Source organism: Pseudomonas panipatensis, from assembly GCF_900099785.1.
Classification (GTDB): domain Bacteria; phylum Pseudomonadota; class Gammaproteobacteria; order Pseudomonadales; family Pseudomonadaceae; genus Pseudomonas; species Pseudomonas panipatensis.
On sequence record NZ_FNDS01000005.1, the window covers coordinates 115,344 to 170,263 of the forward strand.

Below are 54,920 nucleotides of genomic sequence, written 5' to 3' on the forward strand. Positions count from 1 at the left end.
TGGCCCGCTTGGGCCTGAGCGGGGTCTCGGCGACCGGCAAGTACCGTCTGACGATCCGCCCGGGCAGCGCCGGCGATGGCGGCTTCCTGCTCACCGCCACGCCGCAGCGCCCCGACCCGCGCTGCGGAGACCTGACGCTCAATGCACTGGGCGAGCGAGGGCCGGGCGGCGCGGTGGCGGAGTGCTGGCGCTAGCGTGCGCCCTTGCGCGCGCCGCTCAGGTCGGCGTGCGATCCACCCATTTCGGCGCGGCCAGCGGCTTCCAGGCGTCGAGGGCGTCGAGCAACTGCGCCGGGGTGGCGGCGCGTTGCAGCATCTCGCGGTGTTGCGGGCGCACGAAGCGCTCCTGTACCAGGTGATCGAGGAAATTCAGCAACGGATCGTAGAAACCGTTCACTTCCAGCAAGCCCAGCGGTTTGGCGTGGTAGCCGAGCTGGCCCCAGGTCCAGACCTCGAACAGTTCCTCCAGGGTGCCGAGGCCGCCGGGCAGGGCGATGAAGGCGTCGCTCAGTTCGGCCATGCGTGCCTTGCGTGCGTGCATGCCGTCGACCACCTCCAGGCGGCTCAGGCCCGTGTGGCCGATCTCGGCGTCTTTCAGGCTCTGCGGGATGATGCCGATGACTTCGCCGCCGGCGGCCAGCGCCGCGTCGGCGACCAGGCCCATCAGGCCGACCGCGCCGCCCCCGTAGACCAGGCGCAGGCCGCGCTCGGCGAGGTGGCGGCCGAGGGCTTCGGCCGCGTCACGGTAGATGGGGCTGGCACCGGGGCTGGCGCCGCAGAATACGCAGACGGAACGCAGGGTCATCGAGGGAACTCCGTATCGGACAGCGGGCCCACAGGGTAACGGCTGCGGCGGAACGCACCAAGCCTGGCGCGCGCTCAGCCCGCCGCGCCGGGGCAGGCGCCGCTGGCGCCTTGGGCATAGCTGGCGAGCAGGTCTTGCAGCAGCAGGGAAAGGTTCATGGCGCTGTTCTCCGGTAGCGGCGGGGGCGGTCTATGCTGGAGGGGGCGCGCTGTTTTGCCTCGTTGAATGTTCGGATCAGCCTGATAGAAATCCGACGTGCTATGACGATGGCGCCACCGGCGCCGATTGACGTGGATCAGGAGCCCCTGCCCGAGGTTCGGGCAGGCTCCGGATGTGGATTTCCTGCCCAACCTGCCTTGGAGGCTCGTATGTTTTCCAAACTCGCTGCTGTAACCCTGCTCGGCCTGATCAGTGCCCCCTTGTTGGCCGCTGAGTGCTCCGTGGATGTCCAGGGCAACGACCAGATGCAGTTCAGCACCAATGCGATCAGCGTCGACAAGAGCTGCAAGACCTTCACCGTCAACCTGTCGCACCCCGGCTCGCTGGCGAAGAACGTCATGGGCCACAACTGGGTGCTGACCACCGCTGCCGACATGCAGGGCGTCATCACCGATGGCATGGCCGCCGGCCTGGACAAGAACTACCTGAAAGAAGGCGATGCCCGAGTGATTGCCCACACCAAGATCATTGGCGCTGGCGAAAGTGACTCGGTGAGCTTCGACGTGTCCAAGCTCAAGGCGGGCGAGCAGTACATGTTCTTCTGCAGCTTCCCGGGACACGCGGCGATGATGAAGGGCACTCTCGAACTCAAGTAGGGTCGGCGTGTTCCAGAAGAGCCCGGCTTGCTGCCGGGCTTTTTCGTTCTACCTTTTCCCAAGGGTACGGCTGCCGGTATGGTGGCGTGACCGGGAAAGCAGAGGGGCGGTGCATGTATCACGGGGAACGTTTCAATGCCTGGACGCATCTGGTCGGCGCCGTGCTGGCGCTGGTCGGTAGCATCTGGCTGCTGGTGGCGACCAGCCTGGTCGGGGAAACGCTGAAGATCATCAGCGTCGCTGTCTACGGATCGACGCTGCTGCTGCTCTACAGCATATCCACCGCGTACCACAGCGTGCGAGGGCGGGCCAAGGCGATCATGCGCAAGCTCGATCACCTGTCGATCTACCTCTTGATCGCCGGCAGCTATACGCCGTTCTGCCTGGTGTCCCTGAAGGGCGCCTGGGGCTGGACGCTGTTCGGCATCGTCTGGAGCATGGCGGTGATCGGCATGGCCCAGGAGATCAAGCCGCGCTCCGAGGCGCGGGTGCTGTCCATCGTCATCTACGCGGTGATGGGCTGGATCGTACTGATTGCCGTGGGGCCGCTGTACCGCGCCCTGGGCGGGGCCGGTTTCAGTTGGCTGGTGGGCGGCGGCGCCTTCTATACCATCGGCATCATCTTCTTCGCCTACGACAGCCGCTTCCGCCATTGGCACGGCATCTGGCACCTGTTCGTCATCGCCGGCAGCCTGCTGCACTTCATCGCCGTGTGGTTCTACGTCATTCCGGCGCCTTTGGCGTAGCGCAGCCAACGCCGACGGCGGCATCCGCTTCATGCCGTGCGGCAGCTCACCTGGCGCGCGAATTCCAGTCACGCGCCAGGCATCCCCACCATCGCTGTCGCCGGCGGGGGCCGGACTCAGGGCACCTTCGGCAATTCGCGCTTGTGCCGGGTCTTCTCGAAGGTGCGCTGGATAATGGCGAAGGCTTCCTCGCTCACCGGCTTGCCATGCAGGAAGGCATCGATCTCCTGGTAGGTGACGCCATGGGCGTGCTCGTCCGGCTTGCCCGGAGCGAGGTCTTCGAGGTCGGCGGTGGGGACTTTCTCGACCAGGTTTTCCGGCGCGCCGAGGGTGCGCGCGATGGTCCGCACCTGGTTCTTCACCAGGCCGGTCAGCGGGGCGATGTCGCAGGCGCCGTCACCGAACTTGGTGAAGAAGCCCATCACCGCCTCGGCGCTGTGGTCGGTGCCGACCACCAGGCCCTGGCGGGCATTGGCGATGGTGTACTGGGCGACCATGCGCATGCGCGCCTTGGTGTTGCCCAGGGCGAAGTCGGCGGTGGCCGGCGGCAGGCCGTCGAGGGCGCGGGTCTGTTCGGCCAGGGCCTGGACCGCCGGGCCGATGTTCACTGTGTGACGTTCATCCGGGGCGATGCAGTCCACCGAGGCCTGGGCGTCGGCCTCGTCGCCCTGCACGTTGTACGGCAGGCGCACGGCGATGAAGCGGTAGTCGGGGTTGCCGGTCTCGGCACGCAGGCCTTCGACGGCGCGCTGGCAGAGCATGCCGGCGGTCAGCGAGTCGACGCCGCCGCTGATGCCCAGCACCAGGGTCTTCATGCCGGATTCGCGCAGGCAATCCTGGATGAAACGGATGCGCCGCTGGATTTCCGCCTGTACCTGCTCCGGCCCCTCGAAGGGCGGTTGCACGTTCAGCTCGCTGGCGATGGCGTCTTGGATGGCTTTCATGGGGTCCTCGAATCATCTGGGGGAAGGTCGGCGCCTGCCGGACGCGAAAAAAATACCAGTCTCGGGCGCGCCGGGTCGATGCAAATTTCTCTCCCGCGCCGCCGCTTCAGTCCTGCCCGAGGCGTTCGCCGATCCATTCGACGAAGGCGCGTACCTTGGGGACGGCCGCGGCGTGCTCGGGGTAGGCCAGGTAATAGCCGCTGCTGCTCGGCAAGGCATGCGGCCAGGCGATCACCAGCTTGCCTTCCTGCAGCTCTTCCTCGACCAGGAAGCGTGGCAACAGTGCCACGCCACAGCCGGCCTGGGCCGCGCGGATGCACATATAGAAGGTGTCGAAGCGCGGCCCGTGGAAGCTCTGTTCGCTGCGCCGGTCGAGGCTGGCGAACCATTCATGCCAGGCCTCCGGGCGGGTGGCGTTCTGCAGCAGCACCAGGTCAACCAGTTGCAGCGGGTCGCTCAGTGGCTGCGCGGGCAGAATGTCCGGCGCGCACACCGGTACCACCTCTTCGCCGAACAGGCGCAGGCACTCGGCGCCGGGCAGGGTGCCGGGGCCGAAGAAGAACGCGATGTCGCAGCGCGATTGCAGCAGATCGACCGGTTCCAGTTCCTGGCGCAGGTCCAGGTGAATGTTCGGATGGCGGTGGCGCCAGCCGTTGAGCTGCGGGATCAGCCAGCGCGCGCCGAAGGTCGGCGGGGTGGCCACGCGCAGCACCTCGGTCTCGCCGCCGTAGGACAGCAGGTACTGGGTGGACAGCTCGACCTGGGCGAGGATCTTGCGCACTTCCTGCAGGTACAGGTCGCCCGCCGGGGTCAGTTGGAGGCGCCGGCGAACGCGGCGGAACAGCAGGTGCTGGAGCATTTCCTCGAGCTGGGCGACCTGCTTGCTCACCGCGCTCTGGGTCAGGTTCAGCTCCTCCGAGGCGCGGGTGAAGCTCAGGTGGCGGGCCACGGCTTCGAAGCACTGTAGGGCGGTCATGGAGGGCAGGTGGCGTTTGTTCAGCATCGCGGTTTCGATCCGAAGAGCCCTGTACAGGGTTCGCATGAATTTACGGAATGATGTGCATAGGAAACGTCGTTTGTTGCTCGCCGGCAAGCCGGTTATTACTGCTTGCATTCCAAGGGCTTAACCGCATCAAACAGGAGTGCGCATGATTTCCTCTCTGCTCGGCAAGCTGGGCGTCGATTCCCAGCTCTACGGTAACGGCGAACACGTCATCCACAGCCCCATCGACGGCAGCCGCCTGGGCGCGGTGCGCCTGGAAAGCGCCGCCGAGGTGGAGCAGAAGATCGGCCGCGCGGCGAGCGCCTTCGAGGCCTGGCGCGCGGTGCCGGCGCCGCGCCGTGGCGAGCTGGTGCGGTTGTTCGGCGAAGAGCTGCGGGCGTTCAAGGCCGAGCTGGGCGAACTGGTGTCCTGGGAGGCCGGCAAGATCACCCAGGAAGGCCTCGGCGAAGTGCAGGAAATGATCGACATCTGCGACTTCGCCGTCGGCCTCTCGCGTCAACTCTACGGCCTGACCATCGCCTCCGAGCGCCCCGGCCACCATATGCGTGAGACCTGGCAGCCGCTGGGCGTGGTAGGGGTGATCAGCGCCTTCAACTTCCCGGTCGCCGTGTGGTCGTGGAACACCGCCCTGGCGCTGGTCTGCGGCAACCCGGTGGTGTGGAAGCCGTCGGAAAAGACGCCGCTCACCGCACTGGCCTGCCAGGCCCTGTTCGAGCGCGCCCTGGCACGTTTCGGCGACGCCCCGGCACACCTCAGCCAGGTGGTGATCGGTGATCGCGCCGCTGGCGAGGCCCTGGTCGACGATCCGCGCGTGGCCCTGGTCAGCGCCACCGGCAGCACCCGCATGGGCCGCGAAGTCGGTCCGCGCGTGGCGGCGCGCTTCGCCCGCAGCATCCTCGAACTGGGCGGCAACAACGCCATGATCCTGGCCCCCAGCGCCGACCTGGACATGGCCGTGCGCGCCATCCTGTTCAGCGCCGTCGGCACCGCCGGGCAGCGCTGCACCACCCTGCGCCGGCTGATCGCCCACGAGTCGGTGAAGGATGAAATCGTCGCGCGTCTCAAGGCCGCCTACTCGAAGGTGCGCATCGGCCATCCGCTGCAAGGCAATCTGGTCGGCCCGCTGATCGACGAGCGCAGCTTCCTGGCCATGCAGGGCGCCCTGGAGCAGGCCCGTGGCGAAGGCGGCGTGGTGTTCGGCGGCGAGCGTCAGTTGCAGCGCGAATTCCCCAACGCCTATTACGTCTCTCCGGCCATCGTCGAGATGCCCGAGCAGAGCGAGGTGGTGCGCCATGAAACCTTCGCGCCCATTCTCTACGTGATTCCCTACCGCGAGTTCGACGAGGCCGTGGCGCTGAACAATGCCGTGCCGCAAGGCCTGTCGTCCTGCGTGTTCACCACCGATGTGCGCGAGGCCGAGCGCTTCATGTCGGCGCTGGGCAGCGACTGCGGTATCGCCAACGTTAACATCGGCCCGAGCGGCGCAGAGATCGGCGGCGCCTTCGGCGGCGAGAAGGAAACCGGCGGTGGCCGCGAGTCCGGCTCGGATGCCTGGAAGGCCTATATGCGGCGGCAGACCAATACCGTGAACTACTCGCGCGAGTTGCCGCTGGCGCAAGGGATAGTGTTCGATTGATCGAGCGTGCCGAGCGGGTTCCCGCGCCAGCGGGAGCCCCTCGGGCCGCCGTCGCGGCACCCCGAAGAACAAGAACATTCACCCTTTCGTAGGATGGGTCGAGCGCAGCGACACCCATCGCCGGCCGCTCCGGCACTGCCATTCACAAGATTCACGCATAAGGATCGCTGGATGTCGCTTCGCCAAGAATGTCTGTGGGAATACCTGACCCCCGAGCGGCCCCAGGCGCCGTCGTTGCAAGGGGAACGCAAGGTCGACGTGTGCGTCATCGGCGCCGGCTTCACCGGGCTCTCCGCGGCCCTCCACCTGCTCCAGGAAAACCAGCGCGTCTGCGTGCTGGAGGCCCATGCCACCGGGCATGGCGGCTCCGGGCGCAACGTCGGCCTGGTCAACGCGGGCCTGTGGATTCCGCCGGACGAGATCGAGGCCGGACTCGGCGCGGAGGTCGGCGGACGCCTCAACCGCATGCTCGGTGCGGCGCCATCGCTGGTCTTCTCGCTGATCGACAGCCACGGCATCGCGTGCCAGGCGCGCCGCGAAGGCACCCTGCACATGGCGCACAACCAGCGCGGCCTGGATGACCTGCGCAGCCGCTGCGCGCAATGGCAGCGGCGTGGCGCACCAGTTGAACTGCTCACCGGCGCGGCTTGCGCCGAGGCCTGCGGCACCGAGAAGATCGCCGGGGCCTTGCTCGATCGGCGTGCCGGCACCCTCAACCCCATGGCCTACGTCAGTGGCCTGGCGCGGGCGGTCGTGGGCCTGGGCGGCGAGCTTTACCACCAGTCGGCGGTCACCGGCCTGCAGCGCGAAGGCGATGCCTGGCGGGTGCTCACCGCCGCCGGCAGCGTGCTGGCGCAGAAGGTGGTGATCGCTTCCAGCGCCTATACCGAGGGCGAGTGGACGCAACTGCGCCGCACCTTCTTCCCCGGTTACTACTATCAGGTCGCCTCGCGCCCGCTGGAGGGCGCCGAGGCCGCGCGCATCCTGCCCGGCGGGCAGGGCTCCTGGGACACCCGCCAGGTGCTCAGCAGCATCCGCCGCGACGCCGACGGGCGCCTGTTGCTCGGCAGCCTGGGCAAGGGCACCGGCAAGCCGGCCTGGTTCCTCAAGAGCTGGGCCGATCGCGTTCAGCAGCATTACTTCCCGCGCCTGGGCAAGCTGGAGTGGGAGTTCACCTGGACCGGCTGCATCGACTTCACCCCCGATCACCTGATGCGCCTCTTCGAGCCGGCGCCCGGCCTGCTCGCCATGAGCGGCTACAACGGCCGTGGCGTGACCACTGGCACCGTGGTCGGCAAGGCCTTCGCCGATTTCCTGTTGCGTGGCGAGGCGTCCGCGCTGCCCATGCCGCTGCGGCCGATGGAGGAGATCTCCGCCGTGGGGCTGCGCAGTTGCCTCTATGAAGCGGGTTTTTCCCTGTACCACGCCGGGCAATGCCTGCGGGTGGTGATCTGAGGGCGCGGGCCGTTCGCCCACACGTCGGGCGGCGGTGAGCTCGCGGACTTTGGTCTAGCCTGTTTTGGTGCGTTACCCCAAGTGTCTCGCACCGTGGGTGTGCAGAACGGTGACAGTGATGGTTACCTTGGGGTTGCGCCTGTTGCTGCCGGTAAGCGTCGGCCCTCAGGAGGATCGGTTGCGCCTTTTCTTTTGGAGGGTTGCACCTTTTGTTTTCGATGGGTTGCACGTCTCCGCAGCTGATTTCTCCCAGCCTTGGCTGGTTTTGCTGTAGGACTTTGCTAATAACAAAAACGAATGGCACGCGGCTTGCTGTTGGTAATTCGCCAACATCTGTTGTTCGAGCGTCATCACAAAAACCTCAGGAGCAAAACTCCATGTCGCAGAAGATTTTCAGAAAAGGCTTTCTGGCCCTCGCGGTAACCACGGCGCTGGGCGTTTCTTCCTTTGTCGAGGCTGACGTTGTAATCGGGGTCGCCGGTCCGCATACCGGGGCGAATGCGTCCTTCGGCGAGCAGTACTGGCGTGGGGCGAGTCAGGCCGCCGAAGACATCAATGCCGCTGGCGGCATCAACGGCGAGAAGATCAAGCTGGTGAAGGCGGACGACGCCTGCGAGCCGAAGCAGGCCGTGGCCGTGGCCAACCGCCTGGTCGACCAGGACAAGGCGGTTGGTGTGGTCGGGCACTTCTGCTCGTCCTCGACCATCCCCGCGTCCGAGGTCTATGACGAGGCCGGCATCATCGCCATCACCCCCGGCTCGACCAACCCGGCGGTGACCGAGCGCGGTCTTGCCGGCATGTTCCGCATGTGCGGTCGCGACGACCAGCAGGGCATCGTTGCCGGCGACTACATCGTCGACGTGCTCAAGGCCAAGAAGGTCGCCATCATCCATGACAAGGACACCTACGGTCAGGGCCTGGCCGACGCCACCAAGGCGCAGCTGAACAAGCGCGGCGTCAAGGAAGTCCTCTACGAAGGCCTGACCCGTGGCGAGAAGGACTTCAACGCCCTGGTCACCAAGATCCGCGCCTCCGGCGCCGAGGTCGTCTACTTCGGCGGCCTGCACCCGGAAGCCGGCCCGCTGGTGCGGCAGATGCGTGAACAGGGCCTGACCGCCAAGTTCATGTCCGACGACGGCATCGTCACCGACGAACTGGTCACCACCGCCGGTGGCGCGCAGTACGTCAACGGCGTGCTCATGACCTTCGGCGCCGACCCGCGCCTGATCCCCGACGGCAAGGCCGTGGTCGACAAGTTCCGCGCCAGCGGCTTCGAGCCGGAAGGCTACACCCTGTATGCCTACGCCTCGCTGCAGGCCCTGGCGGCGGCCTTCAACGGCGCCGGCAAGACCGACCCTGCCGCCGCTTCCAAGTGGCTGAAGTCGCACCCGGTGCAGACCGTGATGGGCAAGAAGGAATGGGACCAGAAGGGCGACCTGAAAGTCTCCGACTATGTCGTCTATCAGTGGGACGAAAAGGGCAAGTACCACCAGCTGGACGCGTTCAAGAAGTAACCGCCACCCGATGGTCCGGCGCGTGCCGGCCATGCGGCAGCGGGACTGGAATCGGACTGGGGCGGGCGTTCTCCCGTGCCGCCCCGCCGACGCCCGCCTGAACGGTCATGCCCCTGGGCTGTTCAGCGGTGCTTCCCGTTCCCTGCCGTGCGGCCTCGCGCTGCCGGTCCTGAAGCGCGGTCATGCGTCTGGCGCACTACCCGTCGGCGTCGCCACGAGCGGCGTCGGCATCTCCGCAGGTCGACGTCCGTCCGGCACTGGTCACGAGCCGGTCCGCCGCCGGTACGTCCGCCTTTCCTGCCCTGTTTGCGTGAGTACCCAATCGTGGACGGTATTTTTCTCCAGCAAATGATCAACGGGCTGACCCTCGGGTCGGTCTATGGCCTGATCGCCATTGGCTACACCATGGTTTACGGCATCATCGGCATGATCAACTTCGCCCATGGCGAGGTGTACATGATCTCCGCCTACCTTTCGGCCATCGGCCTGGCGCTGCTGGCCTTCTTCGGCCTGGAATCCTTCCCGCTGCTGATTCTCGGCACCCTGATCTTCACCATCGTGGTCACCGGCATCTATGGCTGGACCATCGAGCGCATCGCCTACAAGCCGCTGCGCAACTCCACGCGCCTGGCGCCGCTGATCTCCGCCATCGGCATGTCGCTGATCCTGCAGAACTACGTGCAACTGGCCCAGGGCCCGCGCCAGCAAGGCGTGCCGACCCTGCTCGACGGCGCCTTCAAGCTGCACATCGGTAGCGGCTTCGTGCAGCTCACCTACGCCAAACTGTTCATCCTGATCGCCTCCTTCGTCGGCATGGCCGTGCTCACCTATGTGATCCAGCACACCAAGCTCGGCCGCATGTGCCGCGCCACCCAGCAGGACCGCAAGATGGCTTCGATCCTCGGCATCAACACCGACCGGGTGATCTCCTACGTGTTCGTCATCGGCGCCGCCATGGCCGCACTGGCCGGCGTGCTGATCACCATGAACTACGGCACCTTCGACTTCTATGCCGGCTTCATCATCGGCATCAAGGCCTTCACCGCCGCGGTGCTCGGCGGCATCGGCTCGCTCCCCGGGGCGATGCTCGGCGGCCTCATCCTCGGCGTCGCCGAGGCGCAGTTCTCCGGCATGGTGAACACCGACTTCAAGGACGTGTTCTCCTTCTCGCTGCTGGTGATGATCCTGATTTTCCGACCGCAAGGACTCCTGGGCCGGCCCCAGGTGGCAAAGGTGTGAGCATGACTTCCGCAAGCGCTTCCGCCCCGCGCCTCAACCTGAAGAAGAGCCTGCTGGACACCGTTCTCGCCGGCCTGATCGCTCTCATCGTCTTCGGCCCCATCGTCGGTGTGGTGCTCGATGGCTACAGCTTCAACCTGCAACCCGTGCGCCTGGCCTGGATGATCGGCGCGGTGATGCTCGGCCGCCTGCTGCTGAGTCTGTTCCTGCAGACCACCAGCGGCCTGCGCGTGCTCGATCGCTTCGACAGCTCCGACTCCGGCATCAGCGTGCTGCCGCCGGGCTACAAGTCCCAGTTGCGCTGGATCATCCCGCTGGTGATCGCCATTGCCGTGGTCTTCCCGTTCTTCGCCAACAAGTACCTGCTGACCGTGGTCATCCTCGGCCTGATCTACGTGCTGCTGGGCCTGGGCCTGAACATCGTGGTCGGCCTGGCCGGCCTGCTCGACCTCGGCTACGTGGCCTTCTACGCCATCGGCGCCTACGGCCTGGCCCTGGGGTACCACTACCTCGGCCTGGGCTTCTGGACGGTGCTGCCGCTGGCGGCGCTCAGCGCGGCGATGGCCGGTGCCTTGCTCGGCTTCCCGGTGTTGCGGATGCATGGCGACTACCTGGCGATCGTCACCCTCGGCTTCGGTGAGATCATCCGCCTGATCCTCAACAACTGGCTGTCCTTCACCGGTGGCCCGAACGGCATGCCGGTGCCGTCGCCGACCTTCTTCGGCCTGGAGTTCGGCAAGCGCGCCAAGGAGGGCGGCACGCCCATCCATGAGTTCCTCGGTGTCGAGTACAACCAGAACTTCAAGTTCCTGTTCATCTACATCGTGCTGTTCCTGGTGGTGCTGCTGGTGCTCTACATCAAGCACCGCCTGACCCGCATGCCGGTCGGGCGCGCCTGGGAAGCGCTGCGCGAGGACGAGGTGGCGTGCCGCGCCATGGGCCTGAACCACGTGCTGGTGAAGCTCTCGGCGTTCATGCTCGGCGCCTCCACCGCCGGCCTGGCCGGGGTGTTCTTCGCTAGCTACCAGGGCTTCGTCAACCCGTCGTCGTTCACCTTCTTCGAGTCGGCGCTGATCCTCGCCATCGTGGTGCTCGGCGGCATGGGCTCGACGGTCGGCGTGGTGATCGCCGCGTTCGTTCTCACCGTGACCCCGGAGTTGCTGCGCAGCTTCGCCGACTACCGGGTGCTGATGTTCGGCATCCTCATGGTGCTGATGATGATCTGGCGGCCGCGCGGACTGATCCGCATCAGCCGCAGTGGTTTCGCCGTACGCAAGGGGGTGGCGCCATGAGCGACAAGATTCTCAGCGTCGAGCACCTGATGATGCACTTCGGCGGCATCAAGGCGCTCAACGACGTCAACCTGGATGTCGAGCGCCACTCGATCACCGCGCTGATCGGCCCCAACGGCGCCGGCAAGACCACGGTGTTCAACTGCCTGACCGGCTTCTACAAGGCCACCGGCGGGCAGATCCTGCTCAATACCCAGGGCTCGCCCACCGACGTCATCAAGGTGCTCGGCCAGCCGTTCGAGGCTGGCGACTTCGTCAACCCGGCGCAGTTCGGCAGCCGCCTGTACTACAAAATGTTCGGCGGCACCCACCTGGTGAACCGCGCCGGCCTGGCGCGGACCTTCCAGAACATCCGCCTGTTCCGCGACATGTCGGTGGTGGAGAACCTGCTGGTGGCCCAGCACATGTGGGTCAACCGCAACCTCGTCGCCGGCATCCTCAATACCCCCGGCTACCGCCGCGCCGAAAACGAGGCGCTGGACCACGCCTTCTACTGGCTGGAAGTGGTCGATCTGGTGGATTGCGCCAACCGCCTGGCCGGCGAGATGTCCTACGGCCAGCAGCGCCGCCTGGAAATCGCCCGGGCCATGTGCACGCGGCCGGAAATCATCTGCCTGGACGAACCGGCGGCGGGCCTCAACCCGGCCGAGACCCAGGCGCTGTCGCGGATCATCCGCTTCCTGCGCGACCACCATGGCATCACCGTGCTGCTCATCGAGCACGACATGGGCATGGTCATGAACATCTCCGACCACATCATCGTGCTCGACCACGGTGACGTGATCGCCCGTGGCCTGCCGGCGGAGATTCGCCATAACGAGAAAGTGATCGCCGCCTACCTCGGCGCAGACGAAGAGGAGCTCGCATGACGGCGCCAATGCTGGAATTCCGTGAAGTGGATGTTTTCTACGGGCCGATCCAGGCGCTGAAGAAGGTTTCTCTGGTGGTCAACGAAGGCGAGACGGTGGCGCTGATCGGCGCCAACGGCGCCGGCAAGTCGACCCTGTTGATGTCGATCTTCGGGCAGCCGCGCGCGGCGGCCGGGCATATCCTCTACCGCGGCGAGGACATCGCCCGGCGTTCGGCGCATTACGTCGCCTCCAACGGCATCGCGCAGTCGCCGGAAGGCCGGCGGGTGTTCCCCGACATGACGGTGGAAGAGAACCTGCTGATGGGCACCATCCCGGTCGGCATGGCGCACGCGCAGGAAGACATGCAGCACATGTTCGACCTCTTCCCGCGCCTGAAGGAGCGGCGCAATCAGCGCGCCATGACCATGTCCGGCGGCGAGCAGCAGATGCTCGCCATCGCCCGCGCGCTGATGAGCCGGCCGAAGCTGCTGCTGCTCGACGAACCCTCGCTGGGCCTGGCGCCCATCGTGGTCAAGCAGATCTTCCAGATCCTCCGCGAACTGGCGCAAAGCGGCATGACCCTGTTCCTCGTCGAGCAGAACGCCAACCACGCGCTGCGGCTCTCCGACCGTGGCTATGTGATGGTCAACGGCGAGATCCGCCTGAGCGGCAGCGGCGCCGAACTGCTCGGCAACCAGGAAGTGCGTGACGCCTATCTGGGCGGGCATTGACCCAGCCGCTCACGCCCTGGGTGTGAGCGGCCGCTTCCAGCCTTGCGCCTGATGCCATGGCGGGCCCTCTTCCTCGCGGAGCGGGCTCGCCGTGCGCTGAACCCCATTGCCAGAGGTCCCCATGCAGGACGTTCGTTTCCTCACCAATGCCGACGTCGCCGAACGCCTGGCTTATCCACAACTGATCGAGGCCCTGCGCCAGGGCCTGGCGAGTGCCTGCGAGGCGCCGGTGCGCGGCTGCCATGCGCTGCCGGAAAACGCCACGCTGCTGACCATGCCGGTGTGGCGGCCGGGGCAGGACATCGGCGTCAAGCTGGTCACCGTGTTCCCCGGCAACGGCGCCAAGGGCCTGCCGGCGGTGGCCGCGCTGTTCTGCCTGTTCGATGGCGAGAACGGCCGGCCGCTGGCGATGCTGGAGGCGTCCGAGCTGACCGCCCGGCGCACCGCCTGCACTTCGGCGCTGGCCGCCGACCATCTGGCCCGGACCGATGCCGAGCGCCTGCTGGTGGTCGGCAGCGGCACCCTGGCGGCGCACATGGTGCGTGCCCATGGCGTGGTGCGCGGCTACCGCGACATCGCCATCTGGGGGCGCCAGGCGGACAAGGTCGCCGCCCTGGTCGAGCGCCTGCGCGCCGAGGGCTACCCGGTACGCGCCTGTGCCGAGCTGCGCGAAGGCGTGCAGCAGGCAGACACCATCAGTTGCGTGACCACTTCGCGCGAGCCGCTGGTGCTCGGCGAGTGGCTGCGTCCCGGCACTCACCTCGACCTGGTCGGCGCCTTCCTGCCGAGCATGCGCGAAACCGACAGCGAGGCCGTGCGCCGCGCGCGTATCGTCGTCGATACCCGCGAGGGCGCGCTGGAAGAGGCCGGCGACCTGCTGATCCCGATGGCCGAAGGGGTGATCGGCGAGGCGGATATCCACACCCAGCTCAGCGATCTGCTGCAGGGCCGCGGGTGGCGTCAGGACGCAGCGGAAATCACCCTGTTCAAATCGGTCGGCTATGCCCTGGAAGACCTGATCGCGGCGCGCCTGCTGGTGGGGCAGTAAGCGCGCAAAGTTGTCCAGCGAAACAGTGGATCAAGTTGTGGATAAGCCTTGGGCAGAGTGCTGCAGCCGCCAGCGCAGCGCGCTTGCAGAGGCTCGCCGGTTTTTTCGCCAGCGCCGCTAATTCCCTGTATGGACAGACAGTTAGCGCACGCGCGGGGTTTTCCGTGGAAGCGCTGGCTTGTCCCCGGAAACTGTTGGAAGAACTGTGGATAAGCCTGGGAAAGACGCGCCTGAGGCAGACGCCGCGCGGCCTCGGCGCAAGCGGGTGATTTTTGCTCAAGGCGCCTGGCGCGGTTTTTCAGTCAGGCGACGCTGGTGCGCTGCTACGGGCCGTGTCCGGCTTATCCCCGGCGTCTGTTGAGCGGCCTGTGGAAAACATGGGGGAAAGCGCCGGCAGGCCGCTGCCCGCGCCATGCCCAGGCATTCGCTCGATTTTTGTTCAATGACCTCCGAGGCTGCGTAATCCTTGGGCGCTTTATTCGCAGCGGCGCACGGGCGGTTGGCCAGGAGCCGGCAAACAGGCCTTGCACAAGCTGTGGATAAGCCTGTGGGGAAGCTGCGCAGAAGTGCCCGGAAGCCAGCGCTGGAGCGGCCCATGCAACTGTGCGGGTGTTGTCCGGCGCCACTGTTATGCGATCGCCCTGGGGTGGGCTGTTATTCTCGGCTCTGACAGACACCTCGCCAGACAGACGGCCGCCGACCTTGCTCCGTGGCCGCTGGCTTCATTGCATAGGAAATGGCCATGACTTCCACCCTGTTCATCACCGGCGCCACATCCGGCTTCGGCGAAGCCTGCGCACGTCGTTTCGCCCGCGAGGGCTGGTCGCTGGTGATCACCGGCCGCCGCGAGGAGCGCCTGCAGGCGCTGGCCAAGGAGCTGTCGGCGCAGACCGAGGTTCTGCCGCTGGTTCTCGACGTGCGCGACCGCGCCGCCGTGAGCCGCGCCGTGGACGGCCTGCCGGCCAGCTTCCAGCGCCTGCGCGGGCTGATCAACAACGCCGGCCTGGCGCTGGGCGCCGAGCCCGCGCAGAACTGCGACCTCGACGACTGGGACACCATGGTCGATACCAACATCAAGGGCCTGATGTACTGCACCCGCCTGCTGCTGCCACGGCTGATCGCCCATGGGCGTGGCGCGAGCATCCTCAACCTCGGCTCCGTGGCCGGGCAGTGGCCGTACCCGGGCAGCCACGTGTACGGCGCGACCAAGGCCTTCGTCGAACAGTTCTCGCTGAACCTGCGCTGCGACTTGCAAGGCACCGGCGTGCGCGTCAGCAACCTGGAACCGGGACTGTGCGAAAGCGAATTCTCCCTGGTGCGCTTCGGCGGCGACCAGGCGCGCTACGACAAGACCTATGCCGGCGCCGAGGCGCTGCAGCCGGAAGACATCGCCGAGACCATCTACTGGATCATGACCCAGCCGCCGCACATCAACATCAACAGCCTGGAAATCATGCCGGCCAGCCAGGCCTGGGCCGGCTTCTCGGTGCACCGCAAGGGCTGAGCCGGGCATTCCGGCCTGGCCGCGCACAGCGCTTCATTCGCCATGGGCTGAGTTCGCCGAACCCATGCGCTGCGAGAAGCCGATGGGTATCGCTTCGCTCAACGCCATCCTACGTGGGGGGCGTAGGGCGAATGAAGCGGCACGCTTTATCCGCCGGTGACGATCCTCGATCTTTCTTGGACGGGGTGAGGAACCGCGCCAGGGCCCAGAGGGCTTTGCCCACGGACAGGCGAGGCTCCTTGGCGATCGCGCCTTGCGGGGCCCCGGCGCGTCAGGCGGCGCCGAGCAGGCCCTGGCGCTCGATGAAGGCGATGATCTGGTCGAGGCCCTGGCCGGTCTTCTGGTTGCTGAACACGAACGGCCGCTCGCCGCGCATTTTCCGCGCGTCCTGATCCATCACCTCCAGCGAGGCGCCGACCATGGGCGCCAGGTCGATCTTGTTGATCACCAGCAGGTCGGACTTGCAGATGCCCGGACCGCCCTTGCGCGGGATCTTGTCGCCGGCGGAAACGTCGATCACGTACAGGGTCAGGTCGGACAGTTCCGGGCTGAAGGTGGCCGACAGGTTGTCGCCGCCGGACTCCACCAGGATCAGTTCCAGGCCGGGGAAGCGCCGGTTCAACTGGTCGACCGCCTCCAGGTTGATCGAGGCGTCCTCGCGGATCGCCGTGTGCGGGCAGCCGCCGGTTTCCACGCCGATGATCCGATGCGGGTCGAGGGCCTCGTTGCGCACCAGGAACTGGGCGTCTTCCTGGGTGTAGATGTCGTTGGTGACCACGGCGAGGTTGTAGCGATCGCGCAGGGCGCGGCACAGCGCCAGGGTCAGGGCGGTCTTGCCAGAGCCCACCGGGCCGCCGATGCCGACGCGCAGGGGTTGGGAATTCATGCTGGGGTTCTCCTAGGAACGGAACAGACGGCTGTATTGCGATTCGTGGGCCATGCTCGCCAGCGCCAGGCCGAAGGGCGCGCTGCCGGGCGCCGCGTTGGCCAGGGCGGCGGCGCAGGCCCGGTCGAGTTCGGGGAGCAGGCGCGAGGTGAGTTTCTGCGCCGCCAGTTGGCCCAGCGGCAAGGCCTTCATCAGCACCGCCAACTGGTTTTCCAGCCAGCTCCAGAGCCAGGCGCCGAGCGCCTGTTCGAGGTCCAGGTCCCAGGCGCGGGCGGCCAGCGCCCAGGCGGCGGCGAGGTTGGGTTCGGTCTGTCTGCCGAGCCAGGCGCGGGCGGGCTGGTCCAGCTCCGGCAGCGCCTCCAGCAACTGAGCGAGGGAGAAGCCCATCTGCCGGCTTTCCTGGGCCAGCTCGCGGGTTTCGCGGCTGGCGCGATGGCGCTCGGCGGCGTCGTCCAGCGCGGGCCAGTCGCCGCGCGCGGCGGCGCGCAGCAGTTCGGCCAGCAATGGACCCTCGAAGCGCGCCAGGTTCAGCTGCAGTTGATCGCTGAGCCAGGCGAAGGCGCTTTCGGCATCCCGGACAGCGCCCTGTTCCAGCGCTGTTTCCAGGCCCTGGGAATAGCTGTAGCCGCCGATCGGTAGCTGCGGGCTGGCCAGGCGCAGCAGGGGCCAGAGCCCCGCGCTGGGGGCGCCGGAGCGCCCGCCATGGTGAAGGCTCACGTGCGCCCCCCGAACTGGTGCAGCTTCGGCGCGTAGTTGAATTCCGCCTCGCCGTGGTGCGAGTGGTGATGGCCGCCGCCGTAGGCGCCGTGCTCCGGCTGGAAGGGCGCTTCGATGCTTGCCACCGTGGCGCCGAGCTGGTCGAGCATGGCCTTGAGCACATAGTCATCGAGCAGGCGCAGCCAGCCCTCACCGACTTGCAGCGCCACATGGCGGTTGCCCAGGTGGTAGGCGGCGCGGTTCAGTTCGCGCGGGCTGGCGCACGTGACGTGCATGAGCTTTTCCGCCGCCGCGCAGACGCGCACCACGCGGCCGTCGTTGGCCAGCAGGCAGTCGCCATCGGCCAGCGGCGGCTGGCCGCGTTCAAGGAACAGGCCGACATCTTCGCCGTCGCCGCTGAAACAGCGCAGACGGCTTTTGCTGCGTGCCTCGTAGTTCAGGTGAAGTTCGGCGTCCCAGCGCTCGCGGGGGTCGATGCGTTGGTGGATGACCAGCATGGCAGTGTCCGGCAGGGGCAATGGCGGAGCTACAGCAAGGGCCTTGCCAGCCCTGGGCGGCGCCAGCAGCCACGGGGGCTGAACGGGCTGTCCGAACGATCAGGAATGCTCCGCGTGCGCGTTGCTGGTGCGCACGCAAATGGTGCGCACCCTGGTGGTGCGGCAGGTTTGTAGGACGCCTAAGCGTTCGCGGTTATCCGCCCCGCGGGGTCAGCCGCGCTGGCCGATGCCCAGCCAGTGCTTGGCGCCGATCATGATGAAGCGCAACTGCTGGGTCACCTTGGCTTCCGGTGTGAGGTGCGCCGGCAGTGTCTCGGCCGGTGGGTCGATCAGTTCGGGGAGGGTGGCGAACACCGTCTTCACCACCAGGTCGGCCATCACGTCGAGGTCCTCGGCCTGCAGGTGCGGCAGCTTGTTGAGCAGCGCCAGGTCGGCGGCCAGGTCGTCGGTGATGCGCTGGCGCAGGGCGCCGATGGCCTGGCGGATCGGCAACGAGCCGCCGTACTGCTCGCGGGCGAGGAAGAGGAACTGGGTGCGGTTGGCGCTCACCGCGTCGAGGAAGATGCGTACCGAGGCCTCGATCACCCCGCCCAGTTCGAATTCATTGCGGCGCACCACGCGCAAGGTCTGGCGGAAGGTTTCGTCGACGTCGGCGACCAGTGCCAGGGCCAGTTCGTCCATGTCGGCGAAATGCCGGTAGAAGCCGGCCGGCACTATGCCGGCGGCGCGCGTCACTTCGCGCAGGCTGAGGCTGCCGAAGCCGCGGCCACTGTCCATCAGCTCGCGCGCGGCATCCATCAGGGCCTGACGGGTCTGCTGTTTCTGTTCGGCGCGGGGTGAGGACATGGGGGCTTCCGAGGCAAGGGCGCAGGCACTCTAGCAAATGGCCGGGGAAATCCGCGAGCCGCGCTCTTTTTCAGTGAACGAGTGTTGACTGAAAAAGAGCGTCATGCCAGTTTAGTGAACAAGTGTTTACTGTCTTGGTGTCTCCCCATGTCCCTTCTTCCCTTTTCCTGGCTGAGGTCGCTGCGCCCTGTGCTGGGCCCGCTGCGCTACCTGGCGCGGCATGGCTGGCTGCGCGAGGCGGATGTCGATGCCGTGCTCCGCTGGCTGAGCCCGGCCTGGGCGCTGACGCGTGTGTATGCCCGCGTGGAGGGGCGCCAGTGGGTCGCCGACGACATGCTCGAACTGCGCTTGCGGCCCAATGCCAACTGGCGCGGCGGCTTGCCGGGGCAGCATGTGCAACTGTTCATCGAACGTGACGGGGTGCGCCTGGGGCGTAGCTACAGCCTGATCGAGCACGCCGGCGGTTGCCTGACGATCGCAGTGAAACGCCAGCCGGGCGGGCGCGTCTCGCCGCTGCTGCTCGGCCAGTTGTACGTCGGCGACGTGCTGGAGCTTGGCGAGCCGGCCGGCGCGTTGCGCTGGCCGGAGGATTCGCGCGGCGTATTGCTGCTGGCCGCCGGCAGCGGCCTGACGCCGTTGCTCGGCCTGCTGCGCGAAGCCCTGGGCGCGGGCTATCGCGGCCCGGTGACCTTGCTGCACTACGTGCGCGAGCGTGGCCAGCGCGCTTTCGCCGAACACCTGCAGGCGCTGGCCCGGCAGTATCCCAACTTCCAGCCGCGCTGGGCCATCAGCGCTGAAGCGGCGGGCGACGGCGAATTGTCCGGGCGATTCCGTGAGGCGCACCTGGACGGCGTGCCCGTCGCGCATGTGCTGGCGTGTGGTCCGGCGGGATTCGTCGCGCGCGTGCGCGAGGCCCTGGGGCCGCGCGCCGCCAGTCTGCAACTGGAGTCCTTCACGCCCCCCGTGTGGGCCTCCGACGAAGCGCGGCGTGAGGTTCGCCTGGAGTTCGCCCGCTCCGCCAGCAGCCATCGCGGCGACAGCCAGCGCAGCCTGCTGGAACAGGCCGAGGCCGCCGGCCTGCGCCCGGCCCACGGCTGCCGCCAGGGCATCTGCGCCAGTTGCACCTGCACCCTGATCGCCGGCAGCGTGCGCGATCTGCGCAGCGGCGCGCTGTTCAGTGAGCCGCAGCAACCCATTCGCCTGTGTGTCAGCGCCCCGCATGGCGACGTCACGCTCGATCTCTGACTGTTCCGGACCCCGACCCATGCGTGAAGACCGCGACCTCACCCACACCGAACTGGCCGCCTTCGGCGCCGAGCTGGACGCCCTGCGCCTGCGCACCCTGGAAAACCTCGGCGCGGCCGACGCGCGCTATATCCGCCGGGTCCGCGCGGCCGTGCGCGGCTGCTGCTGGATTGGCCGCGGACTGCTGATGTTCGGCTGGTTCCCGCCGACCTGGCTGCTCGGCACCCTGCTCCTGGGGTTGGGCAAGATCCTCGAGAACATGGAACTGGGCCACAACGTCATGCACGGCCAGTACGACTGGATGAACGACCCGGAATTCGCCGGTCGCCAGTACGAGTGGGACATCGCCGGTCCGGCCGACTTCTGGCGGCACACGCACAACCATATCCACCACACCTACACCAATGTGCTGGGCAAGGACGACGACGTCGGCTATGGCCTGGTGCGCCTGTTCCCGGAGCAGAAGTGGAAGCCCTTCTATCGCTGGCAGCCGCTGTGGGTGAGCCTCCAGGCGCTGCTGTTCCAGTACGCCGTGGCCATCCAGCACCTGCGCCTGGACAAGTACTTCAAGGGCCGCCTGGGCAAGGAGGAACTGCGTCCGCTGCTGCGCCAGTTCAACGCCAAGGTCGCCCGGCAGTGGGCCAAGGACTACCTGGCGTTCCCGCTGCTGGGGCTGTTCAGCGGTGCCTTTGGCGCCGTGCTGGTGGGCAACCTGGTGGCCAACCTGCTGCGTAACCTGTGGACCTTCACGGTGATCTTCTGCGGCCACTTCACCGAGAAGGCCGCGGTATTCCCGGCCTCGGTGCTGGAAGGGGAAACCCGTGGTCACTGGTACCTGCGCCAGTTGCGTGGCTCCAGCAACCTGGAGGGCGGCGTGCTGCTGCATATCCTCACCGGCAACCTCAGTCACCAGATCGAACACCACCTGTTCCCCGACCTGCCGGCGCGTCGCTACGCCGAATTGGCAGGCGAAGTCCGCGAGATCGCCGCGCGCTATGGGCAGACCTATAACAGCGGGAGCCTGTCGCGGCAGTTCGCCAGCGTGTTGCGGCGTATCTGGGTCTACCGGCGGCCCAGCGCCGTGGACGCCTGATAGCGCTGCCGGGACGTCCTGCGCCCGCACTGTCCGCTGGCAGAGGCTGGTGATGTGGATGGGCTGTCCCGGCGGCCGTTGCGGGTCCGGGAAAGTATGCAGTTGCCGTCGTGCAAGCGCTCATGGGTTATCTTGCAGAAGACTGATGGGGAAACTTTCTCGTATATGAAACAGTGCTGGTAATACTTAAGAATTTAATCGTCGGATGAACTAACGCTAAGGCCTTACATACAGCCGCCTTTCTATTGGGTCGAAAGAATTCAAGCGTTGCGCGGCCCGATCTTCTTTGCAGATATCGCCTGCTTTCCTGAGTTGTTCGCTGGGGTATTTCAGTGAATTTAACGACTTGCATTATTTGGCGATGGTCTATTCTCAGGTTGTTCCAGACTATTCAGTCAATATCAGGGAACTAATCCTACATATATAGACAGCCTCGATTCGGCAAGGCGGGGACGGCTTTTGTCCGCCTTCCGGCATGAGCGGACCATACTCTTGAGGTGGCCATGAAGAACAATACCTTCAAGTTACTGGCATCGCTTTCTCTTTTAGCCGTCATCACACCATTGGGAGTCAGTGCAGAAAGTCTCGCCGGCGCGGATAAAGACGCAAGCGCCGATACATCGACGCCGCTGGCCAAGCGACCCTCGCTGTTCGGCGGCAAGGGCAGCCCCAAGGAAGCACTGAGCGAACATGGTATCAACCTGGATCTTTCCTATACCCGCTTTGGCCAGGGGCTGTACAAGGGCGATACCCAGCATGACTTCCGTTCCGCCGGCAAGGTGCTGGCCAAGCTGTCGATCGATGGCGCCAAGCTCGGCTTGTGGAACGGTTTTTCGATCAGCGTCATCGGCGAATACAACGACGGTAACAACCAGAATGGCCGGGCCGGGATGATCCTGCCGGTCAATACGGTGATGAAATTCCCGGTGGAGAGCGGGTCCGGCGGTGACATGTCGATGACCATGACGCAGCGCTTTGGCGAGAAGACGTCGCTGACCCTGGGCAAGTTCAACATGGTCGAAGCCGCCTCGCGTACGCCCCTGGTCGGTGGCGGCGGCATCGATACCTTCTGGTACCTCAATCCGGCGGCCCCCATTTCCGGCCTGGTCCCGCCCTATGTCACCGGCGCCTCGCTCGGCGTCAGCACATCGCTGGCGCAACTGTCGCTGATGGTCTTCGATCCGCGCGGCTCTCAGCGCGTATCCGGCCTCGATGGCTGGGGCGATGAGGGGCATACCGAGCGCTTGTCGGCGAATTTCCCGATCAAGCCGGCGGGGCTGGACGGCAACCAGGTGCTGACCCTGGCCTATACCGATAGGCGGGGGCTGGACCTGGGCGACCTGGCTTACCTGTTGTTGCCGCCGAGCTTCCAGGTGCCGGTGAACGACAAGAAGGGCGGCTATCTGGTCACCTACGCTTTCCAGCAATACCTCTTCGAGAACACCGGCGAGTCGGGCGCCCCGGAGGGCTGGGGGGTGTTCGGCCAGATCAGCAAGATGGACGGCAATCCCACGCCCTATGAGTGGTCGGGCTTCCTCGGCATCGGTGGCAACAGTCCGCTGCCCGGACGCAGCCTCGATCGCTGGGGCCTGGTGACGTTCAACACGCGTTTCAGCAATGACCTGTCCGACAGCTTTGCGCTGCTGGGCGCCAACCTCGGCGATGAGCGCGGTTCCGAGGCTTACTACAACCTGGCGCTGACCCCCTGGCTGCGCCTGGCCGCGCACCTGCAGTACCTGCAACCGGCCGATCACGACAAGTCGAGAGTGATGCTGGCGGGCACCAGCCTGCAGATCAAGTTCTAGCGAGTGGGCGATCCGGGCTGTCCGGGTCTGTGGATATCTCACCTTTGGGGGCATTCCCATGTTCAAGAACGCCATGTCGAGAAACACCCTGCGTGGAAACACCCGGTCCAGCCAGCGGACCGGCAAGCTGCTGAGCGCGGCCTTGCTGCTGGCCATTGCCGTGCAGGCGCATGCCGAAGGCGAGGGCGCCCAACCGGGCGCGGCGCAAGCGGCCAGCGCCACGCCGCCGCTGCCGAGCGTGCTGTTCCGTAATGTGCGGATCTTCGACGGCAAGAGCGCGGCGCTATCGGCGCCCAGCGAAGTGCTGGTGCGCGGCAACCACATCGAGCGCATCAGCAGCACGCCGATCAAGCTGGAAGAGGGAGCGACGCCGCAGGTCATCGATGGCGGTGGCCGGACGTTGATGCCGGGGCTGATCGATGCGCACGCCCACCTGAGTTTCATCAACACGCCGATGCTGCTGATGGCCTCGGCCGACCCCGGCTACCTGCAGATTCGCGCGGCGGTCAACGCCAGGGGCATGTTGATGGATGGCTACACCGCCGTGCGCGATGTCAGCGGCCCCGTCTTCGGCATGAAGCGCGCGATCGACGAAGGGCTGCTGCCGGGGCCGCGTATCTGGCCCTCTGGCACCATGATTTCGCAAACCTCCGGGCACAACGATTTCCGTACCCTGGGCGATTTGCCCAGCACGGCCGGCAGCGGTGTCGGCGCGCCGGTGCGCCATGGCTACAGCGTCGTCGCCGATGGCGCCGATGCGGTGCTGACCGCCGCCCGCGAGCAGCTCATGCAGGGCGCCAGCCAGATCAAGCTGGCCGGTGGCGGTGGCGTGTCCTCCAACTTCGATCCGATCGACGTCACCGAATACACCAAGCCGGAGTTCGAGGCCGCGGTCGCCGCCGCCGACAACTGGGGCACCTATGTGGCCGTGCATGCCTACACGCCGAAGGCGATCCGCACTGCGGTAGAGGCCGGCGTGAAGAGCATCGAGCATGGTCAACTGATCGATGAGCCGACCATGAAGCTGCTCGCCGAGCGCGGCGTCTGGCTGAGCCTGCAGCCGTTCCTCGATGACGAGGACGCGATTCCCACCGCGCCGGGATCGGACAACGAGAGGAAATACCGGCAGGTCGCCGATGGCACCGACAATGCCTACAAGCTGGCGAAGAAGTACCACGTCAAGGTCGCCTTCGGTACCGACATCCAGTTCAACCCCAAGGGCCTGGAGCGGCAGAACTACTACCTGCCGAAACTGGTGCGCTGGTTCAGCCCTGCCGAGGCGCTGAAGATGGCCACTGCCGATAACGCCGAACTGCTGAGTCTGTCCGGCCCGCGCAATCCCTATCCGGGCAAGCTGGGCGTGGTGGAGAACGGTGCCCTGGCCGACCTGCTGCTGGTCGATGGCGATCCCCTCAGCGACATCAAGCTGCTGGAGAATCCGGCGAAGAACCTGCTGGTGATCATGAAGGACGGCACGCTCTACAAGAACCTGCTGGCGCAGTGAAGCGGCCGCCTCCGCGTGTCGGGCAGCGGCCCGTCGCGCGGAGCGACCCGCTGGTCATGGCGGGCGGGAAGGCGGGGATGGATAATGCGCGGTGCGTGTGCCTGTGCTATTCCAGGCCGCCGTTCTCCCCACATCCATCGCTTGCCAGGGCCCTTGCCGGCCTGGCCAGGAAGCCGCATGTTCAGCCCCCTCGTCACCTTCCCCGCGCTCTATTTCGCTACCTTGCTGATGCTCGCCGGGTCCGGCCTCTTCAGTACCTACATGGGCCTGCGGCTGACCCAGGAAGGCGCCGGCGATCTCTGGGTCGGCGGCCTGATGGCGGCTTACTACTTCGGCCTGGTCTGCGGCGGCAAGTTCGGCCACAGGCTGATCGCCAGCTTCGGCCATATCCGCTCCTACGTGGCTTGCGCGGGGATCGCCACGGTCGTCGTGCTGCTGCATGCGCTGATCGACAGCCTGGCGATCTGGATGGCCCTGCGCTTCGTCCTCGGGGCGGTGATGATGAATCAGTACATGGTCATCGAGAGCTGGCTCAATGAGCAGGCCGAGAGCCACCAGCGCGGCAAGGTGTTCGCCGGCTACATGGTCGCGGTGGACCTCGGCCTGGTGCTGGGCCAGGGCCTGTTGGCGCTGAGTCCGGCGTTGGACTACAAGCCGTTGCTGCTGGTGGCGATCTGTTTCGCCTCCTGCCTGATCCCGCTGGCGATGACTCGCCGGGTGCACCCGGCCAAGCTGGTGGCGGCGCCGCTGGAAATCGGTTTCTTCTGGAAGCGCGTCCCGCAGTCGCTGGGCACCATCTTCGTCGCCGGCCTGATGGTCGGCGCCTTCTATGGCCTGGCCCCGGTGTATGCCAGCCGCAATGGCCTGGATACCGCGCAGTCGAGCCTGTTCGTCGGCATCTGCATCGTCGCTGGCTTCTGCGCGCAGTGGCCGCTGGGCTGGCTCTCCGACCGGGTCAACCGCAGTTGGCTGATTCGTGGCAATGCCCTGCTGCTGTGCATCGCCGCAGCACCGATGTGGGGGCTGATCCAGTTGCCCTACTGGGCGCTGCTGGGCAACGGTTTCGTCACCGGCATGCTGCTGTTCACCCTTTACCCGCTGGCGGTGGCCCTGGCCAACGACCACGTCGAGCAGCCGCGCCGCGTGGCGCTGTCGGCCATGCTGTTGACTACCTATGGGGTCGGTGCCTGCATCGGGCCGCTGTTCGCCGGCGCGCTGATGCGCCATTACGGTCCGGGGATGTTCTACATGCTGGTGTCGGCCTACGCGGTGATGCTGATCTTCTGGGTCCAGCCCAAGCGCGTCACCGGGATGCATCGGGTCGACGAAGCGCCGCTGCACCATGTGGCGATGCCGGAAACCGTCAGCCCCATGTCCGCGACCCTCGATCCGCGCGTCGAGGAAGTACCGGAAGACCTGGTGGTGGACGCGCCGCCGAGCATCGGTCGTTCCGATGGCTCGCCCGACCAGGCGAACTGAGCCGGCGCGGGGGCTGGTACGCGGTGGACTGACGCGCCAATGAGAAAGCCCGGCATTGGCCGGGCTTTTCTTGCGCCTTGCGGCGTAGCGCTGACGCTTAGGCTTGTTTCAGGTGGGCGTTGAACACGTAGTCACCACCCGATTCGGCAACCCGCATTTCACTGTGCAGACGGTCGACGGTCTGGCTGCTGCCGTTCTCGGCGACCTGGGCCGGCGCGCTCATCTGCTTGTGCAGGCGGTCGATGGTCTGGTCACTGCCGTTCTCGGCGACCTGTGCCGGCGCGCTCATCTGCTGGTGCAGGCGGTCGATGGTCTGGTCACTACCGCTTTCGGCAATACGGACCTGCTCACTCATCTGTTTGTGCAGACGGTCGATGGTTTCGCCGCTGCCATTCTCGGCGACGCGGGTTTGTTCATTCATCTGCTTGTGCAGGCGTTCGATGCTGTTCTGCGAACCATCCTGGGCGACTTGTACCGGGGCTTGGCCGGCGAAGGCCAGGTTGGCGGCGATCAGGGAGAGGGCGAAGCTGAAGGCGATGCTGCGTTTCATGATGTAGCTCCTGGAAGAGTGGGACTGTTCTGCTGGACACGGAGCTATTTTCTGTTCTGGTTTATCGATTTGAAAACGAAGCCTCTGAATAGTCGATATCGATGCCGATGATGTTGAATTATTACTTTTAAAAACAAATAGTTGATTTGAAAAAATGACTTATATCAATGGCCTCGATGGGCTTCATCGACCTCATCGTTGATATCGAGTTAATAGATTGTTTACAAAAAAGTAGGTAATGCTCGCCCGTGGCACCGCCTGCCAAAGGCAAATAAATGACAATAAAAACAATGGCTTAAACGATGGCGAGGGGTTGCCGGCGTACCGAGGCAGCCGGCGGCGCGGCGGCGCGGCGGCGGGCGATCAGTAGATGGGGATGTACAGGTCGACCTCGGAGGCGGGGTCGTCCGGGCCAAGGAAGCGCGCATCGTAGCGCTCGAAGTCGATGCCGTTCTTCGGCTCCAGGCCGCGTTGTGCGAGCAGGCCGGCGTAGATCGCCTGGAAGCTGTCAGCGATCTGCTCGACCGTGCCACGGTGGCGGAAGACCGCATATTTCTGCGCCGGCACGCGGATTTCCAGCATGCCGGGGGGAATCTCGGCGCTGCTGACCTCGGCGCCGGCGACATAGCGGAATGCGCCCTGCTCGGTGCGCGCGCAGATGCCGTAGAGCACCTCGGCATCCACGCGCCGCGCGATCTCCGCGGCGCGCGGCAGGAAGCGTTGCCAGAGCTGGCGCACGCTGTCGTTGGCGGCGCCGCCGATGTATTCCATGCCGACCACGCTGAAGGCGGGCAGCTCGATGATCCGGTGTTTCATGGCGTCAGGCTCCTGGCTGGATGCACGCATGATAGACGCCAGGCGCGCCGCTGACGGCGCGCGCATTGTCGCTGGCGCCGGAGCGCGCTACTGCGCGTCCTTCTCACCGTCTTCCAGGCGCTGCTGATTGCGTGCGTTGGCCTGGTCGATCTGCTCCTTGAGCTGGGCCATCTGCTGCTGCGCCTGTGCCGCTTGCTTGGCTTGTAGTTCGGCGGTCGCCGCGGTTTCACCGAGGCCGCAGCCGGCGAGCGGGACGATGAGGCAGATCGGCAGGATGCTACGGATGCGCATGTGCGGCTCCAGTGGACAGGGATAGGTCAGCACACCCTAGCCGAATGTGTGGCATGCCGCTGGTTGCAGGCCACAGAACCGTTACCCGCTGCTGCAGGAGGGCGTCCGTCGGGACACGGGCTAGAGCGCTGTTCCGCCGGCGGCGTTGCGATCAGCCGTAGCGCTTCATCGCCTCGATGGCCAGGCCGCTGCCGATGCTGCCGAAGCGGTTGCCGTCGACATGGCGGGCGTTGGGCAGCATGGCCGCCACGCTCTGACGCAGTGCCGGCACACCGCTGGAACCCCCGGTGAAGAACACGGTGTCGACCCGCTCCGCGGCGATGTCGGCGCTGTTCAGCAGTTGCGTGACGCTGTTGCGCACGCGCACCAGCAGCGGCTCGATGGCGTCCTCGAAGAGGCCGCGGGTCAGCTCGGCGCGCAGATCCGGCTCGACCCGCGAGAGGTCGATGTCGCGGCGCTCGGTCTCGCTCAGCTCGATCTTGCTGGCCTCCACCTGCATCGCCAGCCAGTGTCCGGCGCGCTGCTCGATGAGGCGGAACAGGCGGTCGATGCCGGTGGCGTCGACGATGTCGTAGCGCATGTTCTTCAGCGCCAACTGCGACTTCTGCGCGTAGACCGCGTTGATCGTGTGCCAGGTGGCCAGGTTGAGGTGGTAGCTGGTCGGCATCAGCGCGTCGCTCTTCATCCGGCTGCCATAGCCGAACAGCGGCATCACGCCCTGCAGGCTGAGCTGCTTGTCGAAGTCGGTGCCGCCGATGTGCACGCCGCCAGTGGCGAGGATGTCGGCGTGGCGGTCGGCCACCTCGCGGCGCTCCGGGGCCAGGCGTACCAGGGAGAAGTCCGAGGTGCCGCCGCCGATATCGACGATCAGCACCAACTCCTCGCGCTGTACCTCGCGCTCGTAGTCGAAGGCCGCGGCGATCGGTTCGTACTGGAAGGAGACGTCCTTGAAACCGAGTTTCTGCGCCACCGCCACCAGGGTGTTCTGCGCTTCCTGGTCGGCTTTCTCGTCGTCATCGACGAAGTACACCGGGCGGCCCAGGACCACCGACTCGAAGTCGCGCCCGGCGGTGGCCTCGGCGCGCTTCTTCAGCTCGCCGATGAACAGCCCGAGCAGGTCCTTGAACGGCAGCGCGCTGCCCAGCACGGTGGTTTCGCTCTTCAGCAGGCTCGATCCGAGCAGGCTCTTCAGCGAGCGCATCAGGCGCCCTTCGTAGCCTTCCAGGTATTCGTGCAGGGCCAGGCGACCATAGACCGGGCGGCGCTCCTCGACGTTGAAGAAGATCACCGAGGGCAGGGTGATCTTGCCGTCTTCCAGTTCGATCAGCGGTTCCGCCCCGGGACGCCACCAGCCGACGGTGGAGTTGGAGGTGCCGAAGTCGATGCCCAGGGCGCGGGCCGGGGAGGAATGCAGCATGGCGGAGAACATCCGGTGAAAAAACGGCCGCGCAGTTTACGCGAGAGCGAAACGGGGTGCTCGACTATCGCCTTATGCGCCGCTGGACGGTGAGCGCGATAGAGTGCTTGGGGAGGGCTTGTAGTTTTGCTACATTTGCTGTCTTGTAGTTTTGCTACATGAGCCCGCCCCCGTCGAATCGTCTTTCCCATTCCAGATCGCAGTTGGATTCCCGCCATGCACAGAGCCTCCCACCACGAGCTACGCCAGGATTTCCGGGCGTTGCTGAATTCTTCTTCCTGCTATCACAGCGCTTCGGTGTTCGATCCGATGTCCGCGCGCATCGCCGGCGACTTGGGTTTCGAAGTCGGAATTCTGGGTGGTTCTGTAGCTTCGCTACAAGTTCTCGCGGCGCCGGACTTCGCCCTCATCACCCTCAGTGAATTCGTCGAGCAGGCCACCCGCATTGGCCGCGTCGCCCGCTTGCCGGTGATCGCCGACGCCGATCACGGTTATGGCAACGCGCTCAACGTGATGCGAACCGTGGTCGAGCTGGAACGCGCCGGGGTTGCCGCGCTGACCATCGAGGACACCCTGCTGCCGGCGCAGTTCGGCCGCAAGTCCACCGACCTGATCAGCGTCGAGGAGGGTGTCGGCAAGATTCGCGCGGCGCTGGAGGCGCGGGTGGATGAGGATCTGTCGATCATCGCCCGGACCAATGCCGAAGTGATCGACGTGGACGACGTGATCCGCCGCACCCTCGCTTACCAGGCCGCCGGCGCCGATGGCATCTGCATGGTCGGCATCCGCGATTTCGAGCACCTGGAAACCATCGCCCGGCACCTGAGCGTGCCGCTGATGCTGGTCTCCTACGGCAATCCGAAGCTGCGTGACGACCAGCGCCTGGCGCGCCTCGGCGTGCGCATCGTGGTCGATGGACATGCCGCCTACTTCGCCGCGATCAAGGCCACCTACGACTGCCTGCGCGAACAACGCGGCGTGGACGCTTCCGACTTGACCGCCTCGGAGTTGGCGAAGAAGTACACCCTGCCCGAGGAGTACCAGATCTTCGCCAGGGAATACATGGAAGTGAAAGAGTAACAGGCCTCGCGCCGCGGCCATTCAGCCCAGGCGGGGATCGGCCAGGGCGGCGCGTTCGTCGCCGAGCGGACGCGTAAGGCCCTTGGGGCGGGGCCAGGCGTCGGCCGGGCGCTGCTGCGGGCGTCGTTCATCGAGCAGCGGGTCGCGCGGTTCTGCGAGACCCTCGCACGCGTGCCTGCCTTGGCGCGTGACGCAGCGTGGCGATTTCGCCTGGCGTGGCTGGCGTTGTGTCCCTTGGGCGGGGGGGTCGGTCACCTCGGCGCCGTTCAGTTCGCCGAGCGCGGCGAGAAAGCGCTTGTCTCCGGTGAGGCTGTAGAGCAGCAGAAAGCGCTGGGGGGCGACGCGCGGCTGCTCCGCGCGGGCGGGTTGGCAGGTCGCTAGCAGCGCGCAGACGGCGAGCAGGGAGGGGATGACGCGGCGCATGAGTGGCTCCTGAAGAGTAGCGCGCCATTCTTTGCGGCCGCGTGAGACGCGGAAATGAGACTCTTCTGAATCTGTGGCGGGCCGACCCGGGCGGGTCGGCCGCGAGCCGTCAGTGGTTCTGCAGCTTGCCGAGCATGGACTCGATCTGTGCATTGAACGGGTAGAGCAGCAGCTTGCCGTTGCTCTGGCTGATCTGCAGGTAGTGCCAACGGTTCGCCAGATCGCTGGAGAGCGCGGCATCTGCCTTGGCCAGGGCGGCGATCTGCTGCTGGATGCTGGCGTCCAGCGCCTTGATCTTCTGCTCTTCAGCATCGGCGCGGCTGTTGTCGACCTTGCGCAGATTGGCCAGGCGGGCGGTGAGCAGCGCCCGCGTGCGCAGATTGTCGGCCAGCTCGGGAGCGGCCGTCTGCGGATGCGCTTGCAGATAGGCGTCGAAGGTTTCGCTGAGCTTCAGGCTCTGGGCCATTTCGCTTTGCTGGTTGATCTTGTGGGCGCTGAGGTCGGCGAGCAGTTTCTTGCTGCCCTGCTGGTAGTCGCTCCACAGCGCGCGCAAGGCGTCGGCGTCCTGTCGGCCCTGGAGGGAAGCCTCGAAACGCTTGCCGGCGCTACCCATGCGCTCGAGGAAGCGATCGTCGCCGGTGGCGCTGTAGAGCAGTTGGTAGCGGTTGATATCGAGCATGCTCGATTCGCTGGTGACAGGGCTAGTGGCAGGGCTGGCGGCGGCCAGCGCCTGGCCGCCCAGCAGCGCGCACAGGCAGAACGGCAGCCAGTGGCGGAGACGGGTAGAGCGGATTCGCATCGGGGAACATCCATCACGGGAAAGCGCGCTATTGTTCTCGTTGCGCGGCGCTCAGGGAAGGGGCTTTTCAGCGCACTGGCCAGTGTTTCACAAAGATTCCTCGCTCACCGAGCCCTTGCAATCGCCCGCGCTGGCGAGCATATGAGCAGTCTGAAGAGAAAATGATCGGGAGGTTGCCATGGCCAGCGGCTGGGCGAACGACGGTGCCGTACAGGAGCAGATCGACAGCACGATCGAGGACGCCATCGCGCGCGCCCGCAGTCAGCTGCCCAGCGGCGAGAGCCTGAGTCATTGCGAAGAGTGCGACGCGCCCATCCCCGAGGCCCGGCGCAAGGCGGTGCCCGGCGTGCGCCTGTGCGTCAACTGCCAGGCCGCGCACGACAAGGAACAGGCCGCCTACGCCGGCTATAACCGCCGGGGCAGCAAGGACAGTCAGTTGCGCTGATCACTCGGGCTGGCGTTTGCCCGCCTGTTCATAAACCTGGCCGCGCTCTCGCTTGCCGACGGCGACCACCACCACGGTCACGCGCCCTTCCTCGACGCGATAGACCAGGCGGTAACCGGCAGCCTTCAGTTTGATCTTGTAGCAGTCGGGCATGCCGTGCAGGGCGTCCGCTGCGACGCAGGGTGTTTCCAGGCGCTCTTTGAGTTTCTTTTTGAACTGCTCGCGAACGGTGTCGCCGAGCTTGCGCCACTCCTTCAGCGCTGAAGGCAGGAACTCCAGTTCATAGGTCATCGAGGCTGACTTTCACTCCCCGCTCATGGGCGCGCTCGCGAACGATTTCGGCGAGCGCCTGGTCGTCGAGGTGCTCCAGCAGCGCCTCGAAGGTTTCCGCCGGGACCATATAGGCCATGACCTTGTTGTGATTGAGCACGGCCACCGGCGCGCCCTTGGCGTCGGAGATCACGGCGGAGGGATTCTTTTTCAGTTCAGAGACGCTGACAGCGACATTGGCAAGAACGCTTTGCATGGTATTTGGCTCCTTATATTGAGCCAAATTCTGGTCTCTTTTTGTGTGTTGCGCAAATGCCTTCCTGCGCTGGCCGCAACGCCAGCCAGCGCTTGGCCCCGTGGCTTCAGAACAGGAAATAGCGCTGCGCCATCGGCAGCACCTCGGCCGGTTCGCACCAGAGCAATTGGCCGTCGGCGCGCACCTGGTAGTTCTGCGGGTCGACCTCGATATGCGGTAGGTAGGCGTTGTGGATCAGGTCGCCCTTCTGCACGCCGCGGCAGCCTTTCACCACGCCGATGCTCTTCTGCAGGCCGAGCTGCTGCGGCAGGCCGAGGTCGAAGGCCGCCTGGCTGATGAAGGTCAGGCTGGTGGCGTGGCGGCTGCCGGCGTAGCTGGCGAACATCGGCCGGTAGTGCACCGGCTGCGGTGTCGGGATCGACGCGTTGGCGTCGCCCATCAGGCTGGCGGCGATGGCGCCGCCCTTGAGGATCAGGCTCGGCTTGACGCCGAAGAAGGCCGGACGCCAGAGCACCAGGTCGGCGAGCTTGCCGACCTCGATGGAGCCGACTTCGTGACTGACGCCGTGGGTGATCGCCGGGTTGATGGTGTATTTGGCGATGTAGCGTTTGGCGCGGAAGTTGTCGTTGCGCGCGCCGTCGCCGTCCAGGGCGCCGCGTTGGCGCTTCATCTTGTCGGCGGTCTGCCAGGTGCGCGTGATCACTTCGCCGACGCGCCCCATGGCCTGGCTGTCGGAACTGATCATGCTGAAGGCGCCGAGGTCGTGGAGGATGTCTTCGGCGGCGATGGTCTCGCGGCGGATGCGCGATTCGGCGAAGGCCACGTCCTCGGCGATGCTCGGGTCGAGGTGGTGGCAGACCATGAGCATGTCCAGGTGTTCGTCGATGGTGTTGCGGGTGAACGGCCGGGTCGGGTTGGTCGAACTGGGCAGCACGTTGGCGAAGCCGCAGGCCTTGATGATGTCCGGCGCGTGGCCGCCACCGGCGCCTTCGGTGTGGTAGGTGTGGATGGTGCGGCCCTTGAAGGCGGCCAGGGTGGTTTCGACGAAGCCCGACTCGTTGAGGGTGTCGGTGTGGATCGCCACCTGCACGTCGAGGCGGTCGGCCACGCTCAGGCAGTTGTCGATCGCCGCCGGGGTGGTGCCCCAGTCCTCGTGCAGCTTCAGGCCGATGGCGCCGGCGCGCACCTGTTCCTCCAGCGGCAGCGGCAGGCTGGCGTTGCCCTTGCCGGTGAAGCCGAGGTTCATCGGGAAGGCGTCGGCAGCCTGGAGCATGCGCGCCAGGTGCCAGGGCCCGGAGGTGCAGGTGGTGGCGTTGGTGCCGGTGGCCGGGCCGCTGCCGCCGCCGATCATGGTGGTCACCCCGCTCATCAGCGCTTCTTCGATCTGCTGCGGGCAGATGAAGTGGATGTGCGTGTCGATGCCGCCGGCGGTGAGGATCATGCCTTCGCCGGCGATCACTTCGGTGCTGGCGCCGAGGGCGATGCTCACGCCCGGCTGGATATCCGGGTTGCCGGCCTTGCCGATGGCGGCGATGCGTCCGTGCTTGAGGCCGACGTCGGCCTTGACGATGCCCCAGTGATCGAGGATCAGCGCGTTGGTGATCACCGTATCGACCACCTCGGCGGCGCTCAACTGGCCCTGGCCCATGCCATCGCGGATGACCTTGCCGCCGCCGAATTTCACCTCTTCGCCGTAGACGGTGAAGTCTTTCTCCACCTCGATCCACAGCTCGGTGTCGGCCAGGCGTACACGGTCGCCGACGGTGGGGCCGAACATGTCGGCGTAGGCTTGGCGGGAAATTTTCATCGGTACCGATCCTGTCCGTTGGATGGGCTGGCGGCTAAGCGGCGCAACCCACCGAGTTGGTAGAGATGGGTGGCGCCGCGCTCGCGGAGCGCCGCCCGACCCATCCCACGAAACTGTTTAAAGGTCGCCCATGACGCGCCCGGCGAAGCCGAACACCCGGCGCGCGCCGGCCAGCTCCACCAGCTCGACCTCGCGGCTCTGCCCCGGCTCGAAGCGCACCGCGGTGCCGGCCGCGATGTTCAGGCGCATGCCGCGCGCGGCGGGGCGGTCGAATTGCAGGGCGTCGTTGGTCTCGAAGAAGTGGTAGTGCGAGCCGACCTGGATCGGCCGGTCGCCGCTGTTGGCCACCGTCAGGACCAGGGTGCGGCGGCCGCCGTTGAGTTCGATCTCGCCGGGCTGGATGTCGTATTCGCCAGGGATCATGGTGCGCTCCTTGGGTCGAGGATCAGTTGCATGAAGGTCAGGTCGAGCCAGCGGCCGAATTTCTGCCCGACCTGCGGCATCTGTCCGTTGTGGGTGAAGCCGAGGCGCTGGTGCAGGGCGATGGAGGCGGCGTTGCCGCTCTCGATGGCCGCGACCATGACGTGCAGGCCCTGGCCGCGCGCGCGTTCGATCAGCGCGCGCATCAGTTGCGGACCGATGCCCTGGCCGCGCTGGTCGGCGCGTATGTAGACCGAGTGCTCGACGGTTTCGCGGAAGCCGTCGAAGGCGCGCCAGGGGCCGTAGCTGGCGTAGCCGAGCACCTCGTCGCCGGCGACCGCCACCAGCACCGGGAAGCCTTGCTGTTGGCGCGCGGCGAACCAGGCGCGGCGGTTGTCGAGGTCGACCTCGACGTCGTTCCAGATCGCCGTGGTGTTGCGCACGGCGTCGTTGTAGATGTCGCGAATGCCGCCGAGGTCGGCTTCACTGGCGTCGCGGATGATCATTGGCGGTACCTCTGCGGTTGAGCCCTCGGGGGCCGGGTAGCCGTGACTGTAAGGCAGGCGGGGGCGCCGAGGGTCGGAATGCGTGGCGCAAGGGCGGTAGGCATCGGCTGATTCTCAGACGATGGGCTGATGCACGGTGACCAGTTTGGTGCCGTCCGGGAAGGTCGCTTCCACCTGGATCTCCGGGATCATTTCCGGCACGCCTTCCATCACCTGTTCGCGGCTCAGCAGGGTGGTGCCGTAGTGCATCAGCTCGGCCACCGTCTGGCCGTCGCGGGCGCCTTCGAGCAGCGCGGCGGAGATCAGCGCCACCGCTTCCGGGTAGTTCAGCTTCAGGCCACGGGCGAGGCGGCGCTCGGCGACCAGGCCGGCGGTGAAGATCAGCAGCTTGTCCTTCTCGCGGGGGGTGAGGTCCATGTCAGGTACTCCAGATTCTCGGGGGAACGGCCTCGCGGCCGAGCAGCGCGGGACGTAGCCGGCGCCAGAGTTCGATGAGCCAGGCGCGGGCGTGCAGCGCCTCGTGGGCGAGGCAGCGGGCGACTACCAGGCCGGGCAGTTGGGTGAGGTTGCCGCGCCCCTGGCAGGGGAGCGCGCGGCAGGTGTCGAGCAACGCCGCGTCGATCTGCCCGCTGGCGATCAGCGTGGCCATCACCGGGTGGCCGGCCAGGCCGATGGGCGAGTCGAGCAGGCGGTCGCCGCCGTCGATGCGCAGGCGCTCGTGCCACAGGCGGCGGCCGTCGCGGCGGATGTCCAGGGCGGCGCTGAAATGACCCTGGTCGAAGCGCTCGCCGCTGGCCGGACGGCCGAGGGCGAGCAGGTCCCAGTAGAACAGCCGGGCGTCGCCGTCGAGATCGATGCGCGTGGCGAGTTCGGCCTGGGCGCCGGAGAACAGGATGGTTTCCTGGGGCAGCCACTCGAGGGTGGCGCCGCGGGCCACACGCAGGTTCAGCGTCTGCTGCGCGCTACAGGCGGCGCGGTACCACTTGGCCGCGCCGGGGCTGGTGAGTTGCGCCCAGCTGTTCGCCCCGGCGTGGATGTCTAGGGCCAGGGTGTCGCCGCCGGCGATGCCGCCGGGCGGATGCACGACGATGTGCTGGCACACCTGCGGGCCTTCCGCGTACAGGTGCTTCTGTACCCGCAGCGGGCCGAGGTGGCGTCGCTTGACCGGCCGCGTGCCCTCGCCGACGCGGGCATAGGCGAGCTCCAGCTCGGCGTGCCAGGCGGGGTGGAAGGGGGGGACGGGCGCATTCATCGGGCAAGGTTCCTGTGGCTTGCCCTGGAGAGAGCAATTGGCGTGCCTTCTGCGCCAGGATAGTGCGTGGCCCCGCGACGCCTGGGCCGGCGGGCCGGTTGGGCTTGTCCGAGTGGTCAGGTATGGGCGCGATTGCGGTGCGCCTGGATAGCTTGCGCACCATTGCGGGGCGTGGGGCGAATGAGCGTTCGCGGTTATCCACCCTGCGGCTTCAGATCGCCACCAGGCCGCGCACGCCGTCGCTTTCCATGTCCGCGCCACGGCCCTGCTGGACGATTTCGCCACGGGCCATCACCAGGTACTGGTCGGCCAGCTCGGCGGCGAAGTCATAGAACTGCTCGACCAGCAGGATGGCCATGTCGCCGCGTTCGGCGAGCGTGCGGATCACCGCGCCGATCTCCTTGATCACCGACGGCTGGATGCCTTCGGTAGGCTCGTCGAGGATCAGCAGGCGTGGCCGGCTGGCCAGCGCGCGGCCGATCGCCAACTGTTGCTGCTGGCCACCGGAAAGGTCGCCGCCCCGGCGCTGTTTCATCTCCTTGAGCACCGGGAAGAGTGAGTAGATGAACGCCGGAACTTCCTTCGCTTCCCGCGCGCCGAAACGCGAGAGGCCCATCAGCAGGTTCTCCTCCACGCTCAGCCGCGGGAAGATCTCGCGGCCCTGGGGCACGTAGGCGATCCCCGCGCGCACCCGCTGGTGCGGCTTGGCCGCGGTGATCGCCTGGCCTTCCCAGGTGACGCTGCCGTCCTTGGCCGGGATCAGCCCCATCAGGCATTTCAACAGGGTGGTCTTGCCCACGCCGTTGCGCCCGAGCAGGCAGGTGACCTCGCCGATCTTCGCCTCGAACGACAGGCCTCGGAGAATGTGGCTGCCGCCGTAGTACTGGTGGAGTTTGTCGACTTGCAGCATGGGACCTTTCCTTGATGGTTACGGACTCCCGCAGGAGGGGGGAGCGCAGCGATACCCATGCGGCACAAGGCTGTTGGGTATCGCTGCGCTCCACGCCAACCTACGCAAGGCACGTGATTCAGCGCCCGAGATAGACCTCGATCACCTGTTCGTTGGCCTGCACCTCCTCCAGCGAACCCTCGGCCAGCACATGGCCCTGGTGCAGCACGCTGACCCGGTCGGCGATGCTGCCGACGAAGCCCATGTCGTGCTCCACCACCATCAGCGAGTGCGTGCCGGCGAGGGATTTGAATAGCTCGGCGGTGAATTCGGTCTCGGCGTCGGTCATGCCCGCCACCGGCTCGTCGAGCAGCAGCAACTGCGGCTCCTGGACCAGCAGCATGCCGATTTCGAGGAATTGCTTCTGGCCGTGGGAGAGCAGCCCGGCCGGGCGATGGCGTGACTCGCGCAGGCGGATGGTGGCGAGTACCGCTTCGATGCGCTCTTTCTGTTCGCCGGACAGCTTCGCGCGCAGGCTGGCCCACACCGATTTATCGGCTTTCTGCGCCAGTTCGAGGTTCTCGAACACGCTCAGCGCCTCGAACACCGTGGGTTTCTGGAACTTGCGGCCGATGCCGGCCTGGGCGATCTCGACCTCGGACATCTGCGTCAGGTCGAGGGTCTCGCCGAACCAGGCGCGGCCAGTGTCCGGGCGGGTCTTGCCGGTGATCACGTCCATCAGCGTGGTCTTGCCGGCGCCGTTGGGGCCGATGATGCAGCGCAGTTCGCCGACGCCGATGTACAGCGTGAGGTCGCGCAGGGCCTTGAAGCCGTCGAAGCTGACGTTGATGTCCTCCAGGGTGAGGAGGGTGCCGTGGCGCACGTCCAGCGCCGCGCTGGCCTTGTTGCCGATACCGATGGCGTCGCGGTTGCTGGCGCTGGGATCGAAGGCCGGCTCCAGCATCAGGTGGGGGACGGCTCTCATTCTGCTTTCTCCCGTTTGATCGCGCCGAGGATGCCGCGCGGCAGGTACAGGGTGACGACGATGAACAGCGCGCCGAGGAAGAACAGCCAGTACTCCGGGAAGGCCACGGTGAACCAGCTCTTCGCAGCGTTCACCACGCCGGCGCCGAGCAGCGGTCCGAGCAGTGTGCCGCGTCCGCCGAGGGCGACCCAGACGGCCGCCTCGATGGAGTTGGTCGGTGACATTTCGCTGGGGTTGATGATGCCCACCAGCGGCACGAAGAGCGCGCCGGCCAGGCCGCAGATCACCGCCGACAGGGTCCAGACGAAGAGCTTGTAGCCGCGTGGGTCGTAGCCGCAGAACATCAGGCGGTTCTCGGCGTCGCGCAGGGCGGTGAGGACGCGGCCGAACTTGCTCCGCGCCAGCGCCCAGCCCAGCGCCAGGCTGGCCGCGAGGAGCACGACGATGGCGATGAACAGCGCCACCCGGGTGCCCGGCGCGGTGATCGGGAAGCCGAGGATGCTGCGGAAGTTGGTGAAGCCGTTGTTGCCGCCGAAGCCGGTCTCGTTGCGGAAGAACAACAACATGCCGGCGAAGGTCAGCGCCTGGGTCATGATCGAGAAGTACACGCCCTTGATCCGCGAGCGGAAGGCGAAGAAGCCGAACGCCAGGGCCAGCAGGCCCGGCGCCAGCACCACCAGGCACAGCGCCCAGAGGAAGTGCTGGGTGCCGTACCAGTACCAGGGCAGTTCGCTCCAGGAGAGGAAGGTCATGAACGCCGGCAGGCTGTCGCCGGAGGCTTCGCGCATCAGGTACATGCCCATGGCATAGCCGCCGAGGGCGAAGAACAGGCCGTGGCCGAGGGACAGCAGCCCGGCGTAGCCCCAGACCAGGTCCAGGGCCAGCGCGACGATGGCGTAGCAGAGGATCTTGCCGCCGAGGGTCAGGCTGTAGGCCGACAGGTGCAGGGCGCTGTCTTCCGGCAGCAGGTGCAGCAGCGGCATCAGCAGCAGGGCGACGAAGAGCGCGGCGCTGACGCTAGCGGTGAGCTTCGGCCCGGCCTTCTGCGCGGCGCTGACGGTGAGTGGCTGGTTCAATCGATGACCCTCCCTTTCAGAGCGAAGAGCCCCTGCGGACGTTTCTGGATGAACAGGATGATCAGCGCGAGGATGAGGATCTTGCCGAGCACCGCGCCGATCTGCGGTTCGAGGATCTTGTTCGCCACGCCCAGGCCGAAGGCCGCGCAGACGCTGCCGGCGAGCTGGCCGACGCCGCCCAGCACCACCACCAGGAAGGAGTCGATGATGTAGCTCTGGCCGAGGTCCGGGCCGACGTTGCCGACCTGCGACAGGGCCACCCCGCCGAGCCCGGCGATGCCCGAGCCGAGGCCGAAGGCGAGCATGTCCACACGCCCGGTGGGTACCCCGCAGCAGGCGGCCATGTTGCGGTTCTGGGTGACCGCGCGGACGTTCAGGCCGAGGCGGGTCTTGTTCAGCAGCAGCCAGGTCAGCGCCAGCACGCACAGGGCGAAGCCGATGATGACGATGCGGTTCCACGGCAGCACCAGGTTCGGCAGCACCTGGATGCCGCCGGACAGCCAGGCCGGGTTGGCCACTTCGACGTTCTGTGCGCCGAACAGCACGCGCACCAGTTGGATCAGCACCAGGCTGATGCCCCAGGTCGCCAGCAGGGTTTCCAGCGGGCGGCCGTAGAGATGGCGGATCACCGTGCGCTCCAGGGCCATGCCGATGACGGCGGTGACGCCGAAGGCCACCGGCAGCGCCGCCAGCGGATACCACTCGAGGGCGCCGGGGGCGAAACGCTGGAACAGCAACTGCACCACATAGGTGGCGTAGGCGCCGAGCATGAGCATCTCGCCGTGGGCCATGTTGATCACCCCGAGCAGGCCGTAGGTGATGGCCAGGCCGAGGGCGGCAAGGAGCAGGATCGAGCCCAGCGACAGGCCGCTGAAGGCCTGGCCGAGCAGGTCGCCGACGAGCAGGCGGCGTTTCACCTGGGCCAGGCTGGTGGCGGCGGCGGTGCGCACGCCGGCGTCGGCTTCCAGGTTCGGATCGAGCTGGTTCTGCAGGCGGGTCAGCGCCTGCGGATCGCCCGACTCACCGAGCAGACGCACGGCGGACAGGCGCACCTGCGGCGAGGGATCGGCCAGTTGCAGGTTGGCCAGGGCCAGTTGCAGGGCGGCCTTCACGTCGTCGTCGGGTTCCGCTTCGAGGCGATAGGCGAGCAGGGTGCGTTGCGCCGGCTTGGCGCTCTTCTGTAGCTGGCGCGCGGCGTCCAGGCGGGTGGCGGTGCTCTCGGCGACCAACTGGTGGCTGGCCAGCGCGCTATTCACCAGGGCGCGCAGGCGGTTGTTCAGGCGCAGCTTGTCCACCTCGCCGAGCGGCGCGGCGTCGCCCTCGGCGGCGCGGTACTGGCCGTCGCTGGCGGGCAGCAGCGGATGGTTCTGCGCGTCGACGGCGAGCTTGCCGGCCTGCAGGGCTTCGAGCAATGGCAGGCGGCCGGCTTCCGGCGCCGCGGCCCATTGTTCGAGGAGTTTGCCGCGCGCGTCGTTGTCGGCATTGACGAAGTCCTGCGCCGGGCCGGCGATGGCGGGCAGGGCCAGGAGCATGGCCAGGGCCAGGACGCAGTGCTGGAGCAGTCGGGGCAGGGCAGTGGGCATGGCGTGTTTCCTGAGCGACGTGCCGTGGCTGGTCGAAGGCCGCTGTCCCTCTCCGCGAAGGGCGAGGGACAGGCAGAGAGGCGCCGGCGAGTGGCGGCTCAGTTGCTCCGCACCGCGTAATCCGGCTTCTTGTCGTTGCCCGGGATGAACGGGCTCCAGGGTTGCGCACGGATCGGCTCGGGGGTTTTCCAGACCACGTTGAACTGACCGTCATCCTGGATTTCGCCGATCATCACCGGCTTGTGCAGGTGGTGGTTGCTCTTGTCCATGGTCAGGGTGAAGCCCGAGGGCGCCTTGAAGGACTGTCCGGCCATGGCCTCGCGGACCTTGTCGACATCGGTGCTGCCGGCTTTCTCGACGGCCTGCGCCCACATGTGGATGCCGACGTAGGTGGCTTCCATCGGGTCGTTGGTCACCGCGGTGCTGTAGTTCGGCAGGTTCTTCGCCTTGGCATAGGCCTTCCAGGCGGCGACGAACTTCTCGTTCTCCGGGTTCTTCACCGACTCGAAGTAGTTCCAGGCGGCGAGGTTGCCCACCAGCGGCTTGGTGTCGATGCCGCGCAGTTCTTCTTCGCCCACGGAGAAGGCCACCACCGGCACCTCGGTGGCTTCCAGGCCCTGGTTGGCCAGTTCCTTGTAGAAGGGCACGTTGGAGTCGCCGTTGACCGTGGAGATCACCGCGGTCTTGCCAGCGGCGGAGAATTTCTTGATGTCGGCGACGATGGTCTGGTAGTCGCTGTGGCCGAACGGCGTGTAGACCTCCTGGATGTCCTTGTCCTGCACGCCCTTGCTGTGCAGGAAGGCGCGCAGGATCTTGTTGGTGGTGCGCGGGTAGACATAATCGGTGCCGAGCAGGAAGAAGCGCTTGGCGCTGCCGCCGTCCTCGCTCATCAGGTATTCCACCGCCGGGATCGCCTGCTGGTTCGGCGCCGCGCCGGTGTAGAAGACGTTCGGCGACAGCTCCTCGCCCTCGTACTGCACCGGGTAGAACAGCAGGCCGTTGAGTTCCTCGAAGACCGGCAGCACGGATTTGCGCGACACGCTGGTCCAGCAGCCGAAGACCACCGCGACCTTGTCCTGGGTCAGCAGTTGGCGGGCCTTCTCGGCGAACAGCGGCCAGTTGGAGGCGGGGTCGACCACCACCGGTTCGAGTTTCTTGCCGTTGACCCCGCCCTTGGCGTTGATCTCGTCGATGGTCATCAGCGCCATGTCCTTCAGCGAGGTCTCGGAGATGGCCATGGTGCCGGAGAGCGAGTGGAGGATGCCGACCTTGATGGTCTCGGCGGCCTGGGAGCTGAACGGGAACAGGCCGCTGAGCAGCAGTGCGCTGACGGCCAGTGTGCTTTTCAACAGGGGACGACGTTTCATCGCGGCAGCCTCCTTGGCTATCCAGGCGCGAGGAGACTGCTGGGCGGTCAGGTGCGCCGCGGCTCGAACAGCCTCCCGAAGTGGGTGGGGACCCAGGGGTCGGGAGTGCTATCGCAGCATCCGTGCCAAGCCGTGCAAGGACTTGTTCTAGAAGGGCTTCGCGGGAATATCCGGCGCCATGCTCAGGCGTTGTCCTGCGCTCCTTTGGTGCGCGCGACGGGCTTTGCCGCCAGGCGCTCCCAAAAGCGGCGCATCAGGGTGTCGGCAGGAAGTAGCCGCGCACCCCGGTCATGATGATCTGCGCGGCCAGGGCACAGACGAACAGGCCCATCAGCCGGCTGACGATCTGCAGGCCCTGGTCGCCCAGCAGCTTCTCGATCTTGTCGGAGAGGTAGAGGGTCACGCCGAGGGTCAGGCAGGCGAGAAAGATCGCCGCCATGGCGAGCAATTTGTCTTCCCAGGGCTGGCCCACGCCCATCACCAGCAGCGCACCGATGGTGCCGGGACCAACGGTGATGGGGATGGTCAGCGGCACGATGGTGACATCCTGCTGCACGTTGTCCGCCTGCACCGACGAGCGCCCCTGGGCCATGCCCAGGGCGGAGATGAACAGCACGCTGCCGGCGCCGATGCGGAAGGCGTCGGCGGTGATGCCGAAGAGGGTGAAGATGTAGCGGCCGAACAGGTACAGCAACATGCTGGCGATCAGCGCCGCCAGGGCCACGCGCCAGGCCATGTGCTTGCGATCGCGCGGGGCGAAGCCGCGGCTGAGACTGATGAAGCAGGAAAGCACGAAGAAGGGGCTGTAGAGCACCAGCATCTTCAGGTACACGCTGAACAGCACATGCATGGGGCAGAACTCGTCCGACTGAGGTGTCTCACGCGCGGGGGCGTGTCTGGGGGTGAAGCATAGCGGGCGCGGCTGCCGGGGTCATTGTTCGATGGCAAGGGTGGCGCGGGCGCGGGCCAGGTCCGCGCCAAGCGCTCAGGACGGCAGCGGGTCGCTCTGTGGGTGCAGGCGTCGTTCGCGCTCGCCGACCCAGTAGGCCACCAGGTCGCGCAGTTGCGAGAGCTCCACCGGCTTGGCCATGTGCCCGTCCATGCCGACCAGGCGCGCGCGTTCCTTGTGCTCGCTGAGGATGTGCGCGGTGAGCGCCACCACCGGCGTGTGCGGGCGCTTTTCGCTGGCTTCCCAGGCGCGCAGCCGCTCGGTGGCGGAGAAGCCATCGAGGACCGGCATCTCGCAGTCCATCAGCACCAGGTCGTACTGCGTGGCTTTCATCGCCGCCAGCGCTTCCTCGCCATTGCTGGCGGTGTCCGGCTGCAGGTTGAGCTTGCCGAGCATGCCGCGGATGACCTTGGTGGAGATGCTGTTGTCCTCGGCGACCAGCACGCGGAAGTCGCTGGGCGGGGCCAGCGGTGTCGGTTCGACGGCCACCGGCGGGTAGTTGCTGACGCCGCTGGGGCCGCGCTGGGCCAGCTCGTCGGCGAGGGTCGCCTTGAGCGTATAGCCGGCCACCGGCTTGGCCAGGATGCGCTTGATGCCGGCGTTGCGGGCGATGATCTTGCCCGGCGCGTTGCTGATGCCGGTCAGCATGATCAGCAGGATGTCGTGGTTGAGGTTGGGGTCTTCCTGAATCTTGGTCGCCAGTTGCATGCCGGTCATGCCGGGCATGTCCTGGTCGAGCAGGACCACATCGAAGTACTCGCGCAGGTGCGCCTTGGTGCGCAGCAGGGCCAGCGCTTCCTTGCCGGAGGCGACCGCGCTGACGTTCATGCCCCAGGCGCTGCACTGCTGCAGCACCACCTTGCGGCAGGTCTGGTTGTCATCCACCACCAGCAGGCGCGCGCCCTGCAGCGGACCTTCGAGGTCGGCGGTGGGGTGTTCGAGCATCTGCTCGTCCAGCGGCAGGCTGAGCCAGAGCGTGTTGCCGGAATGGCTGCCGCTGTCGTTGCCGCTCTCGATGCCGAGCTGGCCGGACATCAGCTGGATCAGTTGGCGCGCGATGATCAGGCCGAGGCGGCTGCTGATGCGGGTCGCCGAGAGGAAGTCGCGGCTGTGCAGCTCGGCGGTCAGCAGGGCCTGGCGCTCGCCCGCGTCCAGCGGGCGGCCGCTGTCCTGCACGGCGATGCGCAGGCGCGGCTGGTTGGGCAGGCCGTCGAGGGCAACGACGAGCAGGATCTCGCCTTCCTCGGTCTGCTTGAACGCGTTGTCCAGCAGGCTCAGCAGCACCTGGCGCAGGCGCGTCGGGTCGCCGCTGATGACCCGTGGCACCTGTGGTTGGATGAAGCTGATCAGCTCGACTTTCTGCTGCTCGGCACGCACACGGAAGATCGCCAGGCAGTCCTCGATCAGCGCGCCGAGGTCGAACTGCACCTCGTCCAGCTCGACCTGGCCGGACTCCAGCTTGGAGATGTCGAGAATCTCGTTGATCAGCGCCAGCAACTCGTTGCCGGCGCTGTGGATGGTCTGCACGTAGTCGCGTTGCTTGGCCGACAGCGGCGTGCCGAGGAGCAGTTCGGTCATGCCCAGCACGCCGTTCATGGGGGTGCGGATTTCATGGCTGATCTTGGCCAGGAAGTCGCCCTTGGCCTTCAGTTCGGCCATGCTCGCGGCGCGTTTGCGGCTGGCGTCGAACTGCTCCTGCTGCAGTTTGCGCTGGCGTTCGGCGAGGGCCACGCTGAGCAGGAAGCCGACGGCGGCGGTCAGGCCGAGCAGACCGGTGCCGAGCCAGTCGCTGCGCGTCGGCATGTAGCCGAGCAGGGCCGGCAGGCAGAGCAACCAGATGCCGACGAACAGACCCATGGCGAGGGTGAACATGCGCGCCGGGCGATAGCCTTGGCGCATGTGGTAGCCGGCCACCAGGAACATGCCAAGGGTGGTCAGGGTGATCAGTCCGTAGAGCAGCTCGCTGATCGGCGTCGCCAGCAGCGTATGCAGCAGGGCGCCGAGGAGCAGCAGCGCCAGGCTGCCGCCGAACAGCAGGCGGCGCAGCGGCAGTGCCGGGCTCAGGCCCCGGAAGAAACTGCAGGTGTAGCCAAGGGCGCAGAACAGCACGAGCAACTGCGCCAACTGTGCGGTCACTGGCTGCCAGGACTGATGCGTGCCGTACCAGGGGCTGAGCAGGCCGAACAGCGCCAGGCAGGCGATCAGCAAGCCGGCATGCATGCCGGCCAGCCAGAGCCCGGCGCGGGTGCGGTGATAGGCGAAACGCACCAGGTTGTAGGCCAGCAGCATGCCGAGGCAGCCGAGCAGCACGCCGAACTGCAGTTGGCGCTGCTGGCCGCCGGGATACTCCGCGCTTTCCAGGTTGATGCTGGGATGCAGGGTCTGGGTGGAACTCAGGCGCAGGTAAAGGTCGAGCGGCTCCTGGCTGCTGCGCAGGGGCAGGATCAGGTCGCTGTTGAGCAGCGGGCGTTGGCCGGGGAAGAGGTTGCCGGCCTGGCGCTGTTCGAGCAGTTGCGAATCCTGCAGCAGGTAGAGTTGCAAGCTGTCCAGGCTGGGCGCGAAGAGGCGCAACTGGCGCGGCGCGTCGGTGGGCGGCAGACGGTAGTGCAGCCAGGTGGCGCCGGGGCCGGCGGGGGCATGCAGGTCGTCGATTTCGAGGTGGCTGAACAACGGCCGCAGGCGCGCCGAAAGGATGTCCTGCAATTGCAACTGGCCTTCGCCATCGTGCAATTGCGACCAGCCGCCGTCATCTTGCGCAAGCGCCTGGCTCGGGCCGGCGACCAAGGCGGTCAGCAGCAGGCAGACGAGGAGTCCTGTGGCAATCCAGAGCCGACGCACGGCGAGGTCCCTTCGGAAGTGAGTGGCCGGATTATAGCCAAGTGCCCGATGGCCGGTAATGTATCCGGACCCGCCAGGTCCCGCGGCCCGACCGCAGGTCATCGGCGGGCGCGGGAGACGCCGCACGGGCGTCTCCGCGACGGCTCCGTCAGCCTTCGCCACGCTCGCGGGCGATGGCGCGGTAGCCGATGTCCTTGCGATAGAAGCAGCCGTTCCAGCGGATTTTCTCCGCCAGGCGATAGGCCTGCTGCTGGGCGTCGGACACGCTCTTGCCGATGGCGGTGGCGCAGAGCACGCGGCCGCCGGCGGTGACGATCTGGCCGTCCTTCAGCGCGGTGCCGGCATGGAAGACCTTGCCGTCCAGCTTTGCCGCTTCGTCCAGGCCGTCGATGACGTCGCCCTTGGCGTAGTCGCCCGGGTAGCCGCCGGCGGCCAGTACCACGCCCACGGTCGGGCGCGGGTCCCAGGTCGCCTCAACCTTGTCCAGGGCCTTGGCCAGCGCGGCCTCGATCAGCAGCACCAGGGAGGACTCCAGGCGCACCATGATCGGCTGGGTTTCCGGGTCGCCGAAGCGGCAGTTGAATTCGATGACCTTGGGCGCGCCGCTCTTGTCGATCATCAGGCCGGCATAGAGGAAGCCGGTGTAGACGTTGCCTTCCTCGGCCATGCCACGCACGGTCGGGTAGATCACTTCGTCCATCACCCGCTGATGCACCTCGGGGGTGACCACCGGCGCCGGCGAGTAGGCGCCCATGCCGCCGGTGTTCGGGCCGGTATCGGCATCGCCGACGCGTTTGTGGTCCTGGCTGGTGGCCATCGGCAGCACGTTCTGGCCATCGACCATGACGATGAAGCTGGCTTCCTCGCCGTCGAGGAACTCCTCGATCACCACGCGCGAACCGGCGTCGCCGAAGGCGTTGCCGGCGAGCATGTCACGCACCGCTTCCTCGGCTTCGGCGAGGGTCATGGCGACGATCACGCCCTTGCCCGCGGCCAGGCCGTCGGCCTTGATCACGATGGGCGCGCCCTTCTCGCGCAGGTAGGCCAGCGCCGGCTCGACTTCGGTGAAGTTCTGGTAGGCGGCAGTGGGGATCTTGTGGCGGGCGAGGAAGTCCTTGGTGAACGCCTTGGAGCCTTCCAGCTGGGCGGCGCCGGCGGTCGGGCCGAAGATGTCCAGGCCACGGCTGCGGAACAGGTCGACCACGCCTTTGACCAGTGGCGCCTCGGGGCCGACGATGGTCAGCTGCACGTTGTTCGCGGCGAAGTCGGCCAGTTGCTCCAAGGCCAGCACGTCGATGGCGACGTTCTCGCACTTGGCTTCGGTGGCGGTGCCGGCGTTGCCCGGGGCGACGAAGACCTTCTCGACGCGCGGGTCCTGGGCGACTTTCCAGGCCAGGGCGTGTTCGCGGCCGCCGCTGCCGATGATGAGTACGTTCATGGGATATCTCCTGAACAGTTCCGGACGGGCCGGATTCCCGGGTATCGCTTCGCTCCACCCAGGCTACGAAATCTAAACGACCAACTCTCGAGGGGCGCGATGAAGCGGGTAGATGCAAGGCGCCCGGGCGTTCACCAAGCGGAGTTGCCTTCTGGCAATGAGCATTGGGGAACGCTCGGGCAACGCAGCAGATGCCTGCTTCAGCGCGTCCGACCCACCTTAGTGGCGGAAGTGGCGCATACCGGTGAAGACCATCGCGATACCGGCTTCGTCGGCTGCCGCGATGACTTCGTTGTCGCGCATCGAGCCGCCCGGCTGGATCACCGCGGTGATACCGGCCTTGGCCGCGTTGTCGATGCCGTCGCGGAACGGGAAGAAGGCGTCCGAAGCCATCACCGCGCCCTTCACTTCCAGGCCGGCGTGCTCGGCCTTGATGGCGGCGATGCGCGCGGAGTTGACGCGGCTCATCTGGCCGGCGCCGACGCCCACGGTCTGACGGTTCTTGGCGTAGACGATGGCGTTGGATTTGACGAACTTGGCCACTTTCCAGGCGAAGATCAGGTCGTGGATTTCCTGCTCGGTCGGCGCCCGCTGGGTGACGATCTTCAGGTCGGCCTCGGTGATCATGCCGATGTCGCGGCTCTGCACCAGCAGACCGCCGTTGACGCGCTTGAAGTCCCAGCCAGCGGCACGCTCGGCCGGCCATTCGCCGCACTCCAGCAGGCGTACGTTGGTCTTCGCGGCCACCACTTCACGGGCGGCGGCGGAGACTTTCGGGGCGATGATGACTTCGACGAATTGGCGCTCGACGATGGCTTTGGCGGTTTCGCCATCCAACTCGCGGTTGAAGGCGATGATGCCGCCGAAGGCCGACTCGCTGTCGGTGGCGTAGGCCAGGTCGTAGGCCTTGCGGATGCCGCCTTCGTTTTCCGGGACCACCGCCACGCCGCACGGGTTGGCGTGCTTGACGATCACGCAGGCCGGCTTGACGAAGCTCTTCACGCACTCCAGCGCGGCGTCGGTGTCGGCCACGTTGTTGTACGACAGCTCCTTGCCTTGCAGTTGCACGGCGGTGGAGATGCTCGCTTCGCCCTTCTTCGCCTCGACGTAGAAGGCCGCGCTCTGATGCGGGTTCTCGCCGTAGCGCATTTCCTGCGCCTTGACGAACTGGCTGTTGAAGGTGCGCGGGAAGGCGTCGCGGCCTTCGGTGGAGAGGGTGTCGCGCTGCTGGTCGATGGTGCCCAGGTAGTTGGCGATCATGCCGTCGTAGGCGGCGGTGTGCTCGAAGGCCTTGAGCGCCAGGTCGAAACGCTGGGCGTAGGTCAGGCCGCCGGCCTTGAGGGCTTCGACGACGCTGCCGTAGTCGCCGGCGTTGACCACGATGGCGACGTCCTTGTGGTTCTTCGCCGCCGAACGGACCATGGTCGGGCCGCCGATGTCGATGTTCTCGATGGCGGTGGGCAAGTCGCAATCCGGCTTGGCCACGGTGGCCTCGAAGGGATAGAGGTTGACCGCCACCAGGTCGATCGGCTTGATGCCGTGCTCGTTCATCACCGCGTCGTCGGTGCCGCGGCGGCCGAGGATGCCACCATGCACTTTCGGGTGCAGGGTCTTCACGCGGCCGTCCATCATTTCCGGGAAGCCGGTGTAGTCGGCCACTTCCACGGCGGCGATGCCGTTGTCCTTGAGCAGCTTGTAGGTGCCGCCGGTGGAGAGGATCTCCACGCCGAGGGCAACCAGCTCACGGGCGAAATCGACGACGCCGGTCTTGTCGGAAACGCTGATCAGCGCACGGCGGATGGGCAGGCGGGTGGTCTGGTCGGTCATCTCTAAACCATCTTTGAGGAGAAGAAAGGGTGATCGGTCGAAGCACTGGGCTGGAGGCCTGGAGCTGAGCGTCACTGCCAGCCTCCGACCCGCTTCGGCGCCGGCTCGTCAGAGCAGGTCGTACTGCTTGAGTTTCTTGCGCAGGGTGCCGCGGTTCAGGCCGAGCAGCTCGGACGCCTTGGTCTGGTTGCCTTTCACGTGGTTCATGACGGTTTCCAGCAGCGGCGCTTCCACTTCGCTGAGCACCATGTTGTACACGTCCGTGACCGGCTGCCCTTCGAGATGGGCGAAATAGTTATGCAGTGCCTTTTCCACACTGTCGCGCAGGGTCTGGCCTTCCTGCGTGGGCGTGGTCAGGTGCTGTTTGAGGTTCGCGTTGTCGCTCACGGGTGTCATTCCACTCACTAATGTCTCGGTCATCGTTGTCATGCGGCCACCCCTTCTCCGTTGTTGTGGCGCTCGGCGAAGAACTGCCTGACGCTGGCGCACTGTGCATCCGTGTTCTGCAAACGATTGAACAGGGCGCGGAACTCCGCCGCGCCCGGCAAGGTCGCCAGGTACCAGCCCACGTGCTTGCGGGCGATGCGGACACCCAGCTCTTCCCCATAAAACGCATGCAATGCGGCGAGGTGTTCAAGCAAGATGCTTTCCACTTCGGCCAAGGACGGCGCCGGCAAGGTCTCGCCGGTGCTCAGGTAATGCTCGATCTCACGGAATATCCAGGGCCTGCCCTGGGCGGCGCGTCCGATCAGCAGGGCGTCCGCCCCGGTCTGCGCGAGCACGTGCCTGGCCTTCTCCGGCGAGTCGATGTCGCCATTGGCGAACACCGGGATACCCACTGCCTGCTTGATTGCGGCGATGGTTTCGTATTCGGCTTCGCCGGTGTAGAGGTCGGCGCGCGTCCGGCCATGCACGGCCAGCGCCTGGATGCCGGACTGTTCGGCGATCCGCGCGACCGTCACGCCATTGCGGTTGTCGCGGTCCCAGCCGGTGCGGATCTTCAGGGTCACGGGGACGTCGACGGCGCCTACCACCGCCTCGAGGATGTCGGCCACCAGCCGCTCATCCCGGAGCAGGGCGGAGCCCGCCGCCTTGTTGCAGACCTTCTTCGCCGGGCAGCCCATGTTGATGTCGATGATCTGCGCACCCAGCTCCACGTTGCGCTGCGCGGCTTCCGCAAGCATCTGCGGGTCGCCGCCGGCGATCTGCACCGAACGCGGTTGATCCTCGGCGTCATGCACCAGGCGCAGGCGCGACTTGCGGCTGTTCCACAGGCGCACGTCGCTGGTGACCATCTCCGATACCACCATGCCGGCACCGAGACGGCGGCACAGTTGGCGGAATGGTCGATCAGTGACGCCGGCCATGGGAGCCAGGATCAGTCTGTTGGGCAGTGTGTAAGAGCCGATGCTCACCACCGACATCGCTTCCCTGTTAATGGGGCGCAATCGCCATGAACTCCGCGGGTCGGGGACTCGGGGAGGCAAGGGCTACTGGCCACCGGTGCTAGCAAAAAAGGGAGGGCATGATACCCGCTCTCGGTGACCGGATAAAGGCGATTTTGGATAAAATCTGAGCAATCAGAGGCTTATTGCCGACGGTTGGAAGACGAGCGGAACTGGCGTCCCGCCTCGTCTTGAGCTACTCGCGCGATTACTCCGGCGAGTGGAAGCTGAGGCTGTAGTTCACTGCCTTGGGACCCGGATCGAGGATGTCCAGCGATATGTGGATCGGCGTTTGCGGCGGCATTTCCGTCTGCCCGGCCAGTTCGCCGCCGAGGTATTCGCTGGGCTTGAAACTGCGGCTGGCGATGAGCTGGCCGTTGAGGTCGGCGAAACGCAGTTCCAGCAGCGGGAAGGGCTGGGAGAAGCTGGCGCGGTTGTAGATGATCGCGTCGACCACCAGGGCGCCATTGAAGTCCGGGTGACTGCGCACCACCAGGTTGCTGCTGCGGATCTGGTCGACGTCGACCTTGGACGGCAGGCTGCAACCCAGTTCGGGACAGAGCTGGGCGAACCAGGGGCGGTAAGTGTCTTCGCGCGCCAGTTCGTCGAAGTGGTAGGCGATGTACTGGGCGGCCAGGCCGGCGAAGGCGAGCAGGATCAGCAGCAGCCAGAGGATGCGCCGGCCCCAGCGGCCCTTGGGCTTCTGCCAGTCGAGTTGCAGCGGTTCGTCGTTCAGTTCGCGCAGGCTGTCCACGCGCAGGGCGGGTTCGGCGCGGGTTTCGTGTTCTGCTTCGGCGGTCTCGGCGGAGCTTTCCAGTGGCGGCTCCTGGCTTTGCTCGGGCTCTTCGTCGGCATCGAGCACTTCGTCGTCGTCATCGCGGCGGGCGCTGAGGGCGGGAAGCGCTTCCTCGTCGTCTGCTTCCGGCTCGGCGGCCTTGGCTGCGAGCACGGGCTCGGCGCTGGCGCTGGACTCCAGGCGCGGTTCCGGGCGCTCTTCGGCAGCCTCCTCGATGCGCCCCAGGCGCGGCTCCTGGCGGCCGCCGGGGGCTGCCTGCTGTTCGTCCCTCAGGAGTGCTTCGGCCCAGCGCTCATCATGCGGGTCGCGACTTTCCGCGCGCTCGCCGAGCAAGGCCTCCGTGGGGGTGGGGGCGCCCTTCAGTTCGCGGAACTCCTGGGACAGTTCGAGTTCGTCCAGCTTGGCCAGCTCTTCATCGAGGTTGAGGCTGTCCAGGTCCAGATCGTCGTGAATCCACAGGGTTTCGTCGGCTCCCTTGGCGCTTGCGCTGGCAGGCGCTTCCACTGGCTTGGCTGGAGCTGGAGCTGGAGCTGGAGCTGGAGCTGGAGCTGGAGCGTCGGTGGCGTGGCGTGCGGCGTGGGGCGCCAGCGGCCAGCCGAGGGTCGCGCCGCTGGGGCGTGCCGGCGGCTGGGTTGCAGCCGGCGCCGGCTGTTCGGGGCGCGCCGCCTGCGCCGGGGCGGCTGCCGCCGTGCTGGACGACGGCAGGCTGGCCGGGCCCGATACGGGCGGGCGAACTGGCTCGCTCGGGCTGCTGGGGCTCGCGCTGCGAGTGCCTTGCATGTGCTGCGGGGCGTTGAAGACCTTGAGGCAGGCGCCGCAACGCACAGCGCCATTGGCCGCCCCCAGCTGCGCCTGGTTGACGCGGAAGCTGGTCTGGCAATGCGGGCACTGTGTGATGAAGCTCTCGCTCATGCGGCGTTCCGGCGGAAAAACGGGCGTTTAGTCTAACTCAAGCCTTGTCGTGCGGGCACTTGGGTGCGTTGCCCGATCAGCGGCGGCGGCCGCTGATGCGTACCCAGCCATCGCGCTCGGCGGTGGGGTCCAGGTCGAAAGCCCCGGCGTAGGCGGCGCGCACTTCTTCGGCCTGTTCGGCGAGGATGCCGGACAGCGCCAGGCGGCCGCCCGGCTTGACCAGCGACGTCAGTTGGCTCGCCAGTGAGACCAGAGGGCCGGCAAGAATGTTCGCCACCACCACGTCGGCCGGCTGCTGCGGCAGATCGGCGGGCAGGTAGACGGGGAACGACGCCGGGTCGATGCCGTTGCGCGAGGCATTATCGCGCGAGGCCTCGAGGGCTTGCGGGTCAATATCGGTGCCCAAGGCCTGCTTGGCGCCCAGCAGCAGTGCGGCGATGGCGAGGATGCCGGAGCCGCAGCCGAAGTCCAGCACGGTGTCGCCGGCCAGCTCCTGGCTGTCCAGCCATTCCAGGCACAGCGCGGTGGTCGGGTGGGTGCCGGTGCCGAAGGCCAGGCCCGGATCGAGCAACAGGTTCACCGCCTCCGGCTCGGGCGCGGCATGCCAGCTCGGGACGATCCACAGGCGGCGACCGAAGCGCATCGGCTGGAAGTTGTCCATCCAGCTGCGCTCCCAGTCCTGATCCTCGACGCGCTCGACCTGATGTTCCGGCAGCTCGCCGCCGGTCAGCAGCCGCAGGTGGGCGAGCAGGGCGGTTTCGTCGGTGTCGGCCTCGAACAGGGCGAGCAGGTGGGTGTGGGTCCACAGCGGGGTGGTGCCCAGGTCCGGCTCGAAGATCGGCTGGTCTTCGGCGTCCATGAAGGTCACCGACACGGCGCCGACTTCCAGCAGCGCGTCTTCGTAGGTTTCCGCCTGTTCCGGGGTAATGGCGAGTCGGACTTGAACCCAGGGCATGTGTAGTCTCCGGAAAGAATAGAAGTCATGCATGAGCGGCGGCGGGGCGGCCGTTCCGCGTCTACGCCGGCTCCCGCTCGCCAGCGCTCGAATGACTTCTCAGGCGTTGGAAAATGCGAAGGAGCGGACTAGCCGCTCCTTCGGGGGTGCACATGATAGCGCTTGCGCGATGTCAGTGCTTGTCCATACCCAGCTTCTTCTCCAGGTAATGGATGTTCACGCCGCCCTTGCAGAATTCCTTGTCGCGGACCAGATCCTTGTGCAGGTCGGTGTTGGTCTTGATGCCATCGACGATCAGCTCGTCCAGGGCATTGCGCATACGCGCCAGGGCTTCGTCACGATCCTTGCCGTAGGTGATCAGCTTGCCGACCAGCGAATCGTAGTTCGGCGGAACCGCGTAGCCGCTGTACAGGTGCGAATCGACGCGCACGCCGTTGCCACCAGGCGCGTGGAAGTGCTTGACCTTGCCCGGGCTGGGCATGAAGGTCTTCGGGTCTTCGGCGTTGATCCGGCATTCCAGGGCGTGACCGCGGATCACCACGTCCTCCTGGCGGATCGACAGCTTCTGGCCGGAAGCGATGCGCAGCATTTCCTTGACGATGTCGATGCCGGTCACCATCTCCGACACCGGATGCTCCACCTGCACGCGGGTGTTCATCTCGATGAAGTAGAAGCGGCCGTTCTCGTAGAGGAACTCGAAGGTGCCGGCGCCACGGTAGCCGATCTCGATGCAGGCCTGGACGCAACGCTGCAGGACTTCCTCGCGTGCCTTCGGATCGATGCCCGGCGCAGGCGCTTCTTCGAGGACCTTCTGGTGGCGGCGCTGCAGCGAGCAGTCGCGGTCGCCCAGGTGGATGGCATTGCCCTGGCCGTCGGAGAGCACCTGGACTTCCACGTGACGCGGGTTGGTCAGGAACTTCTCCAGGTAGACCATGGAGTTGCCGAAGGCGGCACCGGCCTCGGTGCGGGTCAGCTTGGCCGACTTGATCAGGTCTTCTTCGCTGTGCACCACGCGCATGCCGCGACCACCACCGCCACCGGCGGCCTTGATGATCACCGGGTAACCGACTTCACGGGCGATCGCCAGGGCGGTCTCCTCGTCTTCCGGCAGCGGACCGTCGGAGCCCGGTACGGTGGGGACGCCGGCTTTCTTCATGGCGTCCTTGGCCGAGACCTTGTCGCCCATCAGGCGGATCACGTCGGCGGTCGGGCCGATGAAGGTGAAGCCGGAGCGTTCCACCTGCTCGGCGAAGTCGGCGTTCTCGGCGAGGAAGCCATAGCCCGGGTGAATGCCAGTGGCGCCGGTGACTTCGGCGGCGGCGATGATCGCCGGGATGTGCAGGTAGGACTGGCCGGCCGGAGCCGGGCCGATGCACACGGCCTCATCGGCCAGCGACAGGTGCATCAGTTCGCGGTCGGCGGTGGAGTGCACCGCGACCGTCTTGATACCCAGTTCCTTGCAGGCGCGCAGGATGCGCAGCGCGATTTCGCCGCGGTTGGCGATCAATACTTTTTCCAACATCGCAGGCTCCCCGCGGCTTAAACGATGGTGAACAGCGGCTGGTCGTATTCGACCGGCTGGCCGCTTTCGACCAGGATCGACTCGATGACGCCGCTGGTTTCAGCCTCGATGTGGTTCATCATCTTCATGGCTTCGACGATGCACAGGATGTCGCCTTTCTTGACGCTCTGGCCGACTTCGACGAAGGGCGCAGCGGTTGGCGACGGCGAGCGGTAGAAGGTGCCGACCATCGGCGAACGGACCACGTTGCCGTTCAGCTTGGCGGCGACCGGAGCGGCTTCGGCGGCGGCCGGGGCAGCGGCGGCGACCGGTGCCGGAGCGGGCGCCGGCGCATAGGCCGGAGCGGCGGCGT

Annotated in this window: 54 protein-coding genes (2 of these 54 cut by a window edge); 19 read left to right on the plus strand and 35 right to left on the minus strand. The window is 66.5% G+C overall.

Annotated features, from left to right (window positions below):
* Positions 1-194 carry the final stretch of a type IV pilin protein gene (locus tag BLQ74_RS13060; protein ID WP_090263008.1) on the plus strand. It extends 220 nt beyond the left edge of the window, so 194 of the gene's 414 nt are visible here — the last part of the coding sequence; its start codon lies beyond the left edge, outside the window; it ends in the stop codon at positions 192-194.
* Positions 195-216: 22 nt separating this feature from the next.
* On the opposite strand, the gene BLQ74_RS13065 is transcribed toward BLQ74_RS13060, so the two are convergent.
* Positions 217-804, minus strand: coding sequence for a cytokinin riboside 5'-monophosphate phosphoribohydrolase (locus tag BLQ74_RS13065; RefSeq protein WP_090263009.1), 588 nt, complete (start codon positions 802-804; stop codon positions 217-219).
* Between the two features lie 368 nt (positions 805-1,172).
* Between BLQ74_RS13065 and azu the strand changes: the two genes are divergently transcribed.
* Positions 1,173-1,619 (plus strand): azurin, encoded by a 447-nt coding sequence (azu, locus tag BLQ74_RS13070; protein WP_090263010.1) that lies wholly within the window; start codon positions 1,173-1,175, stop codon positions 1,617-1,619.
* A gap of 113 nt (positions 1,620-1,732) precedes the next feature.
* The gene (gene trhA, locus BLQ74_RS13075) at positions 1,733-2,365 is read left to right on the plus strand and encodes a PAQR family membrane homeostasis protein TrhA (protein WP_090263012.1); all 633 of its coding nucleotides are present in this window, start codon (positions 1,733-1,735) and stop codon (positions 2,363-2,365) included.
* A gap of 116 nt (positions 2,366-2,481) precedes the next feature.
* Here trhA and nadE read toward each other — a convergent pair whose 3' ends face one another.
* Positions 2,482-3,309, minus strand: a complete 828-nt coding sequence (gene nadE / locus BLQ74_RS13080; protein ID WP_090263013.1) for an ammonia-dependent NAD(+) synthetase — start codon at positions 3,307-3,309, stop codon at positions 2,482-2,484.
* A gap of 106 nt (positions 3,310-3,415) precedes the next feature.
* Positions 3,416-4,312: a LysR substrate-binding domain-containing protein gene (locus BLQ74_RS13085; RefSeq protein ID WP_090263014.1), complete on the minus strand. Its 897-nt coding sequence runs from the start codon at positions 4,310-4,312 to the stop codon at positions 3,416-3,418.
* A gap of 145 nt (positions 4,313-4,457) precedes the next feature.
* Between BLQ74_RS13085 and amaB the strand changes: the two genes are divergently transcribed.
* The 9 genes from amaB (at position 4,458) to BLQ74_RS13130 (ending at position 15,582) form a co-directional block, all read left to right on the plus strand.
* Positions 4,458-5,948: an L-piperidine-6-carboxylate dehydrogenase gene (amaB, locus tag BLQ74_RS13090; protein ID WP_090263015.1), complete on the plus strand. Its 1,491-nt coding sequence runs from the start codon at positions 4,458-4,460 to the stop codon at positions 5,946-5,948.
* A 171-nt stretch (positions 5,949-6,119) separates the two neighbouring features.
* The gene (amaA, locus tag BLQ74_RS13095; protein ID WP_090263016.1) at positions 6,120-7,403 is read left to right on the plus strand and encodes an L-pipecolate oxidase; all 1,284 of its coding nucleotides are present in this window, start codon (positions 6,120-6,122) and stop codon (positions 7,401-7,403) included.
* 377 nt (positions 7,404-7,780) lie between these two features.
* Positions 7,781-8,917 carry a branched-chain amino acid ABC transporter substrate-binding protein gene (locus BLQ74_RS13100; RefSeq protein ID WP_090263017.1) on the plus strand — a complete coding sequence of 379 codons (1,137 nt, stop codon included), beginning with the start codon at positions 7,781-7,783 and terminating at the stop codon, positions 8,915-8,917.
* A 324-nt stretch (positions 8,918-9,241) separates the two neighbouring features.
* Positions 9,242-10,156, plus strand: coding sequence for an ABC transporter permease subunit (locus tag BLQ74_RS13105; protein ID WP_090263018.1), 915 nt, complete (start codon positions 9,242-9,244; stop codon positions 10,154-10,156).
* A gap of 2 nt (positions 10,157-10,158) precedes the next feature.
* On the plus strand, positions 10,159-11,448 hold the full coding sequence (gene livM / locus BLQ74_RS13110; protein WP_090263020.1) for a high-affinity branched-chain amino acid ABC transporter permease LivM: 1,290 nt from the start codon (positions 10,159-10,161) through the stop codon (positions 11,446-11,448).
* The gene (locus BLQ74_RS13115) at positions 11,445-12,317 is read left to right on the plus strand and encodes an ATP-binding cassette domain-containing protein (RefSeq protein ID WP_090263021.1); all 873 of its coding nucleotides are present in this window, start codon (positions 11,445-11,447) and stop codon (positions 12,315-12,317) included. Before livM ends, BLQ74_RS13115 begins: the two co-directional genes overlap by 4 nt.
* The gene (locus BLQ74_RS13120) at positions 12,314-13,030 is read left to right on the plus strand and encodes an ABC transporter ATP-binding protein (protein WP_090263022.1); all 717 of its coding nucleotides are present in this window, start codon (positions 12,314-12,316) and stop codon (positions 13,028-13,030) included. The genes BLQ74_RS13115 and BLQ74_RS13120 overlap by 4 nt, the downstream gene beginning before the upstream one ends.
* A 121-nt stretch (positions 13,031-13,151) precedes the next feature.
* Positions 13,152-14,078, plus strand: a complete 927-nt coding sequence (gene lhpI, locus BLQ74_RS13125; RefSeq protein WP_090263024.1) for a bifunctional Delta(1)-pyrroline-2-carboxylate/Delta(1)-piperideine-2-carboxylate reductase — start codon at positions 13,152-13,154, stop codon at positions 14,076-14,078.
* A gap of 742 nt (positions 14,079-14,820) precedes the next feature.
* Positions 14,821-15,582 (plus strand): SDR family oxidoreductase, encoded by a 762-nt coding sequence (locus tag BLQ74_RS13130; protein ID WP_090263025.1) that lies wholly within the window; start codon positions 14,821-14,823, stop codon positions 15,580-15,582.
* Between the two features lie 271 nt (positions 15,583-15,853).
* Here the strand turns inward: BLQ74_RS13130 and ureG are convergent, their stop codons facing one another.
* From ureG to BLQ74_RS13150, 4 genes are all read right to left on the minus strand, one after another.
* Complete coding sequence (gene ureG / locus BLQ74_RS13135) at positions 15,854-16,468, minus strand: urease accessory protein UreG (RefSeq protein ID WP_090263027.1); 615 nt, start codon at positions 16,466-16,468, stop codon at positions 15,854-15,856.
* A gap of 12 nt (positions 16,469-16,480) precedes the next feature.
* On the minus strand, positions 16,481-17,185 hold the full coding sequence (locus BLQ74_RS13140) for an urease accessory protein UreF (protein ID WP_090263028.1): 705 nt from the start codon (positions 17,183-17,185) through the stop codon (positions 16,481-16,483).
* Entirely contained in the window at positions 17,182-17,682 is a 501-nt protein-coding gene (gene ureE / locus BLQ74_RS13145) for an urease accessory protein UreE (RefSeq protein WP_090263029.1), read from the minus strand. The genes BLQ74_RS13140 and ureE overlap by 4 nt, the downstream gene beginning before the upstream one ends.
* 210 nt (positions 17,683-17,892) lie before the next feature.
* Positions 17,893-18,528, minus strand: a complete 636-nt coding sequence (locus tag BLQ74_RS13150) for a TetR family transcriptional regulator (RefSeq protein ID WP_090263030.1) — start codon at positions 18,526-18,528, stop codon at positions 17,893-17,895.
* Positions 18,529-18,675: 147 nt separating this feature from the next.
* Between BLQ74_RS13150 and BLQ74_RS13155 the strand changes: the two genes are divergently transcribed.
* The 5 genes from BLQ74_RS13155 (at position 18,676) to BLQ74_RS13175 (ending at position 25,654) form a co-directional block, all read left to right on the plus strand.
* Positions 18,676-19,773, plus strand: a complete 1,098-nt coding sequence (locus BLQ74_RS13155) for a ferredoxin reductase (protein ID WP_090263031.1) — start codon at positions 18,676-18,678, stop codon at positions 19,771-19,773.
* Positions 19,774-19,792: 19 nt separating this feature from the next.
* Positions 19,793-20,866: a fatty acid desaturase family protein gene (locus BLQ74_RS13160; RefSeq protein ID WP_090263032.1), complete on the plus strand. Its 1,074-nt coding sequence runs from the start codon at positions 19,793-19,795 to the stop codon at positions 20,864-20,866.
* Positions 20,867-21,369: 503 nt separating this feature from the next.
* Positions 21,370-22,671 carry a carbohydrate porin gene (locus tag BLQ74_RS13165; RefSeq protein ID WP_090263033.1) on the plus strand — a complete coding sequence of 434 codons (1,302 nt, stop codon included), beginning with the start codon at positions 21,370-21,372 and terminating at the stop codon, positions 22,669-22,671.
* Positions 22,672-22,729: 58 nt separating this feature from the next.
* On the plus strand, positions 22,730-24,175 hold the full coding sequence (locus BLQ74_RS13170; RefSeq protein ID WP_244507189.1) for a metal-dependent hydrolase family protein: 1,446 nt from the start codon (positions 22,730-22,732) through the stop codon (positions 24,173-24,175).
* Positions 24,176-24,352: 177 nt separating this feature from the next.
* Positions 24,353-25,654 (plus strand): MFS transporter, encoded by a 1,302-nt coding sequence (locus BLQ74_RS13175; RefSeq protein WP_090263034.1) that lies wholly within the window; start codon positions 24,353-24,355, stop codon positions 25,652-25,654.
* Between the two features lie 97 nt (positions 25,655-25,751).
* Here BLQ74_RS13175 and BLQ74_RS13180 read toward each other — a convergent pair whose 3' ends face one another.
* The 4 genes from BLQ74_RS13180 to BLQ74_RS13195 form a co-directional block, all read right to left on the minus strand.
* Positions 25,752-26,204 (minus strand): phage infection protein, encoded by a 453-nt coding sequence (locus tag BLQ74_RS13180; protein WP_090263036.1) that lies wholly within the window; start codon positions 26,202-26,204, stop codon positions 25,752-25,754.
* A 363-nt stretch (positions 26,205-26,567) separates the two neighbouring features.
* Positions 26,568-27,020, minus strand: coding sequence for a GyrI-like domain-containing protein (locus BLQ74_RS13185; RefSeq protein WP_090263037.1), 453 nt, complete (start codon positions 27,018-27,020; stop codon positions 26,568-26,570).
* An 87-nt stretch (positions 27,021-27,107) separates the two neighbouring features.
* Positions 27,108-27,311 carry a hypothetical protein gene (locus BLQ74_RS13190; protein WP_090263038.1) on the minus strand — a complete coding sequence of 68 codons (204 nt, stop codon included), beginning with the start codon at positions 27,309-27,311 and terminating at the stop codon, positions 27,108-27,110.
* Positions 27,312-27,462: 151 nt separating this feature from the next.
* Positions 27,463-28,728: an Hsp70 family protein gene (locus BLQ74_RS13195; RefSeq protein ID WP_090263039.1), complete on the minus strand. Its 1,266-nt coding sequence runs from the start codon at positions 28,726-28,728 to the stop codon at positions 27,463-27,465.
* Between the two features lie 216 nt (positions 28,729-28,944).
* On the opposite strand from BLQ74_RS13195, the gene BLQ74_RS13200 reads away from it, so the two are divergent.
* The gene (locus BLQ74_RS13200) at positions 28,945-29,808 is read left to right on the plus strand and encodes an isocitrate lyase/PEP mutase family protein (protein WP_090263040.1); all 864 of its coding nucleotides are present in this window, start codon (positions 28,945-28,947) and stop codon (positions 29,806-29,808) included.
* A gap of 21 nt (positions 29,809-29,829) precedes the next feature.
* Here the strand turns inward: BLQ74_RS13200 and BLQ74_RS13205 are convergent, their stop codons facing one another.
* Positions 29,830-30,231: a hypothetical protein gene (locus BLQ74_RS13205; protein ID WP_090263042.1), complete on the minus strand. Its 402-nt coding sequence runs from the start codon at positions 30,229-30,231 to the stop codon at positions 29,830-29,832.
* A gap of 109 nt (positions 30,232-30,340) precedes the next feature.
* The gene (locus BLQ74_RS13210) at positions 30,341-31,030 is read right to left on the minus strand and encodes a hypothetical protein (protein ID WP_090263043.1); all 690 of its coding nucleotides are present in this window, start codon (positions 31,028-31,030) and stop codon (positions 30,341-30,343) included.
* A gap of 178 nt (positions 31,031-31,208) precedes the next feature.
* On the opposite strand from BLQ74_RS13210, the gene BLQ74_RS13215 reads away from it, so the two are divergent.
* A complete protein-coding gene (locus BLQ74_RS13215) occupies positions 31,209-31,475 on the plus strand; it encodes a DksA/TraR family C4-type zinc finger protein (RefSeq protein ID WP_090263044.1) in 267 nt (88 codons plus the stop codon).
* Here the strand turns inward: BLQ74_RS13215 and BLQ74_RS13220 are convergent, their stop codons facing one another.
* From BLQ74_RS13220 to accB, 22 genes are all read right to left on the minus strand, one after another.
* Positions 31,476-31,766: a type II toxin-antitoxin system RelE family toxin gene (locus BLQ74_RS13220; RefSeq protein WP_090263045.1), complete on the minus strand. Its 291-nt coding sequence runs from the start codon at positions 31,764-31,766 to the stop codon at positions 31,476-31,478.
* Positions 31,756-32,001, minus strand: a complete 246-nt coding sequence (locus BLQ74_RS13225) for a type II toxin-antitoxin system Phd/YefM family antitoxin (protein WP_090263046.1) — start codon at positions 31,999-32,001, stop codon at positions 31,756-31,758. The genes BLQ74_RS13220 and BLQ74_RS13225 overlap by 11 nt, the downstream gene beginning before the upstream one ends.
* 106 nt (positions 32,002-32,107) lie before the next feature.
* Positions 32,108-33,808 (minus strand): urease subunit alpha, encoded by a 1,701-nt coding sequence (gene ureC, locus BLQ74_RS13230; protein ID WP_090263047.1) that lies wholly within the window; start codon positions 33,806-33,808, stop codon positions 32,108-32,110.
* A 117-nt stretch (positions 33,809-33,925) separates the two neighbouring features.
* Positions 33,926-34,231 carry an urease subunit beta gene (locus BLQ74_RS13235; RefSeq protein WP_090263048.1) on the minus strand — a complete coding sequence of 102 codons (306 nt, stop codon included), beginning with the start codon at positions 34,229-34,231 and terminating at the stop codon, positions 33,926-33,928.
* Positions 34,228-34,734 carry a GNAT family N-acetyltransferase gene (locus tag BLQ74_RS13240; RefSeq protein ID WP_090263050.1) on the minus strand — a complete coding sequence of 169 codons (507 nt, stop codon included), beginning with the start codon at positions 34,732-34,734 and terminating at the stop codon, positions 34,228-34,230. The genes BLQ74_RS13235 and BLQ74_RS13240 overlap by 4 nt, the downstream gene beginning before the upstream one ends.
* Before the next feature lie 114 nt (positions 34,735-34,848).
* On the minus strand, positions 34,849-35,151 hold the full coding sequence (locus BLQ74_RS13245) for an urease subunit gamma (protein ID WP_090263051.1): 303 nt from the start codon (positions 35,149-35,151) through the stop codon (positions 34,849-34,851).
* A 1-nt stretch (position 35,152) separates the two neighbouring features.
* On the minus strand, positions 35,153-35,986 hold the full coding sequence (locus BLQ74_RS13250) for an urease accessory protein UreD (RefSeq protein ID WP_090263053.1): 834 nt from the start codon (positions 35,984-35,986) through the stop codon (positions 35,153-35,155).
* A 211-nt stretch (positions 35,987-36,197) separates the two neighbouring features.
* Positions 36,198-36,896, minus strand: coding sequence for an urea ABC transporter ATP-binding subunit UrtE (urtE, locus tag BLQ74_RS13255; protein WP_090263054.1), 699 nt, complete (start codon positions 36,894-36,896; stop codon positions 36,198-36,200).
* Between the two features lie 118 nt (positions 36,897-37,014).
* Positions 37,015-37,860: an urea ABC transporter ATP-binding protein UrtD gene (gene urtD, locus BLQ74_RS13260; protein ID WP_090263055.1), complete on the minus strand. Its 846-nt coding sequence runs from the start codon at positions 37,858-37,860 to the stop codon at positions 37,015-37,017.
* Positions 37,857-38,936 carry an urea ABC transporter permease subunit UrtC gene (gene urtC, locus BLQ74_RS13265; protein WP_090263056.1) on the minus strand — a complete coding sequence of 360 codons (1,080 nt, stop codon included), beginning with the start codon at positions 38,934-38,936 and terminating at the stop codon, positions 37,857-37,859. The genes urtD and urtC overlap by 4 nt, the downstream gene beginning before the upstream one ends.
* Positions 38,933-40,519: an urea ABC transporter permease subunit UrtB gene (gene urtB, locus BLQ74_RS13270; protein ID WP_090263057.1), complete on the minus strand. Its 1,587-nt coding sequence runs from the start codon at positions 40,517-40,519 to the stop codon at positions 38,933-38,935. The genes urtC and urtB overlap by 4 nt, the downstream gene beginning before the upstream one ends.
* 98 nt (positions 40,520-40,617) lie before the next feature.
* Complete coding sequence (gene urtA, locus BLQ74_RS13275) at positions 40,618-41,886, minus strand: urea ABC transporter substrate-binding protein (RefSeq protein WP_090263058.1); 1,269 nt, start codon at positions 41,884-41,886, stop codon at positions 40,618-40,620.
* Between the two features lie 253 nt (positions 41,887-42,139).
* Positions 42,140-42,736 carry a MarC family protein gene (locus BLQ74_RS13280; RefSeq protein ID WP_090263059.1) on the minus strand — a complete coding sequence of 199 codons (597 nt, stop codon included), beginning with the start codon at positions 42,734-42,736 and terminating at the stop codon, positions 42,140-42,142.
* A 135-nt stretch (positions 42,737-42,871) separates the two neighbouring features.
* Complete coding sequence (locus tag BLQ74_RS13285; RefSeq protein WP_425287494.1) at positions 42,872-45,634, minus strand: hybrid sensor histidine kinase/response regulator; 2,763 nt, start codon at positions 45,632-45,634, stop codon at positions 42,872-42,874.
* A 187-nt stretch (positions 45,635-45,821) separates the two neighbouring features.
* A complete protein-coding gene (purD, locus tag BLQ74_RS13290) occupies positions 45,822-47,111 on the minus strand; it encodes a phosphoribosylamine--glycine ligase (protein WP_090263061.1) in 1,290 nt (429 codons plus the stop codon).
* 219 nt (positions 47,112-47,330) lie between these two features.
* Entirely contained in the window at positions 47,331-48,938 is a 1,608-nt protein-coding gene (purH, locus tag BLQ74_RS13295; protein ID WP_090263062.1) for a bifunctional phosphoribosylaminoimidazolecarboxamide formyltransferase/IMP cyclohydrolase, read from the minus strand.
* Between the two features lie 108 nt (positions 48,939-49,046).
* Positions 49,047-49,367, minus strand: coding sequence for a DNA-binding transcriptional regulator Fis (gene fis, locus BLQ74_RS13300; RefSeq protein WP_090263063.1), 321 nt, complete (start codon positions 49,365-49,367; stop codon positions 49,047-49,049).
* The gene (gene dusB / locus BLQ74_RS13305; protein ID WP_090263064.1) at positions 49,364-50,362 is read right to left on the minus strand and encodes a tRNA dihydrouridine synthase DusB; all 999 of its coding nucleotides are present in this window, start codon (positions 50,360-50,362) and stop codon (positions 49,364-49,366) included. The genes fis and dusB overlap by 4 nt, the downstream gene beginning before the upstream one ends.
* 229 nt (positions 50,363-50,591) lie before the next feature.
* Entirely contained in the window at positions 50,592-52,091 is a 1,500-nt protein-coding gene (locus BLQ74_RS13310; protein ID WP_090263065.1) for a DUF3426 domain-containing protein, read from the minus strand.
* Positions 52,092-52,167: 76 nt separating this feature from the next.
* Positions 52,168-53,046, minus strand: a complete 879-nt coding sequence (gene prmA / locus BLQ74_RS13315) for a 50S ribosomal protein L11 methyltransferase (protein WP_090263066.1) — start codon at positions 53,044-53,046, stop codon at positions 52,168-52,170.
* Positions 53,047-53,218: 172 nt separating this feature from the next.
* The gene (gene accC, locus BLQ74_RS13320; RefSeq protein WP_090263067.1) at positions 53,219-54,568 is read right to left on the minus strand and encodes an acetyl-CoA carboxylase biotin carboxylase subunit; all 1,350 of its coding nucleotides are present in this window, start codon (positions 54,566-54,568) and stop codon (positions 53,219-53,221) included.
* A gap of 17 nt (positions 54,569-54,585) precedes the next feature.
* Positions 54,586-54,920 carry the 3' portion of an acetyl-CoA carboxylase biotin carboxyl carrier protein gene (gene accB, locus BLQ74_RS13325; RefSeq protein WP_090263068.1) on the minus strand. Its footprint extends 130 nt past the window's final position, so the window shows 335 of its 465 coding nt (coding positions 131-465); its start codon lies beyond the right edge, outside the window — the gene reads right to left on this strand; it ends in the stop codon at positions 54,586-54,588.

Excerpts from the sequence above, each read along its gene's own strand:
- BLQ74_RS13065 (WP_090263009.1), bottom strand. The coding sequence starts at position 804 with ATGACCCTGCGTTCCGTCTGCGTATTCTGCGGCGCCAGCCCCGGTGCC.
- azu (WP_090263010.1), top strand. The coding sequence starts at position 1,173 with ATGTTTTCCAAACTCGCTGCTGTAACCCTGCTCGGCCTGATCAGTGCC.
- trhA (WP_090263012.1), top strand. The coding sequence starts at position 1,733 with ATGTATCACGGGGAACGTTTCAATGCCTGGACGCATCTGGTCGGCGCC.
- nadE (WP_090263013.1), bottom strand. The coding sequence starts at position 3,309 with ATGAAAGCCATCCAAGACGCCATCGCCAGCGAGCTGAACGTGCAACCG.
- BLQ74_RS13085 (WP_090263014.1), bottom strand. The coding sequence starts at position 4,312 with ATGCTGAACAAACGCCACCTGCCCTCCATGACCGCCCTACAGTGCTTC.
- amaB (WP_090263015.1), top strand. The coding sequence starts at position 4,458 with ATGATTTCCTCTCTGCTCGGCAAGCTGGGCGTCGATTCCCAGCTCTAC.
- amaA (WP_090263016.1), top strand. The coding sequence starts at position 6,120 with ATGTCGCTTCGCCAAGAATGTCTGTGGGAATACCTGACCCCCGAGCGG.
- BLQ74_RS13100 (WP_090263017.1), top strand. The coding sequence starts at position 7,781 with ATGTCGCAGAAGATTTTCAGAAAAGGCTTTCTGGCCCTCGCGGTAACC.
- livM (WP_090263020.1), top strand. The coding sequence starts at position 10,159 with ATGACTTCCGCAAGCGCTTCCGCCCCGCGCCTCAACCTGAAGAAGAGC.
- BLQ74_RS13115 (WP_090263021.1), top strand. The coding sequence starts at position 11,445 with ATGAGCGACAAGATTCTCAGCGTCGAGCACCTGATGATGCACTTCGGC.
- BLQ74_RS13120 (WP_090263022.1), top strand. The coding sequence starts at position 12,314 with ATGACGGCGCCAATGCTGGAATTCCGTGAAGTGGATGTTTTCTACGGG.
- lhpI (WP_090263024.1), top strand. The coding sequence starts at position 13,152 with ATGCAGGACGTTCGTTTCCTCACCAATGCCGACGTCGCCGAACGCCTG.
- BLQ74_RS13130 (WP_090263025.1), top strand. The coding sequence starts at position 14,821 with ATGACTTCCACCCTGTTCATCACCGGCGCCACATCCGGCTTCGGCGAA.
- ureG (WP_090263027.1), bottom strand. The coding sequence starts at position 16,468 with ATGAATTCCCAACCCCTGCGCGTCGGCATCGGCGGCCCGGTGGGCTCT.
- ureE (WP_090263029.1), bottom strand. The coding sequence starts at position 17,682 with ATGCTGGTCATCCACCAACGCATCGACCCCCGCGAGCGCTGGGACGCC.
- BLQ74_RS13150 (WP_090263030.1), bottom strand. The coding sequence starts at position 18,528 with ATGTCCTCACCCCGCGCCGAACAGAAACAGCAGACCCGTCAGGCCCTG.
- BLQ74_RS13155 (WP_090263031.1), top strand. The coding sequence starts at position 18,676 with ATGTCCCTTCTTCCCTTTTCCTGGCTGAGGTCGCTGCGCCCTGTGCTG.
- BLQ74_RS13160 (WP_090263032.1), top strand. The coding sequence starts at position 19,793 with ATGCGTGAAGACCGCGACCTCACCCACACCGAACTGGCCGCCTTCGGC.
- BLQ74_RS13165 (WP_090263033.1), top strand. The coding sequence starts at position 21,370 with ATGAAGAACAATACCTTCAAGTTACTGGCATCGCTTTCTCTTTTAGCC.
- BLQ74_RS13170 (WP_244507189.1), top strand. The coding sequence starts at position 22,730 with ATGTTCAAGAACGCCATGTCGAGAAACACCCTGCGTGGAAACACCCGG.
- BLQ74_RS13175 (WP_090263034.1), top strand. The coding sequence starts at position 24,353 with ATGTTCAGCCCCCTCGTCACCTTCCCCGCGCTCTATTTCGCTACCTTG.
- BLQ74_RS13180 (WP_090263036.1), bottom strand. The coding sequence starts at position 26,204 with ATGAAACGCAGCATCGCCTTCAGCTTCGCCCTCTCCCTGATCGCCGCC.
- BLQ74_RS13185 (WP_090263037.1), bottom strand. The coding sequence starts at position 27,020 with ATGAAACACCGGATCATCGAGCTGCCCGCCTTCAGCGTGGTCGGCATG.
- BLQ74_RS13190 (WP_090263038.1), bottom strand. The coding sequence starts at position 27,311 with ATGCGCATCCGTAGCATCCTGCCGATCTGCCTCATCGTCCCGCTCGCC.
- BLQ74_RS13195 (WP_090263039.1), bottom strand. The coding sequence starts at position 28,728 with ATGCTGCATTCCTCCCCGGCCCGCGCCCTGGGCATCGACTTCGGCACC.
- BLQ74_RS13200 (WP_090263040.1), top strand. The coding sequence starts at position 28,945 with ATGCACAGAGCCTCCCACCACGAGCTACGCCAGGATTTCCGGGCGTTG.
- BLQ74_RS13205 (WP_090263042.1), bottom strand. The coding sequence starts at position 30,231 with ATGCGCCGCGTCATCCCCTCCCTGCTCGCCGTCTGCGCGCTGCTAGCG.
- BLQ74_RS13210 (WP_090263043.1), bottom strand. The coding sequence starts at position 31,030 with ATGCGAATCCGCTCTACCCGTCTCCGCCACTGGCTGCCGTTCTGCCTG.
- BLQ74_RS13215 (WP_090263044.1), top strand. The coding sequence starts at position 31,209 with ATGGCCAGCGGCTGGGCGAACGACGGTGCCGTACAGGAGCAGATCGAC.
- BLQ74_RS13220 (WP_090263045.1), bottom strand. The coding sequence starts at position 31,766 with ATGACCTATGAACTGGAGTTCCTGCCTTCAGCGCTGAAGGAGTGGCGC.
- BLQ74_RS13225 (WP_090263046.1), bottom strand. The coding sequence starts at position 32,001 with ATGCAAAGCGTTCTTGCCAATGTCGCTGTCAGCGTCTCTGAACTGAAA.
- ureC (WP_090263047.1), bottom strand. The coding sequence starts at position 33,808 with ATGAAAATTTCCCGCCAAGCCTACGCCGACATGTTCGGCCCCACCGTC.
- BLQ74_RS13235 (WP_090263048.1), bottom strand. The coding sequence starts at position 34,231 with ATGATCCCTGGCGAATACGACATCCAGCCCGGCGAGATCGAACTCAAC.
- BLQ74_RS13240 (WP_090263050.1), bottom strand. The coding sequence starts at position 34,734 with ATGATCATCCGCGACGCCAGTGAAGCCGACCTCGGCGGCATTCGCGAC.
- BLQ74_RS13245 (WP_090263051.1), bottom strand. The coding sequence starts at position 35,151 with ATGGACCTCACCCCCCGCGAGAAGGACAAGCTGCTGATCTTCACCGCC.
- BLQ74_RS13250 (WP_090263053.1), bottom strand. The coding sequence starts at position 35,986 with ATGAATGCGCCCGTCCCCCCCTTCCACCCCGCCTGGCACGCCGAGCTG.
- urtE (WP_090263054.1), bottom strand. The coding sequence starts at position 36,896 with ATGCTGCAAGTCGACAAACTCCACCAGTACTACGGCGGCAGCCACATT.
- urtD (WP_090263055.1), bottom strand. The coding sequence starts at position 37,860 with ATGAGAGCCGTCCCCCACCTGATGCTGGAGCCGGCCTTCGATCCCAGC.
- urtB (WP_090263057.1), bottom strand. The coding sequence starts at position 40,519 with ATGCCCACTGCCCTGCCCCGACTGCTCCAGCACTGCGTCCTGGCCCTG.
- urtA (WP_090263058.1), bottom strand. The coding sequence starts at position 41,886 with ATGAAACGTCGTCCCCTGTTGAAAAGCACACTGGCCGTCAGCGCACTG.
- BLQ74_RS13280 (WP_090263059.1), bottom strand. The coding sequence starts at position 42,736 with ATGCATGTGCTGTTCAGCGTGTACCTGAAGATGCTGGTGCTCTACAGC.
- purD (WP_090263061.1), bottom strand. The coding sequence starts at position 47,111 with ATGAACGTACTCATCATCGGCAGCGGCGGCCGCGAACACGCCCTGGCC.
- purH (WP_090263062.1), bottom strand. The coding sequence starts at position 48,938 with ATGACCGACCAGACCACCCGCCTGCCCATCCGCCGTGCGCTGATCAGC.
- fis (WP_090263063.1), bottom strand. The coding sequence starts at position 49,367 with ATGACAACGATGACCGAGACATTAGTGAGTGGAATGACACCCGTGAGC.
- dusB (WP_090263064.1), bottom strand. The coding sequence starts at position 50,362 with ATGTCGGTGGTGAGCATCGGCTCTTACACACTGCCCAACAGACTGATC.
- BLQ74_RS13310 (WP_090263065.1), bottom strand. The coding sequence starts at position 52,091 with ATGAGCGAGAGCTTCATCACACAGTGCCCGCATTGCCAGACCAGCTTC.
- prmA (WP_090263066.1), bottom strand. The coding sequence starts at position 53,046 with ATGCCCTGGGTTCAAGTCCGACTCGCCATTACCCCGGAACAGGCGGAA.
- accC (WP_090263067.1), bottom strand. The coding sequence starts at position 54,568 with ATGTTGGAAAAAGTATTGATCGCCAACCGCGGCGAAATCGCGCTGCGC.